56 protein-coding genes and 2 tRNA genes (2 of these 58 running past the window's edge) are annotated in these 56,061 nt (G+C 61.8%); 27 read left to right on the top strand and 31 right to left on the bottom strand.

The features are described 5' to 3' along the window. Together K226_RS0110415 and K226_RS0110410 are read left to right on the top strand one after the other, a co-directional pair. Positions 1-427: the final stretch of an AMP-binding protein gene (locus K226_RS0110415; protein ID WP_035241663.1), read on the top strand. Its footprint begins 1,154 nt before the window's first position; only the last 427 of its 1,581 coding nucleotides appear in the window; the start codon falls outside the window, past its left edge; the stop codon is at positions 425-427. Between the two features lie 98 nt (positions 428-525). Continuing rightward, on the top strand, positions 526-1,419 hold the full coding sequence (locus tag K226_RS0110410) for a LysR family transcriptional regulator (protein WP_024814751.1): 894 nt from the start codon (positions 526-528) through the stop codon (positions 1,417-1,419). A gap of 191 nt (positions 1,420-1,610) precedes the next feature. Here the strand turns inward: K226_RS0110410 and K226_RS0110405 are convergent, their stop codons facing one another. The 16 genes from K226_RS0110405 to def form a co-directional block, all read right to left on the bottom strand. Beyond that, the gene (locus K226_RS0110405; RefSeq protein ID WP_155886509.1) at positions 1,611-2,216 is read right to left on the bottom strand and encodes a hypothetical protein; all 606 of its coding nucleotides are present in this window, start codon (positions 2,214-2,216) and stop codon (positions 1,611-1,613) included. Between the two features lie 36 nt (positions 2,217-2,252). Continuing rightward, complete coding sequence (locus K226_RS0110400) at positions 2,253-5,651, bottom strand: type I restriction endonuclease subunit R (RefSeq protein WP_024814749.1); 3,399 nt, start codon at positions 5,649-5,651, stop codon at positions 2,253-2,255. Between the two features lie 124 nt (positions 5,652-5,775). Next, a complete protein-coding gene (locus K226_RS0110395) occupies positions 5,776-7,437 on the bottom strand; it encodes an ATP-binding protein (RefSeq protein WP_024814748.1) in 1,662 nt (553 codons plus the stop codon). Further along, complete coding sequence (locus tag K226_RS19320) at positions 7,434-8,594, bottom strand: restriction endonuclease subunit S (protein WP_081739359.1); 1,161 nt, start codon at positions 8,592-8,594, stop codon at positions 7,434-7,436. Before K226_RS19320 ends, K226_RS0110395 begins: the two co-directional genes overlap by 4 nt. 100 nt (positions 8,595-8,694) lie before the next feature. Then, on the bottom strand, positions 8,695-10,827 hold the full coding sequence (locus K226_RS0110385) for a class I SAM-dependent DNA methyltransferase (RefSeq protein ID WP_024814746.1): 2,133 nt from the start codon (positions 10,825-10,827) through the stop codon (positions 8,695-8,697). A 51-nt stretch (positions 10,828-10,878) separates the two neighbouring features. After that, positions 10,879-11,085, bottom strand: a complete 207-nt coding sequence (locus K226_RS0110380; RefSeq protein ID WP_024814745.1) for a hypothetical protein — start codon at positions 11,083-11,085, stop codon at positions 10,879-10,881. A 9-nt stretch (positions 11,086-11,094) separates the two neighbouring features. Beyond that, entirely contained in the window at positions 11,095-11,310 is a 216-nt protein-coding gene (locus K226_RS0110375; protein WP_155886508.1) for a hypothetical protein, read from the bottom strand. After that, the gene (locus tag K226_RS0110370) at positions 11,297-11,722 is read right to left on the bottom strand and encodes a DUF5681 domain-containing protein (RefSeq protein WP_024814743.1); all 426 of its coding nucleotides are present in this window, start codon (positions 11,720-11,722) and stop codon (positions 11,297-11,299) included. The genes K226_RS0110375 and K226_RS0110370 overlap by 14 nt, the downstream gene beginning before the upstream one ends. Further along, complete coding sequence (locus K226_RS0110365) at positions 11,719-12,042, bottom strand: hypothetical protein (protein ID WP_024814742.1); 324 nt, start codon at positions 12,040-12,042, stop codon at positions 11,719-11,721. Before K226_RS0110365 ends, K226_RS0110370 begins: the two co-directional genes overlap by 4 nt. Continuing rightward, complete coding sequence (locus K226_RS0110360) at positions 12,042-13,340, bottom strand: DUF3987 domain-containing protein (protein ID WP_238324216.1); 1,299 nt, start codon at positions 13,338-13,340, stop codon at positions 12,042-12,044. Before K226_RS0110360 ends, K226_RS0110365 begins: the two co-directional genes overlap by 1 nt. A 245-nt stretch (positions 13,341-13,585) precedes the next feature. Next, a complete protein-coding gene (locus tag K226_RS19315; RefSeq protein WP_162150976.1) occupies positions 13,586-14,509 on the bottom strand; it encodes a toprim domain-containing protein in 924 nt (307 codons plus the stop codon). A gap of 381 nt (positions 14,510-14,890) precedes the next feature. Next, complete coding sequence (locus K226_RS0110345) at positions 14,891-15,565, bottom strand: hypothetical protein (protein WP_035240996.1); 675 nt, start codon at positions 15,563-15,565, stop codon at positions 14,891-14,893. A gap of 106 nt (positions 15,566-15,671) precedes the next feature. Further along, positions 15,672-16,001, bottom strand: coding sequence for a helix-turn-helix domain-containing protein (locus K226_RS0110340; protein WP_024814737.1), 330 nt, complete (start codon positions 15,999-16,001; stop codon positions 15,672-15,674). Beyond that, positions 15,998-16,327 carry a type II toxin-antitoxin system RelE/ParE family toxin gene (locus tag K226_RS0110335; protein WP_035240994.1) on the bottom strand — a complete coding sequence of 110 codons (330 nt, stop codon included), beginning with the start codon at positions 16,325-16,327 and terminating at the stop codon, positions 15,998-16,000. Before K226_RS0110335 ends, K226_RS0110340 begins: the two co-directional genes overlap by 4 nt. Before the next feature lie 45 nt (positions 16,328-16,372). Further along, entirely contained in the window at positions 16,373-17,686 is a 1,314-nt protein-coding gene (locus K226_RS0110330; RefSeq protein ID WP_035240991.1) for an integrase family protein, read from the bottom strand. 363 nt (positions 17,687-18,049) lie between these two features. Beyond that, positions 18,050-18,589, bottom strand: a complete 540-nt coding sequence (gene def / locus K226_RS0110325) for a peptide deformylase (protein WP_024814734.1) — start codon at positions 18,587-18,589, stop codon at positions 18,050-18,052. A gap of 106 nt (positions 18,590-18,695) precedes the next feature. Between def and K226_RS0110320 the strand changes: the two genes are divergently transcribed. From K226_RS0110320 to K226_RS0110290, 7 genes are all read left to right on the top strand, one after another. Continuing rightward, the gene (locus K226_RS0110320) at positions 18,696-19,124 is read left to right on the top strand and encodes a YbaN family protein (RefSeq protein ID WP_024814733.1); all 429 of its coding nucleotides are present in this window, start codon (positions 18,696-18,698) and stop codon (positions 19,122-19,124) included. Positions 19,125-19,179: 55 nt separating this feature from the next. After that, positions 19,180-19,255: transfer RNA gene (locus K226_RS0110315), tRNA-Asn, on the top strand. Positions 19,256-19,306: 51 nt separating this feature from the next. Beyond that, a tRNA-Asn gene (locus K226_RS0110310) sits at positions 19,307-19,382 on the top strand. Between the two features lie 173 nt (positions 19,383-19,555). Further along, a complete protein-coding gene (locus K226_RS0110305) occupies positions 19,556-20,950 on the top strand; it encodes a leucine-rich repeat-containing protein kinase family protein (protein ID WP_024814732.1) in 1,395 nt (464 codons plus the stop codon). A gap of 94 nt (positions 20,951-21,044) precedes the next feature. Next, positions 21,045-21,779: a leucyl/phenylalanyl-tRNA--protein transferase gene (gene aat, locus K226_RS18865; RefSeq protein ID WP_035240988.1), complete on the top strand. Its 735-nt coding sequence runs from the start codon at positions 21,045-21,047 to the stop codon at positions 21,777-21,779. Positions 21,780-21,797: 18 nt separating this feature from the next. Continuing rightward, complete coding sequence (locus tag K226_RS18860) at positions 21,798-22,583, top strand: arginyltransferase (protein ID WP_081739357.1); 786 nt, start codon at positions 21,798-21,800, stop codon at positions 22,581-22,583. A gap of 30 nt (positions 22,584-22,613) precedes the next feature. Then, positions 22,614-23,423: an IclR family transcriptional regulator gene (locus K226_RS0110290; RefSeq protein ID WP_024814731.1), complete on the top strand. Its 810-nt coding sequence runs from the start codon at positions 22,614-22,616 to the stop codon at positions 23,421-23,423. 50 nt (positions 23,424-23,473) lie between these two features. Here K226_RS0110290 and pbpG read toward each other — a convergent pair whose 3' ends face one another. The 6 genes from pbpG to K226_RS0110260 form a co-directional block, all read right to left on the bottom strand. After that, positions 23,474-24,550, bottom strand: a complete 1,077-nt coding sequence (pbpG, locus tag K226_RS0110285) for a D-alanyl-D-alanine endopeptidase (RefSeq protein ID WP_024814730.1) — start codon at positions 24,548-24,550, stop codon at positions 23,474-23,476. 114 nt (positions 24,551-24,664) lie between these two features. Further along, a complete protein-coding gene (locus K226_RS0110280; protein WP_024814729.1) occupies positions 24,665-26,203 on the bottom strand; it encodes a 2-isopropylmalate synthase in 1,539 nt (512 codons plus the stop codon). 207 nt (positions 26,204-26,410) lie between these two features. Further along, a complete protein-coding gene (pssA, locus tag K226_RS0110275; RefSeq protein ID WP_024814728.1) occupies positions 26,411-27,244 on the bottom strand; it encodes a CDP-diacylglycerol--serine O-phosphatidyltransferase in 834 nt (277 codons plus the stop codon). Between the two features lie 193 nt (positions 27,245-27,437). Beyond that, positions 27,438-28,454: a ketol-acid reductoisomerase gene (gene ilvC, locus K226_RS0110270; RefSeq protein WP_024814727.1), complete on the bottom strand. Its 1,017-nt coding sequence runs from the start codon at positions 28,452-28,454 to the stop codon at positions 27,438-27,440. 161 nt (positions 28,455-28,615) lie between these two features. Beyond that, positions 28,616-29,107 carry an acetolactate synthase small subunit gene (gene ilvN / locus K226_RS0110265; RefSeq protein ID WP_024814726.1) on the bottom strand — a complete coding sequence of 164 codons (492 nt, stop codon included), beginning with the start codon at positions 29,105-29,107 and terminating at the stop codon, positions 28,616-28,618. Between the two features lie 143 nt (positions 29,108-29,250). Then, positions 29,251-31,041 carry an acetolactate synthase 3 catalytic subunit gene (locus tag K226_RS0110260; RefSeq protein WP_024814725.1) on the bottom strand — a complete coding sequence of 597 codons (1,791 nt, stop codon included), beginning with the start codon at positions 31,039-31,041 and terminating at the stop codon, positions 29,251-29,253. A gap of 281 nt (positions 31,042-31,322) precedes the next feature. Here K226_RS0110260 and K226_RS0110250 point away from each other — a divergent pair, with 281 nt between their 5' ends. The 6 genes from K226_RS0110250 to K226_RS0110225 are packed head-to-tail and all read left to right on the top strand — an operon-like array spanning position 31,323 to position 34,818. Next, on the top strand, positions 31,323-31,892 hold the full coding sequence (locus K226_RS0110250) for an RNA polymerase sigma factor (RefSeq protein WP_024814724.1): 570 nt from the start codon (positions 31,323-31,325) through the stop codon (positions 31,890-31,892). Next, complete coding sequence (locus tag K226_RS0110245) at positions 31,889-32,329, top strand: DUF3619 family protein (protein ID WP_024814723.1); 441 nt, start codon at positions 31,889-31,891, stop codon at positions 32,327-32,329. Before K226_RS0110250 ends, K226_RS0110245 begins: the two co-directional genes overlap by 4 nt. Before the next feature lie 19 nt (positions 32,330-32,348). Beyond that, complete coding sequence (locus K226_RS0110240) at positions 32,349-33,224, top strand: DUF3106 domain-containing protein (protein ID WP_024814722.1); 876 nt, start codon at positions 32,349-32,351, stop codon at positions 33,222-33,224. A 5-nt stretch (positions 33,225-33,229) separates the two neighbouring features. After that, entirely contained in the window at positions 33,230-33,769 is a 540-nt protein-coding gene (locus tag K226_RS0110235; RefSeq protein WP_081739356.1) for an RDD family protein, read from the top strand. Positions 33,770-33,821: 52 nt separating this feature from the next. Further along, entirely contained in the window at positions 33,822-34,232 is a 411-nt protein-coding gene (locus K226_RS0110230) for a diacylglycerol kinase (RefSeq protein WP_024814720.1), read from the top strand. Beyond that, positions 34,225-34,818, top strand: a complete 594-nt coding sequence (locus K226_RS0110225) for a TIGR00730 family Rossman fold protein (RefSeq protein WP_024814719.1) — start codon at positions 34,225-34,227, stop codon at positions 34,816-34,818. Before K226_RS0110230 ends, K226_RS0110225 begins: the two co-directional genes overlap by 8 nt. Positions 34,819-34,911: 93 nt before the next feature. Here K226_RS0110225 and K226_RS0110220 read toward each other — a convergent pair whose 3' ends face one another. Beyond that, complete coding sequence (locus K226_RS0110220; protein ID WP_024814718.1) at positions 34,912-35,250, bottom strand: P-II family nitrogen regulator; 339 nt, start codon at positions 35,248-35,250, stop codon at positions 34,912-34,914. Between the two features lie 50 nt (positions 35,251-35,300). Next, positions 35,301-36,959, bottom strand: coding sequence for an NAD+ synthase (locus K226_RS0110215; protein ID WP_024814717.1), 1,659 nt, complete (start codon positions 36,957-36,959; stop codon positions 35,301-35,303). 89 nt (positions 36,960-37,048) lie between these two features. Here K226_RS0110215 and K226_RS0110210 point away from each other — a divergent pair, with 89 nt between their 5' ends. After that, a complete protein-coding gene (locus K226_RS0110210) occupies positions 37,049-38,428 on the top strand; it encodes a GNAT family N-acetyltransferase (protein ID WP_024814716.1) in 1,380 nt (459 codons plus the stop codon). Positions 38,429-38,493: 65 nt separating this feature from the next. Here the strand turns inward: K226_RS0110210 and K226_RS0110205 are convergent, their stop codons facing one another. From K226_RS0110205 to ppa, 4 genes are all read right to left on the bottom strand, one after another. Beyond that, the gene (locus K226_RS0110205; protein WP_024814715.1) at positions 38,494-38,784 is read right to left on the bottom strand and encodes a DUF2249 domain-containing protein; all 291 of its coding nucleotides are present in this window, start codon (positions 38,782-38,784) and stop codon (positions 38,494-38,496) included. A 129-nt stretch (positions 38,785-38,913) separates the two neighbouring features. Next, positions 38,914-40,128 (bottom strand): NnrS family protein, encoded by a 1,215-nt coding sequence (locus tag K226_RS0110200; RefSeq protein ID WP_035240984.1) that lies wholly within the window; start codon positions 40,126-40,128, stop codon positions 38,914-38,916. A 352-nt stretch (positions 40,129-40,480) separates the two neighbouring features. After that, a complete protein-coding gene (locus K226_RS0110195; protein WP_024814713.1) occupies positions 40,481-40,993 on the bottom strand; it encodes a chemotaxis protein CheW in 513 nt (170 codons plus the stop codon). A 339-nt stretch (positions 40,994-41,332) separates the two neighbouring features. Continuing rightward, positions 41,333-41,869 (bottom strand): inorganic diphosphatase, encoded by a 537-nt coding sequence (ppa, locus tag K226_RS0110190; protein ID WP_024814712.1) that lies wholly within the window; start codon positions 41,867-41,869, stop codon positions 41,333-41,335. A 232-nt stretch (positions 41,870-42,101) separates the two neighbouring features. Here ppa and K226_RS0110185 point away from each other — a divergent pair, with 232 nt between their 5' ends. The 5 genes from K226_RS0110185 (at position 42,102) to K226_RS0110165 (ending at position 47,959) form a co-directional block, all read left to right on the top strand. Beyond that, positions 42,102-44,183: a sodium-translocating pyrophosphatase gene (locus K226_RS0110185; RefSeq protein WP_024814711.1), complete on the top strand. Its 2,082-nt coding sequence runs from the start codon at positions 42,102-42,104 to the stop codon at positions 44,181-44,183. Positions 44,184-44,396: 213 nt separating this feature from the next. Next, complete coding sequence (locus K226_RS0110180) at positions 44,397-45,830, top strand: aldehyde dehydrogenase family protein (protein WP_024814710.1); 1,434 nt, start codon at positions 44,397-44,399, stop codon at positions 45,828-45,830. Between the two features lie 107 nt (positions 45,831-45,937). Continuing rightward, positions 45,938-46,549: a DUF2889 domain-containing protein gene (locus K226_RS0110175; protein WP_024814709.1), complete on the top strand. Its 612-nt coding sequence runs from the start codon at positions 45,938-45,940 to the stop codon at positions 46,547-46,549. 105 nt (positions 46,550-46,654) lie between these two features. Further along, positions 46,655-47,416 (top strand): SDR family oxidoreductase, encoded by a 762-nt coding sequence (locus K226_RS0110170; RefSeq protein ID WP_024814708.1) that lies wholly within the window; start codon positions 46,655-46,657, stop codon positions 47,414-47,416. A gap of 123 nt (positions 47,417-47,539) precedes the next feature. After that, positions 47,540-47,959, top strand: a complete 420-nt coding sequence (locus K226_RS0110165) for a BLUF domain-containing protein (RefSeq protein ID WP_024814707.1) — start codon at positions 47,540-47,542, stop codon at positions 47,957-47,959. Between the two features lie 39 nt (positions 47,960-47,998). Here K226_RS0110165 and K226_RS0110160 read toward each other — a convergent pair whose 3' ends face one another. Further along, positions 47,999-48,838, bottom strand: a complete 840-nt coding sequence (locus K226_RS0110160) for a type IV pili methyl-accepting chemotaxis transducer N-terminal domain-containing protein (RefSeq protein WP_024814706.1) — start codon at positions 48,836-48,838, stop codon at positions 47,999-48,001. A gap of 189 nt (positions 48,839-49,027) precedes the next feature. Here K226_RS0110160 and moaA point away from each other — a divergent pair, with 189 nt between their 5' ends. From moaA to K226_RS0110135, 5 genes are all read left to right on the top strand, one after another. Further along, on the top strand, positions 49,028-50,167 hold the full coding sequence (moaA, locus tag K226_RS0110155; protein WP_024814705.1) for a GTP 3',8-cyclase MoaA: 1,140 nt from the start codon (positions 49,028-49,030) through the stop codon (positions 50,165-50,167). A 154-nt stretch (positions 50,168-50,321) separates the two neighbouring features. After that, positions 50,322-50,954, top strand: a complete 633-nt coding sequence (gene mobA, locus K226_RS0110150; RefSeq protein WP_024814704.1) for a molybdenum cofactor guanylyltransferase MobA — start codon at positions 50,322-50,324, stop codon at positions 50,952-50,954. Further along, positions 50,951-51,487, top strand: a complete 537-nt coding sequence (locus tag K226_RS0110145; protein WP_024814703.1) for a GNAT family N-acetyltransferase — start codon at positions 50,951-50,953, stop codon at positions 51,485-51,487. The genes mobA and K226_RS0110145 overlap by 4 nt, the downstream gene beginning before the upstream one ends. Continuing rightward, positions 51,484-52,836, top strand: coding sequence for a molybdopterin molybdotransferase MoeA (locus tag K226_RS0110140; RefSeq protein WP_024814702.1), 1,353 nt, complete (start codon positions 51,484-51,486; stop codon positions 52,834-52,836). The genes K226_RS0110145 and K226_RS0110140 overlap by 4 nt, the downstream gene beginning before the upstream one ends. A 163-nt stretch (positions 52,837-52,999) precedes the next feature. Further along, positions 53,000-53,338, top strand: a complete 339-nt coding sequence (locus K226_RS0110135) for a thioredoxin family protein (RefSeq protein WP_024814701.1) — start codon at positions 53,000-53,002, stop codon at positions 53,336-53,338. A gap of 78 nt (positions 53,339-53,416) precedes the next feature. Here K226_RS0110135 and K226_RS0110130 read toward each other — a convergent pair whose 3' ends face one another. Continuing rightward, positions 53,417-54,574, bottom strand: coding sequence for an MFS transporter (locus tag K226_RS0110130; RefSeq protein WP_024814700.1), 1,158 nt, complete (start codon positions 54,572-54,574; stop codon positions 53,417-53,419). A 415-nt stretch (positions 54,575-54,989) separates the two neighbouring features. Between K226_RS0110130 and K226_RS0110125 the strand changes: the two genes are divergently transcribed. Next, the gene (locus tag K226_RS0110125; RefSeq protein ID WP_024814699.1) at positions 54,990-55,661 is read left to right on the top strand and encodes a c-type cytochrome; all 672 of its coding nucleotides are present in this window, start codon (positions 54,990-54,992) and stop codon (positions 55,659-55,661) included. A 108-nt stretch (positions 55,662-55,769) separates the two neighbouring features. Here the strand turns inward: K226_RS0110125 and K226_RS0110120 are convergent, their stop codons facing one another. Further along, positions 55,770-56,061: the final stretch of a phenylacetate--CoA ligase family protein gene (locus K226_RS0110120; protein WP_024814698.1), read on the bottom strand. It continues 1,097 nt past the right edge of the window; only the last 292 of its 1,389 coding nucleotides appear in the window; the start codon falls outside the window, past its right edge; its stop codon occupies positions 55,770-55,772.

Raw genomic sequence — 56,061 nt, 5'->3', positions numbered from 1 at the left:
GGCCGATACTCGGGCCGTCATGCATGACGGCTGGTTGTCCACCGGCGACCTCGGGCAGGTGGACAAGGACGGCTATCTGCGGGTTGCCGGCCGACTCAAGGACATGATAATTACCGGTGGCGAGAACGTCTATGCGACCGAGGTGGAGTCGCGCCTCGTGGAATATGCACCGATACTAGAGGCAGCGGTAATCGGATTGCCGGACGCCCGCTGGGGCGAGACGGTATGCGCGGTTCTCAGCATCAAGACCGGCTTCAGCGTGACCGAAAAGGATGTGCTGGCAAATTTGGACGGTCGCCTGGCGCGCTACAAGCAGCCACGGCTCATGATATTCAGGGAAACGCTCCCCAAAAACGGCGCCGGCAAGGTTGACAAGCTGCGCCTGCGCCGCGAGTATCTCGGAGCTATGCCGGACGCAACAAACTGAATCCCTGCGGGCCAACTTGCTACAGTCCGCCAACGCATCAACGTGTGAATTAATGCTTGCTGCAAATTGCATCCGAAGAAGCCCCGATAACATTTTAAATGGAACTGCGACAACTGCGTTACTTCCTGGCGGTAGCCCAGGAGCTTCATTTTGGCCGTGCCGCAGAGCGGGCGCACATTGCCCAGTCTCCGCTGTCGAGGCAAATTAAACTGCTTGAGGACAGTCTTGGTGTTGTGCTGTTCCAGCGCACCAAACACAAAGTCGAGCTGACCGACGCCGGGCGGGCGCTGATCTTGGAAGCGCAGGCGATCCTGGCTGCGACCGAGCAGGCCAAACGTTCGGTCTTGCGGGCAGAAGAGGGACTGGTCGGCCGTCTGGTAATCGGCTACACCAACACGGCGATTTACAGTAATTTTTCGAAGATATTGATGGCTTATCGGCACCAGTTCCCGAAGGTGGAACTGGTCTTGCAGGACAGCATGTTGACGCCGATGCAAATCGATGCCATGGTTGATAAGCACATGGACATCGGCTGCTTGCGGCCCCCAGTCCAGTCTCCCGATATCGAGCTACTGACCATTGCAAACGAGCGCCTGGTGCTGGCGCTGCCGGCAACCCACCCGCTGGCATCCCTCGCTCGTATTAACATGAAGGACTTGGCGCAGGAAGGTTTCATCTGCTTTTCCCGCTCGCTCACTTCGTCGTTGCAGACCCTGATCTTTCAGACTTGCCATGACGCTGGCTTCCAGGCGCGCGTGGTGCAAGAAGTCGGCGACATTCCGACCATGTTGATGCTGGTTTCGTGCGGGATGGGTGTGGCACTTGTACCATCGTCGTCGCGCAGCATTCGCATGAACGGCCTAGTGTTGCGCAATCTGGTCGGCGGCGGGCCGCAACTGGAATTGGCGCTAGGCTGGAATCGCGGCGTGAAATCCGTGATTCGCAATGGCTTTATCGATGTCGCGCGTTCCTTCGTGCAGCGCGGAGGCTGACACCGGGCAGGATCTTTGCGTCCGAAACGAAAGTAGCGCAGCGCTGTAGGAAAACTCTGTCCCAAAAGACCAGCTTCAAACCCGTTCAATTCGACCTCGGCCGCTTCAGCGCTCACCACCATGCAGATCCGTTTGATCGCTGCGGTCAGGTCTTCGAGTCCTTGCAAGAGGTACGTCAGATGACGGCGGCATCAGGTCCTGAACCAACGCTTCAGCAGGTTTAGCGGTTTCTTGGCAAAGTTCACCAAGTCGCAAAGAACGTCATTCCAGTCTCGGTCGTTGCAAGCCCAAGCCAGATCCCCGGGCTGAATGTCCCAGTCGGGCCCAAGCCTAGCCACCTTGATCGATCCCGCCTTGCCGTCGCCTGCATCCATCTCATTCCATACGATGTGCTTCTTGGCCATTTTTGAGGCGTAGCCTGCCAAGGTGGCGGCGTCCACTGCACTGTGGGCAGCAAATGCCGAAACACCGTCTGGCAAAGGATCACCTTGGGTATCGGCCACGTCATAGACAAGGGCCACTGGGCCAAACGGCCACAGAATTAGCAGTGGCCGTGCTCCGTCCTTTACGGTGCGGTTGAATCGCTCACCCCAATCCAGCCGTGATGCGGCGTACAGCAGCCCAGGCTTTTGCACCTGTAAAAGCATGGCATTGAACGGCGCAAAGTTGCGCAGTCGAATAACAAAATCGAGCAACGCGCGATAGTCTTTGCCCGCTCGATACAGCCGTGAATCAGCCAGCAGTTGATCCAGAAGAGCCCGGGCCGCTTCGGTTTCCAAAAGGTCCATTTGCTGCACGGTGCCCCCATCACGACTGCGTTAAAAATACTGAACTCAGCTTCGCAACTGATTCCGCATACTCTGCTGCCAAATGTGCCGGTACACCAACTGTGCCAGGCTCGCCTTGTCATCCGGGGAGTACGGCGGCTCAGGTAGCGTTTGATAGATTTGATCCAAAACGAACGTTTCCACCTCGGCCTGGGTCTGCTCTTTTTCTGTCCAGCGGTCCAGTGGGGCGATGACCGCTAACACACCTGCCAACAGATCCTTGCTGGCCTGTTTGATTCGTTCCCGGTCAGTCTTGGACAGACCGTCACGGTGCACCAGATCGAACAACGCCAATTGGTCCTCGCTGAGCCCTTCCGCTATCGCCCGACTTTGCTCCGCAGTCAAGTCGCTCACCAGGGCTGTCAGCTTGGCAAAAGTGTCTTCCACCGTGGCCCGGTCTTTGTCCTGGTTGTAGGCGGAGATGATGTTCTGGTAGACCTTCTCGTAGTTCATTCGCAGCGGGTTGCGAGCCAGCATCTGCGCCAGTTTTTCTTCCACGATCTGTCGGATGTCCTCAATCACCGTGGCCTTGCGTTTCACCTTTTTGGCAAACTCGTCACGCAGCTTTTCCATGTTGATCTGCGAGAGATCTACGGTCAACCCGCTGGCTTGGTCGCTCCCCACTCCTTGGGCAGCAATGGCTGTGTTGACGATGCGGTGCAGTACCTTGAGCAACGCGCTTACATCGGCAGTGTCGCGGCGTTCATTCAGCTTTTTGTAGATGGCTTCCAGGTTGTCGTGGCGTTCTGCGTATATCAGCGCCGAGGGCTCTACCAGCAATGCCTTGAAGCGGCCGAACACCACGCGACACAAAATTTCGTAACGTCGCTTGGCCTCATCGCTGGTGTAGACCGAATCCACCGCATCGGCCAATAACTGGATGCGGCCAAACCCTTTGCTGCCCAGCAGGGTGCTGGCATCAAAGCCCAGCCCAAGCAAATGCGCTTCGGTGACAGCAATGGCATCGGCCAGGGCAGCGACCCGTTCCTCAATCGGAGCCACGATCTCGGCGGGCCCCCCATCGTCGCCCAAGGCATACTGCGCCAGCGCTTCGCGCAGGCTTTTGAGCATGCCGTTGTAGTCCACGATCAGGCCAAAGTCTTTGCCGGGGTACACCCGGTTGGCGCGGGCGATGGCCTGCATCAGCGTGTGCGCCCGCATGGGCTTGTCGATATAGAGCGTGGACAAACACTCCACGTCAAAGCCGGTGAGCCACATGGCACACACCACCGCGATACGGAACGGGTGCTTCGGGTTTTTGAACGCGGTTTCCACATCCACGCGCTGCCCGTCGGCAGTCTCAAACCCCAGCTTCATCACCGAGCGGTGAGGAATGATGTCAAAGCCCCATCGTTTGAAGTCAGCCACTTCATTCTGGGCTTCACTGATGATCAGCTCAATGATGGTGTCGTCCATCCACGCGGCCTTGGCCAGGAGCCGGTCGCGCTGGGCATGGAGCACCTGGCGGGTTTCGTCGTCAGCGGTGGTGCCAATGCCCGCCAGCTTGGCGTGCGCCTCGGCGCGCACGGCGGCGGCCTTGGCCTTCCACAATGGCCCGATCAGCTTGAGCATGCGGGCGCAGGTGATCTTGTCAATGCACACCAGCATGGCCTTGCCCGCTTCCCATCGGGTGCTGCAGTGCTCAACGAAATCGGTGGCGATGCGCGCCAGCCGCTCATCGGCGGTGATGACTTCGTAATCCTTGCCCAACAGCTTTTCGAGCAAGGCGGTTTGATCCGGGTCCAGGTCGGCTGCATCCACCGCCGCCGCAATTTTTTCGTTCAAATCCAGTTTGGCCAGACCCAGTTTCTCGCCCCGGTTCTCATACACCAGCTTCACCGTGGCGCCGTCTTCTTCGCTGCGCTTGAAGTCGTAGCGCGATACATAGTCGCCAAAAATCCGTTTGGTCAGCTGGTCGTGCTTGAACAGTGGCGTGCCGGTAAACCCGATAAAGGCCGCGTTGGGCAGCGCCATGCGCATGGTGCGGGCCAGCTTGCCCGACTGGGTGCGGTGCGCCTCGTCGGACACCACAATGATGTCGTCGCGCGCACTGTAGGGCTCATCGGGCGCCACGTCTTGGTTGAACTTGTGGATCAGGCTGAACACATAGCGGTGGTTTTCAGACAACAGGCGCTGCAGCTCGCGGCCAGAACTGGCCCGCGGGGTTCGCTCGTCCGCCACGCCACAGCCGATGAAGGTCTTGTAGATCTGGCCGTCCAGATCGTCCCGGTCGGTCATCAGCACAAAGGTGAAATTGCCCGGCACGGTGCGCCGCACCTTCTCGGCAAAGAACGCCATGGAATACGACTTGCCACTCCCCTGGGTGTGCCACACCACGCCCAGGCGGCCCAGGTCGGGGTGGGCACGCTCGATGATTTGCAGGTATTGGGGCGGCGGCGCTTCGGCGGCGATGGGGTATGCGCCCTGCGGCTCGTTGGCGGCCTTGTCCGTCTCGGCGTAGGGCAGCTCAATCGTGCGGTACTTGAGGCGCTTGGCCATCGGAAACTCGCGCTTCAATGCCTCCTGGTGCACCACAGAAGCCACCGCCTGGTTTACCCCCAGCAACTGGTGGTTGCGCGCCACCACCTTGCGCACGGCGCCCGCCTTGCTGGCGTCAAACAGAATGAAATTTTCCAGGATGTCGAGCAGGCGGTCTTTGGCCAGCATGCCGTTCAGCAGCACCTCTGCGGCCACATTGCCCACATCGCTTTCGTGCAGGCGCTTCCATTCGCCAAAGTGCTCCCAGGTGCTGGTGATGGACCCAAAGCGGGCGTTGTGCCCGTTGCTGACGATCAGGAAGGCGTTGTGGTGGAAGGCATGGGCCACCACGTTCTCGTCCATGTAGTCGCGCAAGTTGCCGTCGAAGCCCGCGCGGATGTTTTTGTACACCGCCTTCAACTCGATGAACACCAGCGGCAGGCCATTTACAAAACAGACCAGGTCGGCCCGGCGGTTGTAGTTGGGGGTGCGCAAGCCGGTGAGCTTGAGTTCGCGCACCACCAAGAAACGGTTGTTCGCAGGGTTGCGAAAGTCCACCACCGCCGCCTGTGCATGGATCAGCTGGCCCTGCGCATTGCGAAAGCTCACCGGCACCCCATCGCGGATCAGCTTGTGAAAGGCCTGGTTGTGCTGCAACAGCGAACGGGAAAAGTCGTGGTGCGTGAGCTGGGTGATGGCCTCTTCAATCGCTGGCGGCGGAAGCTGGGGGTTGAGCAGGCACAGCGCAGCGCGCAGTTCGCGCACCAACACCGCCTCGCGCTCATGGGTGCGCCCCAGGGTGCCCGTGGGGCCAAAGGTTTCCTGGTTCCAGGCATACACGCTGTCCCAGCCCAGCGTTGTTTCCAGATGCTCCGCAAAGGTGGCCTGCACCAGGCGGTCTTCGCTGTTGATGTCGGTGTATGCCATGGGTTCTATCGGACAGAACCAGGGGTCATAAAGGACAAATGCACCGCATGTCCTTTATAAAACATCATGCAAATCAACGGGTTAGGCGGGTGCAGCGACCCAAGGCTCATAGAGTTCATCAAAACTACCCTCCCTTTTGTCCTTGAGGCCCAGCGCCCGTCAAACGGTAACGCCGCCAGCGGCGATCGCCGGAATAGGCGACCTCCCCAGTGTCCACTGCTCCATCCAAAGCCCGTTTCACGGTTTTGGCCGAGATCTCCAGCCCGATGCGCCGGTTGATGTCGGCGCTGGACGAATCCGGGTACCGCGCCAAGTCTTCCAATATCAACGCATGCAGGCGGTGCGGCGTGATGCGACTCAGGGTGGTCTTGCGGTCGAGCTGTGCGCCACGCAACCAATCGGGCGCCACAAAGTAACGCATGCCCGACGTCTTGCCCGTGGAGCGCACCAGACCGGTTGACACCAGGCGCCCCAGCCACACAGCCAAAGCATCGCCACCTTCGGTTTCCAGCAGGGTGCCCAGCTCCCGCGCCGTCATGCCCTCGGTCTGTGCCAGCACCCCCAGGGTGATGCGCTCGCGCTGGGTGAGCTGGAATCGAGCGTCCGCCTCGGACAGCAGGCGCATCACATCGGGCTTGGCAATGCGCCGCTGAATCGTCACCTTGACCCAGTCCGCGCCCTCTTCGGGCACCGGGGCCGGGCGGCCTTGCGACAACAGCCGGTCGTACATCAGGTCAAAGCCGCTGCCCTCGCGCTCCATCAGGCCCAGGTCGTGAAACACCCGCGCCAGCCCCTCGTTGCGGCGGCGGCTGGCGTGCAGCATGTTGCGCGGCGTCACCCCCAGCGGCAGGCGGCCGGGGTTGACCACCTCCAGCCGCTCCGGGTGCAGGTTGAGGTAAATGTCGCCCTGCTGCGTGTAGGGCCGGTGCACCAGCGCATTGACCAGCAGCTCGCGCACCACCTTCTCGTCATAGGCAGGCACGCTGCGGCGGTACAGGCCCTCGGCCACCTCGTAGCTCTCGCGAAAATCGGGCACCTCGCGCCACACGGCATCCACCAGCTCCACGGGCGACAGCGCGCAGTCGTCCCACACCCACTTGTTGATTTTCTGGCCCTGCTCGTCGTATTTGATGGCCTGCACCAAGGGGGCGGTGCCCAAGGCGCGGCGGTCGGCGGTGCTGCCCAGCAGCAGCACGCCCAGGTGGGTCAAGGCGGGGCCGTGGGCCAAACCGTAGTGCGTCAGCAGGGCATCTGCGCCTTTCTCTTTGACCGATGTTTTGACCCGGTCCGACGCGGCAATGCCCTGGACGAAAGCGGCCCGCTTGTCGGCATCCGCGGCGCCACGCGGCACGCCGCTGTCGATGGCCTCCCAGGGTCGGCCGGGGCGCTCGTTGGCCAGGCGCAGCACATCGTCGCCCAGCACCGGCTGGCAGGTGTCGCCCACGCGCAGGAAGTATCGGCCATCTTTGGTGGATGCCACGCTGGGGGACCGGTCAATCACCAAGGCAATGAATTCGCCGCCATTGGCCGCCCGCTGCACACTGGGCAGCGCCTGCACATTCACCGTCAGCTCGCCCATGCGCTTGCGCAGGCGGTCCAGCACCTCGGGCGGCACCACTTGGCCCGCAGGCGGCAAGGCCTGCCCATCTTCAATGCCAATCAGCAAGCGGCCCCCCGCGCCATTGGCAAAACACACGCAGTCCCTGGCCAGCGCCTCCCAGTCCGCCGACTTGCCGGTGACGGTGCGCAGGGACTTGAGGTCGGTGTGCTGGTCTTCGAGGCTCATACCGCCAAGGCTCCACTCATCAGGCGCGGCAGCAGCAGATCGCGGGCGGCGCGGAGTTTTTGGTTTTGCTCGTTGAGAACTTCAACCATCTCGCGGACAAATTCAATTTGCTCAGCGTACATTTCTTGCAAAGTGCGCGAAGGCACGAGAACGGGTACTGGCTTCAACGCTGCCGCACTCAAATTAAGCATGGTGGAACCCTTGGCACGATTTGTTATGTCCCCAACAGCCGCAGGTGTGCCCAAGTGGTCAAACAAATAGAGTGGGTTGATGGCTTGCGGGTCTGGTCGTAGTCGCAGACTGCCTGTACCGCAAAACCAACCTTGTTGACGCTTGCCAATGAATGCACGGCGTCCAATGTCACCTCGCCGCCCATAAACGATGTCTCCCGGAATCATTCGGTGGCGGCCGAGGGAGTCCGCTAGACCCTCTGGGATTCTGGCAATAGATGCCACGGACACGCGGAAGTCAATGATGTCTTTCGGCATGACCACCGGCACTCCTTCTTCACTGTAGTCTGCTTGATGAAGTTGGCTTCCAAAGGGACCGGTTTGAATGCCGTTTCCACGCAAACAAACTGACTCCAGTGTCTTGCGCTCCCACCCCTGCGGCACGCCATCTACGATGGGCGTGTGTTCATAGCCGGGGAAGCGCAAGCGGACAAACCATTCGCGGTAGAGCAGCCGGGCAGACTCTTCGAGCAGGGCCATGCGGCGGCGGTTGTTTTCGATCAGGTCGTCGTAGGAAGAGAGTGTGGCGGCGATGCGGAGTTGGATGTCAGGCGACGGCGCTCGGACCTTGATCTCGTGCAGTACATTCCGATCAACCCCTGGGACTGCTGCTTTTTCGCTCTGATATCCCTTGAGCACATTGCGTAAGAAGTAAGCCGAAAATTTCGGATCATTCCCTTTGAAGTCGATCACATACAAAGCCGTGTTTAACGGCCAGTAGTCTTCCTCAAGGTAGAACACTTCCCCAATCGTTCCGTATCGCCCAGTAACGACGCCCGGTGCCATAGCTTTTGCCTCTTTGTGGCGACCGGTGATCCCGGAAGACGAGACAACTGGCACATCCCCCTCCTGACGTGAATGCTCAGGTAAATCATGACCACGTTTCAGGGTTAACACGTCGCCCAGACGGCAGGTTCGCCAGCTCATTGCGAAAGCGCCTCTGTATCAGGGTTTATGAGTAAAAATTGCCTGCAACGATTACAAAAGTTGCGCAAGTAGCTATCGAAATCGTAGCCATCAGTACCCCTCATACCCCCAACTCCTCAAAGTTGGTCTGAATCTTTACCGCCAAATCCACCGCCTCGCGGTTCAAGTCCGCCAGCTCCAGGTGGATGTCGCGCAGGGTTTGCTCGAAGTCGAAATCTTCATCCACCTCGGCCGGTGCCACGCCGACAAAGCGGCCCGGGGTCAGACTCCAGTCGGCGGCTTCGATCTCGGCACGGGTAACCACCTTGCACAGGCCGGGCACGTCTGCCATTTGAGCCTGGGGAAAACGGTCTTGCAGCCAGACGATCTGGCGGTGCAGGTAGGTGCACTCTTTGAGCTGTTCGACCCCTGACTTTCGTTGTTCGTCGAGCTGTTTGATGAGCTTGTTGAGGGCGCGGCGGTCGTAGAACCCGGCGGCCTCCTCATGGCTGGCCAACTCTTGCACAAGCTGTGCCGCACGGGCGGCCAGTTTGTATAGCAGGTCAATCTGCTTGACAAGGCCTCGCGTCGATTCGGCCAGTGGGTCGAAGGTTTTGCGGGCGGTGTGCTGGGCCTTGTTGGTTTGCGGTGGCTTGGCAATGTGCTTGCAGTACGCGGCCAGCCCCGTAACCAAAGCGGCGCGGTCTGCGGCATAGGCGGTGGCGGCGCTGGTCCACTCCGCCAAGGCGTCGGTCAGCCCATGGCGTTTTTCCTGCGGCAGGGTTTCGATGGTCTGCACGCTGGCCATGAATGCCGCGAGGGGGGCGCGGCTGTCGGTCAGCACAGCCTCCAAAACGGTCAGCACGGCATCCACGGCGGCAGCCTCGGTGCCCAGGCGGGTGATGTAGCTTTGCACCAGACCCAAGAACCGCTCTTGTTGCCCCCGGTACAGCCAGACGATGGCAGTCAGGTTGGCCTGCTGCTCGGGCGAAAAGTCGTAAATCTTGCGGGTGACTTTGCGGTACACATTGCGGGCGTCCAGCATCAGCACCTGGTCTTTGCGCTCGGCGGGCTTGGAGCGGTCAAAGTGCCACAACTCGCATGGCACGGTGCGGGTGTAGAAGAAGTTGGAACGGATGGCGACCATCACGTCCACATCGCCCGTCTCCACCAGCTTGCGGCGCACTTCTTTTTCGCCGTGCCCGGCGCTGCTGGCCTGGGACGACATGACAAAGCCCGCCCGGCCTGTGGGTGACAGGTAGCTGTGAAAGTACGAGATCCACAGGTAGTTGCCGTTGGAGACGTGCTTATCTTTGTTGACGCCAGGCAGGCCAAAAGGCAGGCGGCGGTCGGTCTTCACGGCTTCGGCATCCACCTTGTCCACATTGAACGGCGGGTTGGCCATCATGAAGTCCACGTTGCCCCACAGCGGGCGGCCATCTTGCAGGCGGTGGGCGTCTACGTAAAAGGTGTTGGCCTCCTGAATATCGCCCTCCAGGCCATGCACGGCCAGGTTCATCTTGGCCAATCGAATGGTCGCGATGGTCTTTTCCTGGCCATAGAAGGTGACCCGCTTCATGGTCTCGAAGCCTTCGTGCTCAATGAAATGGCTGCTCTGCACAAACATGCCACCCGAGCCACAGGCCAAATCCGCCACCACGCCATGGTCAGGTTCGATCACGTTGACCAGCATTTGCACCAGGGACGGAGGCGTAAAAAATTCGCCGTTGTCTTGTGCGCCCTGCATGGCGAACTTCATCAGAAAATATTCGTAGATGCGGCCAAACACGTCGCCCGTGGCGGTGCGCAGGGCTTCGCTGTCAAAGCAGCGCAACAAGTCTTCAAGCAGCTTGTTGTCGAACCGGTCGTAGTCTTTGGGCAGGGTGCCTTGCAGCGGCGGAAAGTCGGCCTCGATGGCGTTCATCGCGGCCACCAGGGCCGCGCCCAGGCTGGCGCCAGAAGGCAGGTTCAGCAGGGTGTCGTACCGGGCGGCCTCGGGCAGCATGAGGGCGCGGCGCTTGATGAAGTCGGCCTTCGCCAAGGGGCGCTTGGGCATGGTGCCTGCGGCCTGGGCGGCTTCAATGGCTTGCAGCGCGGCCTGGTAGCGGTTGGTGGCGTGGCGCAAAAAAATGACGCCCAGCACCGGCATGGAGTATTCGGTGGCGGTGAGGTTGGAGTTGGCGCGAAGCTGGTCGGCGGCCTCCCACAGGCTGGTCTCAACTTGGGTGATGTTGTGGAATGCGTTGGCGGTCATGCGTCGATTCTTGTTGTGGCCCGGGGGGCAGCTCCCCGGCCTGCTCATTGATTATGCGTGTACATAACCTTCAGGTTGAGCCTTGTTGATCAACGCCCGTTTCATGAATTCAGTCAGTGGCCTGTAAATCGGCGAAGACTCCGGGTTGTTGAGGATATAGGCCACACGCACCGCACGCTCTGCGTCGGTCAGCTGGCGTTGTACAGTTGCTTTGCTTGCCTGCTCCAGGCCCGCAACACGGGTTTTGATGGATGCCATGTTTCACTCTTAATAGTCCTTCGATTCGTAGTCAGGGTCGTCGTACACCACGGGAAACGCACTCGGTCGGCGCAGCACCAGGGTAACGATCGCCGCATACATCTCGCTGGAGAACATAGGGAACTTGCCCGCATAGGTGAGCAGCTCGTCGTCTGTCATGGCCTTGAGGTCCACATGGGCAGCAGCCTGCTCCATCTTGGCGATGCGACTTTCAAGACTTGCCATGGTGCTTTTCCAGTTCCGCAACACGGGCGGCAAGCTCATCCACCTCGGCCACGCGGGCCAGCGCACCGAGCGCCCCCACCAAGGCAGCACCTTGGCTGGGAGCCAGTTCGCCAGAAGACACGGCCGCCATCACCGCACGGCCTTGCTCGGTCAGCGTGCCATCCGGCAGATTGAGCGGTTGGGCCATATCGGTCGCTTTGAGCGGCGCGACCGTGCGCTCCAACAACAGGCGGGCGGCGCCCACATCACCGTCGAGCGCGCGCTGCATCATGGCTTCCAGCAGTTCGGGGATGCGCGTGGCAATGGCGGCACGCACCTTGGCAACCTCGCCCGAGCCGGGTGTGCGACCTGCGGGGTTCCCAGATTCGCCGGGTTTCCAGCGGCCAGGGCGTTTTTTGGGGGGTGTGGTCATTCTTGTTCTTCTCCTGCTTTATCAAGAAGGTTGTTGGCTGGTGCTGGAGCCTGTTGGTCGAGCGCAAGGGATGCGGTTCTGAACCTGATGGCAGTCGCTGCAGTGGTGTGCGGGTCGAGATCTACAATCCAGTCCAACAGGCGGCCCGTGGTGTGGTGTGCCGATTGAAGTAGCTCGATCAGGGCAGGCTTGTACTGCCGTATGCCCACACGCAGCTCATTGTTCAGGAGGTCGGATGGCGTTACTGTTAGCATGTGCCCATCGGTTTCCAGAGTGAGGCCAGCATGGTGTAGCGCCAGATAGAGGACAAAGGCGGGCATCAGAACACCTCGCTTTTCACACCGTCCTGCGAACTATGCGATGAATGCGAACAATCAATGCTGGCGCGGATTTCGGGCGATTTGAAGGCTTCGCGAACTATGCGAACTTGGCGAACTAATTCCGGACCTTGGGTGGTTTGTTCGCATACTTCGCTTTGTTCGTGAGTCTCAAAATCGGCCGCTAAGCCGCATGAGTGCTGGTTGTTCGCATAGTTCGATTTGTTCGCAGCCAATTCGTAGAATTTGGTGGGGCGTCCTTGTCCCCTGCGATCCTCCTGCACGGTGATGCGCGGCGGGTTGCAAGACAACAGCTCATCGAGCGCCGCATCAATGCGGGTTTTGTTCACATGGCCACCGAAGCAATCCACCGTGATCTGCTTGCGCGTCACACGTTTGTGCACCGTCAGGAAGTCCACGATCTTTTGCACGGTGTCGTTGACCTCGGCCACTTCCACCTCGTCGGCTGCGCTTGCAAAAATGAACTTGACGCTTTCCACTGAGTAACGCACCCAGGCCAGCGCCGCGTTGATGTGGTGCGCCTCCACGGTGGTGGTCTTGTCGCACAGAGCAAACAACATCGCCAGGCGCAGCAGCATGGGGGCGCGGCGCTCGATCAAGGCGGTGATGCGTTCGCCTGCAGAGTTATCGTTCAGTTCGCCGTAATAGAGCACCTCATAGCGTTTGCGGGCGTCCTGAGACAGTTCCACGCGCATGTGGTCTTTGTCAGCCCAGCGCTCGGCCTGGCAAAACTGCAGCACCTCCAGCACACGCTCGGCCAAGGCGTCCACATCCTCTTGGCGCGTGGCACGGGGGAAGGCCATCAGCTTGGGGCGCTCGGCCCACAACATCATGAAGCGGTTTGCAAAGCCGTTCGTGAGTTCACGGGAAGCCATCAACCCCAGCAGCTCCGAAGGCGTCACGGCGCCAATCATGGCGATATGCGGATCCGTGGCCCACAGCCGGTTGCTTTTTGTGGCGGGTTTCATGCTCACGCCGTCCCAGCAGTCGCGCAGCGCCGCAGACAAGGTGTTGCCCTCACGCTTGCCTTGATGCAGCACGTTGGCGAACTCGCTTTCAACCACCAGCAGGCGTTTGTCGAGGATGGCGGGTACTTCCTCCTTTCCATCCATGAAGCCATCGTGAATCAAGTACACCAGGCCCTCACGGCTAGACAAGCCGCCTCGGTGAACCTTCGGGGTGGCGTCGTGGCTGAGTGCTCTTAGCGCATGCTCAATACGGCTGATCAGCGATACCGCATCGCCCTTGCGGCCCCGACCCGAGCGGCCGATGTGCAGCATGAACTGGCGGGCGTGGTGCCAGGTGTTGCCCACCGGCATGTAAGGTCCACGGCCTACCGCGCAGCCCATGAAGGCGATGAAGTTTGCCGCTACTGCATAGGGATTGGCCTCGGTGGTCTCGCTGCCCGCACGGGCCACGTCACCCATCAGCCCATAAAGACAAGCAGGGTCAGGGCGTGGCGCATTGCGGTGGTTGTCGAAGCTGTCGTCATCAGCCGCGTCGGCCAGGATGTTGAAGTCGCTGCTCATTGCATACCCTCCAGCCACACGTCGGCCCAGTCGCTGCCGGGTTTCGATGGCGTCAATGTTTTGGAAATGAGACCGGCCCGGGTCGCGCGGTGCGCCAAGCCGACGGCGGCCTGCTGGCCTGCGGGGTCGTGGTCCGCAAAGATGACCAGGCGCTGGATGCCACGCGGAAAGGTGAACCCCGCCAGGGCGTTTGCGCAGTAGGCAGCCACCACCGGCAAGCCCGAGCCCAGCGAAGCGGCTGCGGCGGTCTCGATGCCCTCGGCGATACCGAGAACGCCACCACGGGGCGCAGCCAGCGGAATGCACGCACCCGCCAATTGCCCGACTGCTGCCGTCAGCTTCTTGGGTGTGGGCACATCAGCCTTGCAGCCTTCGCCCAGGTAGGTGCGGTGGATGGCCAGCAGCTTGCCGCCAGACACGATGGGAGCCAGCATCGCGGGGTAGCTGCCCAGCATGTGCAACTCCCCGTTGTCATCCGCGTGCCAGTACGCCAGGCCAGGGTGCTGGTGGATGCAATTCGGGATAGCCCAATGTGCCAGACCGCGTGCTGCCAGGTAGCTGCGCACTGCATCCCCTGCTGGCGCTGAAGCAGTCCACAAGGCAGCGTTACGTTGGGCGTTCTTGTCCCACTGAGCATGCTGTTCCGCCTCGCGTTCCAGTGCCGCCAGACGAATCTGGAGCCGCATAGACGCCAGTTCCGCAGGAGACTGGTGCTGTGGCGGGCAGGCGCTCCAGTGGCTGCTCACACTCTGACGGTGGTCACCAAACACGCCTCCGAAGCCATCGGAGAACAATTTGGCCCAGCCAGATTTCCGCGGACCAAAGCGGCAGAAGCGGCCGGGCTCCAGGTACTGTGGTGCATAACCCAGGCTTGCCTGGATAGCGCCAAGGAACTCGTTGGTGGTGTTGAGCGCGATCATGTGCAGCGCCCCTTGCGAAACCAGCGAGAGGGTGCTGCGCACCAGACCTGCAGCAGGATGTGGTTGATGGCGGCGACCATAGTTACGCCCCGAGGACGCGGCGCAGTTCCGCCACAGGCCACGCCAAGCGGCCATTGATGCGGATGGGGCGAATGGGGCCATCCTCGCGGCACGCCCAAATGCGGAGCGTTTGTTGCGCACGATTCAGGTGCCCGGCTGCCTCGGGTGTTGGAAGTGCAGTGCGCGTTTCCAGCGCCAGCGGGGTGAGTTGAACAGTCTTTGCGGCCATTTCAAAACCTCATGGGTTTGTTGAAGATGACCGGCACTGTTCCGGGGGCGACGTGCACGAACCCCCTTCATGCACGTTCTTTTGGAAGGTTGCTAACCCTCCTGCGCCTTGGCTGCCGCGTGAAGCTTGCGACGGATGGTGTTGGGATGAACCCCATAGCGTTGGGCCAAGATACCCGCTACGTCACTGGCTTCCCTGCCTGAATCAAGGAGACGCCCACGTTTCTGCAAGATCTCGGTGGTGCCTGGGGTCTTGGCATTCGATTGACGCGTACGTGCAGATTTCTTGCCCCCGACGCTGGCACCTTGCTTGATTCGCGCCTCTTTGGCTTTGAGGCCTCGGATCAGAGGGCTCAAAATTTTGGCGACATCGGCACTACCCTTGTCCAGCGCCATGAAATTGAGCACAGTCACAATGTGCTCAAAGGGGCAAATGGTTAGTGCAAATTCGAGGATTTCTTGCTTGGTGCAGCCTGCGCGCTGGGCTGCATTCTCGGCACAGCCTTCCAATGTCAGCAAAGCCGACCAGGGCAGCAGGTCTGCTAAGGTGGTTTCAGGTTGGCGCTGGCGTTTGGCTGCTGGAACAAAGCCGCGTACCGGTTGTGCCACAGGAAAATTCCAATTCGGCTTACCTCGCAGGGCGACGCGCGTGCTTTCTGTCTCTGCCGCAATGGCCTGGTACATAAGCAGTTGACGGGGCGACTCTAGCGCCACGAACGTGGGGTCAAGCTGACGGCCCGTGACGGCTTCAAAAGTGCGGTGCTGCATCGCATCCCTCCCGGACGCTGCTCCCTTGTTCGGAGCCCCAGCAGGCCAGCGGGAGGCACTGGCTTTTCGGCAGGATTGCAGCCCTGTCTAGCTGGGGCAAAAACGGTCAGGCGGGCGCTGCAACCCTGCGCGCAGGGCGCTTTACTGGCGCTGCCCTGGGCATGGAAACCTTGACAGTTGGCCCCATACCAGCGGTGGCGGCCATGTCAATCAGAGTGTCCAGCGAAAACAGATTGACCTTACCTCGCATCAGGTCAGATATGCGCGGCTGGGTTACGCCGAAAAAGACAGCGGCCTGTGCCTGTGTCATGCCTTGCTGGCGAATGACTTCCGTCAGGCTCATCATCAAGTCCGATCGGGCACGCATGCTCGCGGCGTTCTGGGGAGTGTCCTCGATGGCGTCCCATACACTGGAAAATCGCTGTTTGTCGGTCATGGTGCAATCTCCTTCATCAATGCCTTGAGTCGCTTTTGGGCCAGTTCAATATCGCGTTTGGCGGTTTGCTGGGTTTTCTTCTGAAAACAGTGCAGCACATACACGGCATCGGCCAACTTGGCGACATACACCACGCGGAAGGTGCCCGCTTCGTCCCATATACGCAACTCCACCACACCGGCCCCGATGCCGGGCATGGCCTTGGCATCATCAGGTGCCAGGCCGTTTTGCACCCTGTCCAGTTGATACCCGGCCTCACGCATGGCGGTCTGCGGAAAGCTGCGCAGGTCATCAAGTGCAGTGCCTCGAAACTCAATTGGTTTCATCGTCAAATTATATAGAATTTTGTATTTTTATTGATCTTGGTTGACCTATCCGGCAACCACGCGCAGCACACCGGGCGCGGCCTGTGCGTCAAACTGCACACCTGCAACCTCCAAGAATTTGGCCTCAATCTGTGCCATGTAGGGCCGCAGTTCATCCAGCGTCAAAATGTTGTAGCCCTCGGCAGTCGCGCTCGGCTTGTGCCCTGAAATTTGAGCAGGCACCCCACCCGGCACAATTCGCCGCGCCACCTGTGTGAACGTCCGGCGCAAGCCATGGAACGTTAAGTGGTCTACGCTGCAGTCCGCTAATACCCTCTCCATACTTGATCGCGCGTCCTTCACATAGCCGTGTTGCCCAGAACTATGAAAAACGTACTTCCCCTGACGTGGAAGACCGTCTAGCAACCACGCCATGTATGGAGCCAGCGGAATGGTTCGGGTCAGCTCGAACTTATCGGCGATCGTTATCGTTTTCCATCGCCAATCGATGCGACTCCACTCAAGTGTGGCAATCTCCTCACGGCGGGCACCGGACAAAAGCAGCGCGCGCAGATATGCTGAATGAACAGGGTTATGGAGTTGCTCAACACTGGCCCACCAACCGGCGATCTGTTCCGACATCAGTTTGTCCACACGGCGGGTGTTCGGTGGCAGACTCTCCAAAATGGCGGGAGCCCTGCCAGCATCCCGATCGGTCAAGCTCCGATATTCAGGACGGGCGGCACACCAGCGTAGGAACCCCCTGAACATCATTAGGGCTCTGGCAGCTTGGTGCTTGCCGCTCAGGGCTTCACGATCGAACCAGCTTTTCAGCGTATCCTCGTTTATCCCGGCTAACGGCAGCGCCATAAGCGGAAAAAGCGGCCCTGGTCTTTTCACACCCTGCCCGCGCTTTTTCTTTTCGCCACCAGGTGCGGCCATTGCCTCAAGGTCGGCACGGTAACGCGGCTTCCATGTATCCCGGCGCTTGGGCCTGCCATTCTCCAGATACAGGGGCCACAAATCGCCCACCGTCAAGGCTTTGGCAGTTGCTGCGTCCTTCGCCGCGGCTTTGTCTGCCTGTTGCTGGCGCTCCAGCTCTCGGGGGTCGATGCCACTGTCCACCAGCACCTTTAAGCGCTGCGCCTCGCCTCGGGCTTTTTCAATCGGCCAATCGGCAGCGGTACCAATGTTTAGGCGGAGGGTTGCCCCGCTCAGGCGCGATTCAAATACGTAGGTCTTACGACCCGTGGGCGTCACGCGCAGCGCCAAGGCGGGGGCTTCGGTGTCCCAAAGGAAAGTCTGGGACTTACCGGGTGGGCAAGTGAAGTCACCAACCCGGCCTGCGGTCAAACGAACCCTGCTTTTCATTCCACTCATGGCACCCCTTGAAAATCTGTAGGCAATCTGTAGGCAAACTCCCAATATATACCTATGTGCAAATCAACAGTTCAGCGCATAATTTCTACGTAACATGTTGATTTGTATAAAGTATACCCACGTCAATCAACAGGGGCAAATACAATAATCCCCTCATTCGTAATGAGAAGGTCGGGTGTTCGATTCATCTCTCCGGCACCAAATAAAAGTCCCTGATTCGCAAGAATCAGGGACTTTTTGCATGGGGGTTGATTCACGGAGTGCCGTCCAGTGTTGCGGGAGGGACAGTACCGTCGAATGGTCTAAGAACATGCAGCGAACGGCTACACCAACCGTTCCGTGCACCACACACCTTGCCCGCTGCTAGTCCTCCTCTGCGGCGCTGATACCCGGAAAGAGCACTTCGGTGTAGCCAAACTGGGTGAAATCGCGCACGCGCATGGGATAAAGCTTTCCGATGAGGTGATCGCATTCGTGCTGCACGACGCGGGCGTGAAATCCCTCCACTGTGCGGTCGATAGGGTCGCCATAAGGGTCGAACCCTGTGTACCGTATGCGCAGCCAGCGCGGCACCTTGCCACGCAATCCAGGCACTGAAAGACACCCTTCCCAATCCTCCTCCTCTTGTTCACCCAGCGGCGTTATGACCGGATTGACAAGCACAGTGGGCGGGACCAAGGGCCGTTCTGGGTAGCGTGGATTGGGAGTGCCCGAGCCAAAAATCACCACCTGCAAATCAACGCCAATCTGGGGGGCCGCCAGACCCGCACCATGGACAGACTGCATGGTTTCAAACATGTCACGCACCAACAGATGCAACTCGTCGGTATCAAAACTCTGCACGGGCTGAGCGATGCGCAACAGGCGCGGATCGCCCATTTTCAAAATGGAGTGGATGGTCATGAGGCCGGGCCAGAAAACTGCTGCAGTTCACCGCATTCACAGGAAAGCTGACAAGCATAGCGCGAGCGCGATGCCATCGCATGGCATCCATGCACAATCAAGGCCAATGGCTTTGCCTACCAAAAACCCTCCTGACACACCGATGCCCAAGGAGCTACCGCGGCCCCTGCGTTGGTTACTGACAGTGTTTGCGCTGTTGTGCCTGGTTCTGGGCATTGTGGGCATATTTTTGCCCGGGTTGCCAACCACCGTTTTCATATTGCTGGCCGCATGGGCGGCGGCCCGGAGTTCACCCAGGCTCTACCGATGGCTTTGGCTCCACCCGCTGTTCGGCCCCATGCTGCGCAACTGGGCCAGCGGTGGCCGCGTAAGTCGCCGCTCCAAATGGAGCGCCACCGTGATGATGGCCGTGAGCGGCACCATTCTGGCTTTCACTGAAGCCCCTCGCTGGGCTGTGGCTCTCGCCTGCATTTGTATGGCCTGTGTGCTGGCATGGCTGTGGCGCAGGCCCGAGCCCACAGACAAGCGCACCTAATGAGCGCAGGCCACGGGGAATTGCTCTGTTTTTATGTATATAATCTAAGTCTTGTTCCTCGATAGCTCAGTCGGTAGAGCGCCGGACTGTTAATCCGTAGGTCCCTGGTTCGAGCCCAGGTCGAGGAGCCAAGATTTTTCTGGCCCTGCATGTGCACGCAGGGCCTTTTACATACCGATCATTCCTCGATAGCTCAGTCGGTAGAGCGCCGGACTGTTAATCCGTAGGTCCCTGGTTCGAGCCCAGGTCGAGGAGCCATCAATTGGCAGCAAAGGCTACCCTTCCGGGTAGCCTTTTTGCTTTGTTGTAATGGCAAACAGCCGAAAAGGGTTGCCGCACGCACCAGTGTCGCAACGCATCGACCTTCGGGCGGTGTCGAGAACACCGACGTTCGGCCAACACTCCATCACGATGAACTGTCATTGCCTGCCATGAACACTCTGGATCAACTGCATTGCGGCGACCTCCGAGGTGCTCGCCAGGTCAAACTGGCCTGCGGTTTGACGGCATTTCCGCAGGCACTATTTGAATTGGCAGATACGCTGGAGATCCTGGATCTATCCGGCAATGCGTTGACTTCCTTGCCGGACGATCTGAATCGATTGAGCAAGCTGCGCATCCTGTTCTGCTCGGACAATCAGTTCACAGAGTTACCCGAGGTGTTAGGCCGGTGTCCGCAGCTGAGCATGGTGGGATTCAGGGCCAATCAAATCCGCACAGTATCGGAGAAGGGACTTCCTCCGCTGCTGCGCTGGCTGATTCTGACCGACAACCGCATTAACGAATTGCCAGCCCAAATCGGAGACTGCACCCAACTGCAAAAGCTGATGCTTTCAGGGAATCAGCTGAAAACCTTGCCCCCCGAGCTGTCCCGATGCTCGCGCCTAGAACTGCTGCGCGTTCCTGCCAACCAGCTGTCTGAATTGCCGGAGTGGCTCATGACAATGCCCCGGTTGTCGTGGCTGGCATACGCCGGAAATCCATTTTGTGAAGCGCCGGGGCGTTCTGCGCAAGTTGCCACGCCTATCACTTCGATCCCCTGGGATCGACTGCGAATCGTGCACTCACTGGGAGAAGGCGCCTCAGGGGTCATCTACATGGCCGAGCTTTTTCACCGTGATCAGGTGCAACCGGTTGCCGTCAAGATATTCAAAGGCGACATCACCAGTGACGGCCTGCCTATGTCCGAAATGACGACCTGCATTCAAGCGGGCAAGCACCCCGGCCTGATCCCTGTCCTGGGCCGGATTGCGCACCATCCTGCCGGTGCCAATGGCTTGGTGATGTCGCTGATCGACACCCGTTTTCGCAACCTGGCCGCCCCACCCAGCCTGCAATCGTGCACACGTGATGTTTATGCGCAAGGCGTGCGCTTTGACCTGACCGCCATATTGCGCCTCACGCTCGATATTGCCGCTGCGGCCCACCATCTGCACCAGCAAGGCATCATCCACGGCGACCTCTACGCGCATAACATCCTGCATGAACAACAAGGCCGTGCGCTGCTCGGCGATTTTGGGGCGGCTTCTTTGTATCCACCCGGTCCCTCAGCGCTTCACAGCAGACTGCAACAGCTCGAAGTGCGTGCGTTCGGCTGTCTTCTGGAAGAGTTGGTCGAACGCAGCGATATGCCTGCAGACTCGGACGACAGACTGACAACACTCCACCAGTTGAAAGCCCGGTGCCTTTCCGATATCCCGTCAAGTCGGCCATCATTTCAAGAGATTGAGCAAGAGCTCGGCATGATCGCGAGCACATGTGCCAAACATGGCCTCATTCCAGCGGAGACAATGCCAGTATTGGTGAAGCAACCCGCGAAAGCATGATGCTCGCAAGAAGAGCGCGTTGCCCTGGCTCGCGCTGGGCCCACGTGAACGGCGCTTTGCAGCACAATCGAATGCTTTCCTGACTCAGCGCGATATGCCTCCTCAACTGCCCTGGCTGGAACCAGAGGACCCGTTACCCGATCCTTCCACCGCATGGGGAGGGGACAGCCCGGCCCCGGGACTGCTGGCAGCGGGCGGAGCCCTTGGAGTGCCCCAACTGCGCGCAGCCTACGCTCAGGGTACGTTTCCCTGGTTCAGCGCCGGTCAGCCCATTCTGTGGTGGGCACCAGACCCGCGCATGGTGCTGAAAGTTGCCGAGTTCCGGCTGCACCGGTCACTAAGAAAGACGCTGAATCGGTTTCGCGCCGATGCGGCCTGCGAAATACGCATCGACTCCGCTTTTGACCGGGTCATCCGGTCGTGCTCCAGCACCGCGCGGGAAGGGCAGAACGGCACCTGGATTGTCCCTGCCATGGTGGCAGCCTATGAAGCGCTGCATGCACAAGGCACTGCGCACAGCGTGGAAACATGGGTGGACGGAAAGCTGGCAGGTGGACTGTATTGCGTGGCGATCGGACACGCTGTATTCGGAGAATCCATGTTCGCCCACGCGACAAATGCCTCCAAAATCGCACTGGCAGCTCTGGTTTGCCTGTGCCGCCGCAACGGTGTCGAACTGATTGACTGTCAACAAAACACAGTGCATCTGGCATCGCTCGGTGCACATGAAATACCGCGCACAACGTTCATACAGCATGTAAAAGACCAGAGCTCCCAGCCGCCCATTCCGTGGCACTTCGAGCCCCTATACTGGAACGAATTGCTGTAATACCCGGGCGCCCACGGCATGACGCAACTCAACGACCTCCCGCTGCAAACGCTGCAGTTTTACGCAACGGCCCCTTACCCTTGCAGTTACCTGCCCGATCGGCAGGCACGGTCGCAGGTCGCCACCCCGAGCCATCTCATTCAAAGCGATCTTTACTCAGGCCTGGTGGCACAGGGGTTCCGGCGCAGCGGCATGTTCACCTATCGCCCTTATTGTGACGGGTGCCAGGCATGTGTCCCGCTGCGTATCAAAGCCCACGATTTCAAGCCCGATCGCAGCCAGCGCAGAGCAGTTGCGCGACACGGGCACCTGCAGGCTCGGGTGCTGAGGTTGTGTTTCATTCCAGAGCATTACCAGTTGTACCGGTCTTATCAGAACGCCCGCCATCCTGGGGGTGGCATGGACCACGACAGCATTGACCAGTACACACAGTTCCTGCTGCAAAGCCGGGTAAACACCCGTCTCGTGGAGTTTCGCGAACTCGATGCATCTGGTGATGCAGGGGCTCTGAAGATGGTGTCCATCCTGGATGTCCTGAACGATGGCCTCTCGGCCGTTTACACCTTCTATGCGCCGGATGCAGGTTGCAGCTACGGAACCTACAACGTGATGTGGCAGATTGAACAGGCAAGGTCATTGGGGCTGCCCCATGTGTACCTGGGTTACTGGATCCAGGAAAGCACCAAGATGAACTACAAAGCCCGGTTTACGCCCCATGAGATACGGGTAGCAAACACATGGATCTGCCCGCCGGACCATCAAGCATCTGGTCGCCCATCGCATCATCGAAATTTCACAAGATAAAATGCGCACATTCCCGTCACGCACCATCCCATGAAGAAAAAAGATCCAGGCATTCCCGTGAAACCCAGCGTTCAGGTGCTGGAACGCATGTTCACGCTGATCGATGTCCTGGCCTCGCGCGAAGAAGCCATTTCCCTCAAGGAAATCAGCGAAAAGACCGGACTGCACCCCTCCACGACCCATCGCATTCTCAACGACCTGACCATTGGACGGTTTGTTGATCGGCCCGAATCAGGCAGCTACCGGCTGGGCATGCGGCTGCTGGAGCTGGGCAATCTCGTCAAGGCTCGCCTGAGTGTGCGCGATGCGGCACTTGCACCCATGCGCAATCTGCACAAACTCATTCAGCAACCCGTGAACCTGAGCATGCGCCAGGGTGACGAAATTGTTTATGTGGAACGCGCCTACAGTGAACGCTCTGGAATGCAGGTGGTGCGCGCCATCGGTGGGCGTGCTCCGCTGCACCTGACGTCGACAGGCAAACTGTTTCTGGCGCTCGACGACCCGCAACGTGTGCGCGCCTATGCCACGCGCACAGGGCTGGCAGGACACACCCGCAACAGCATCACCCAACTGCCGATACTTGAGCGCGAACTTGCCAAGGCACGCCAATATGGCATTGCCCGTGATAACGAAGAACTGGAACTGGGAGTGCGCTGCATGGCGGCAGGGGTCTATGACGACCAGAGCAAGCTGGTAGCGGGCCTGTCGATATCGGCCCCGGCCGATCGCCTGGATGAAGGCTGGCTGCCCAAGCTGCAGGCCACAGCCCAAGAGATCTCTTTGGCGCTAGGCTACCTGGCCACCAAAGACGCGGGCAGCAGCCCTGCGAATGTGTAGAAAAGACCCGGAATCCTGCGGATCGTCGCCCCAGGCGAAACAAGCGCGGACTAGCCTGGACTGGACCGGGTCGCCTGGAGTTGGGAACCCAGTGCAGGCAGGGCCTCCACCCAATTGCGCACACGCTGCGCGTCACCCAGCCGACTGAACTTGCCCGCGGAATCAAGAAAAACCATTATGAGCTTGCGCCCCGCGATGTGTGTCTGCATCACCAGGCACCGGCCCGCCTCAGAGATGTAACCGGTCTTTTGCAGTCCGATATTCCACTCAGGGTTTTTCACCAGCCCATTGGTGTTGTTGTACTGCAAGGTCCTTTCACCCACTGCGACCTCGTATCCGGGAGAGGTGGAGAACTCCCGCATCACCGGGTCTCCATGGGCCGCATTCACCAGTCGAGCCAGATCGCGCGCACTCGCTTGGTTGCGGCTCGACAGACCCGTGGGCTCGACATAGTTGGTGTCGGTCATTCCCAATGAGCGGGCCTTGCTGTTCATCAGGGCTACAAACGCATTGAGCCCGCCTGGGTAGGTGCGCCCCAGTGCGTGCGCCGCACGGTTTTCACTGGACATAAGCGCCAGATGCAGCATCTCGCCACGGGTCAAGGTGGTGCCTACGCTCAGGCGCGAGCGGCTGCCCTTTTCCGTATCCACGTCATCCTGGGTAATGGTCACAAGCTCATCCATGGGCAGACGGGCCTGGGTGATGACGAGGCCCGTCATGAGCTTGGTCAGCGATGCAATGGGCAACACCGCATGGTCGTTCTTGCTGATCAGAACCTCATTCGTGTCCTGGTCGATCACGAAGGCCACGCTGGACTTCAGATCAAGGGGGTCGCTGACCTGGTGAAGTCCAGCCATCTGGGCGAAAGAAGGCTTGGCAGGCACGTAGGCAACCCGCGTAGGCGCCCTGGCGGTTCGCGCTGTAACGCGCACCGCCTTGCCCGCACCGGCAGCCTTGCGCAGTACCACCGAACGCTTGGCGCTGACGGACTGGGTTTGGGGCTTTTTGACCGAAGCTTTTTTTCGTTCCGCTGCATGGGCGGCTGGAAACACCAGCGCAACGCTCACAACAAGGAGACCAAAAAACTGAAGGAAAGGATTCACTGCTGTGCGGCGGCGATGGTGCATCAAAGTGCTCCAAACGGTAAAAGGTGTAGGCAGTGTACAGAATTGAAAAAAGTCGCGCAAGATCAACAGCTTGCACGACTTTTCAATAAAGTAAGTGAATTATAGGTTCACGCCTCAACCTTGTGCGGCCACACGGTCAGCTTTACTTTGTAATTTATTCAACGCGCTCAGATAGGCTTTGGCGGAGGCAACCACGATGTCCGGGTCCGATCCCACGCCATTCACGACACGACCGCTGTTTTGCAGACGCACCGTGACTTCGCCCTGGCTTTCGGTCGATCCACTGATGGCGTTGACCGAATACAGAACCATTTCCGCACCACTCTGGACATGTGACTCGATGGCTTTGAGCGATGCATCCACGGGACCATTGCCATCGGACTGCCCGCGAACCTCCTTGCCATCCACGGTGAACACGATCGTGGCCTGGGGGCGCTCGCCCGTTTCGCTGTGCTGAGAAAGCGAAACAAACCCAAATTGCTCTTTCTCGCTGGTCACGCTTTCGTCACTCACCAGCGCCAGGATGTCCTCGTCAAAAATCTCGCTCTTGCGGTCAGCCAGCTCTTTGAACTTTGCGAACGCATTGTTGACATCGGTTTCGCTTTCCAGTTGCACGCCCAGTTCCTGCAGGCGCTGCTTGAAAGCGTTGCGTCCGCTCAGCTTGCCCAGAACGATCTTGTTGGCACTCCAGCCCACGTCTTCCGCACGCATGATTTCATAGGTGTCACGGGCCTTCAGGACGCCGTCCTGGTGGATGCCGCTGGCATGGGCAAACGCATTGGCGCCCACCACGGCCTTGTTGGGCTGCACCACAAAACCCGTGGTCTGGCTCACCATGCGACTGGCGGCCACAATGTGCTTGGTGTCGATGCCGACGTCCAGCCCGTAATAGTCGCGGCGCGTCTTGACGGCCATGACAACCTCTTCAAGCGAGCAGTTGCCAGCCCGCTCACCCAGGCCATTGATGGTGCATTCCACCTGGCGCGCACCGCCGATCTTCACTCCAGCGAGCGAATTGGCCACTGCCATGCCCAGATCGTTATGGCAGTGCACCGACCAAATGGCCTTGTCGCTGTTGGGCACGCGCTCGCGCAGGTTCTTGATGAACTGGCCGTACAGCTCGGGCACGGCATAGCCCACGGTATCTGGCACATTGATGGTGGTGGCGCCCTCGGCAATCACCGCCTCGATCACACGGCACAGAAAATCGGGGTCGCTGCGGTAGCCGTCTTCGGGGCTGAACTCAATATCGCCCACCAGGTTGCGCGCAAAGCGCACCGACTGCTTGGCCTGCTCCAGCACCTGCTCTGGCGTCATGCGCAGCTTCTTTTCCATGTGCAGCGCCGACGTCGCGATAAAGGTGTGGATCCGTGCGCTGGCCGCACCCTGGAGGGCCTCGGCTGCGCGCGCGATATCGCGATCGTTCGCGCGGGACAGTGAGCAGATGGTCGATTCCTTGATCGCATTGGCGATCGCCTGGACGGCTTCAAAATCCCCGTTGGAGCTGGCTGCAAAACCGGCTTCAATCACATCCACCTTCAGGCGCTCAAGCTGGCGGGCAATGCGCAGCTTTTCGTCTTTGGTCATGGATGCGCCGGGCGATTGCTCGCCATCGCGCAAGGTGGTGTCAAAAATGATGAGTTTGTCAGCCATTTGGTCTCTCCTGATACTGATGGGGTGGCCCGCAACGTCGAAATTCTGGCGCCCAAAACAAAAGGCCCGTTGCGGGTGCATACGGGCCTTTGTGGAAAAAGTGTGCGCGTGCGCCTACCGTCTCCGCCCGTGGGGAGATAGCAGTAGAGCCAGTGCAAACATATTCATGCGATCCAATGTAGCACAGTTTTTTACGCCCTGCAGCCGTCACCGGTGCAGTCCCCGTTCGTCGGGCTCGTCGGTTGACATGCTGATCACACTGCTGTGTTGCCCCTTGGCCTTGCGCCATGCATACACGGCATAGCCGCTCATGCCATACACAACAAAAACGCCAAACATGACAATCGGCGGGTGGATATTGATGACTGCAATGCCCAGGGCAATCAGCACGATGACAGCGAAGGGCACGCTCTTTTTCATCTGCACGTCCTTGAAGCTATAGAACGGCACATTGGTCACCATGGTGAGCCCCGCATACAAGGTAAAGGCAAACATGATCCAGGTAACCTGGTTCCAGGTCAGCCACAGGTCCTCACCCCTGCGCACCCCCAGCTCGGTCATCAGCCAGATGAAGCCCGCCACCAGCGCGGCCGCAGCGGGCGATGGCAGCCCCTGAAAATAACGCTTGTCTACCACGCTGGTGTTGACGTTGAACCGCGCCAGCCGCAGCGCCGCACACGCACAATAGACAAACGCGGCAATCCAGCCCCAGCGGCCCAGACCCCTGAGCGACCATTCGTAGGCAATCAGGGCCGGCGCCGCACCAAACGACACCATGTCGGACAGCGAATCCATTTGTTCGCCAAAGGCGCTTTGCGTGTTCGTCATGCGCGCCACCCGGCCGTCCAGGCTGTCGAGCACCATGGCACAGAAAACGCCCACGGCGGCCATGTCAAACCGGCCGTTCATCGCCATCACGATCGAATAGAACCCACCGAACAATGCCGCCAGCGTGAACAGGTTGGGCAGGATGTAGATGCCCTTGCGCCGTTTGCGCACCATCACACCAGGATTTTCAGTAGATTCACTGCCATCATGCATCAAATAGGCCTCCAGCCCTTGCCCATCATGCGCAAGCAGCTCTCAAATTTATAGTATTCAGTCATCACCCGCAAAACAGGCAAACCACCGCGTGCGCCCAAGGCGAAGGCAGCAGTGTAGCGCCTGCCCACACAGCACCCCGGCCACAAAAAAGGCCACCGAAGTGGCCTTGGAATGCTTCAGAAATGAAGCATCAGTTGCGGGTCTGGTCGACCAGCTTGTTCTTGGCAATCCAGGGCATCATTGCGCGCAACTGGCCGCCCACCTTTTCGATGGAGTGGTCAGCCGTATTGCGGCGGCGCGCGGTCATGCTGGGGTAACCGGTGCGACCTTCCAGAATGAACATCTTGGCGTATTCGCCGTTCTGAATGCGCTTGAGGGCGTTGCGCATGGCTTCGCGCGACTGGGCGTTGATCACTTCGGGGCCGGTCACATACTCGCCGTATTCGGCGTTGTTCGAGATCGAGTAGTTCATGTTGGCAATGCCGCCTTCGTAGATCAGGTCCACGATGAGCTTGAGCTCGTGCAGGCACTCGAAGTAGGCCATTTCAGGCGCGTAGCCGGCTTCGACCAGGGTTTCATAACCCATCTTGATCAGCTCGACGGCGCCGCCGCACAGCACGGCCTGCTCGCCGAACAGGTCGGTCTCGGTTTCTTCCTTGAAGTTGGTCTCGATGATGCCGGCCTTGCCGCCACCATTGGCCATCGCGTAGCTCAGGGCCAAGTCACGGGCCTTGCCCGTCTTGTCCTGGTGCACCGCCACCAGGTGGGGCACGCCGCCGCCCTGGGTGTAGGTGTTGCGCACGGTGTGGCCAGGAGCCTTGGGGGCCACCATCCACACGTCCAGATCGGCGCGGGGAACGACCTGGTTGTAGTGCACATTGAAGCCGTGGGCGAAGGCCAGCGATGCGCCTTGCTTGATGTTCGGCTCGACATTGTTCTTGTAGACGCCAGCGATGTCTTCGTCGGGCAGCAAGATCATGACCACGTCAGCAGCCTTCACGGCGTCGTTGACCTCCATCACCGTGAGGCCAGCCTTGCCGACCTTGTCCCATGAGGCACCACCCTTGCGCAGACCGACCACGACCTTCACGCCACTGTCGTTCAGGTTTTGTGCATGGGCGTGGCCCTGCGAGCCATAGCCGATGATGGCAACGGTCTTGCCCTTGATCAGGCTCAGGTCACAGTCTTTGTCGTAGAAAACTTTCATGGGTCGCTCCGGTTGAAATGCGTTGTTGGGGGTTGAAAACTAAACAGTCGATTGTCTTACATAGGATTCGACGTCAACCGGATAACCAGGCGGGGAACCGCAAACAGTGCTCTGGCACGGCAAGGCGACCCAGCACCGTTAGCTGGTTGAAGGCGAATCCGTTACACGCGCAAGATGCGCTCGCCGCGCCCGATGCCGCTGGCACCGGTGCGGACGGTTTCCAGGATCGCCGTGCGGTCGATCGCCTGCAAAAAGGCATCGTTCTTGGACTGGTCGCCAGTGAGCTCGATGGTGTAGCTCTTTTCGGTGACGTCGATGATGCGGCCGCGGAAGATGTCGGCCATGCGCTTCATCTCCTCACGCTCCTTGCCCACCGCACGCACCTTCACCATCATGAGCTCGCGCTCGGTGTAAGCGCCTTCGGTCAGGTCCACCACTTTCACCACCTCGATGAGACGGTTCAGGTGCTTGGTAATCTGCTCGATCACGTCTTCGGAGCCCGTGGTCTGGATGGTCATGCGCGAGAGCGACGCATCCTCGGTAGGCGCCACGGTGAGCGACTCGATGTTGTAACCCCGGGCAGAGAACAGGCCCACAACGCGCGACAGCGCGCCGGGTTCGTTTTCGAGCAAAACGGCAATGATGTGTTTCATGGTGTCCAGATTCCTCTTTTTGCTGCCCTCCCCCGTGCACGGTAATGCACGGGCTTGGCAGGCAATAGATTCGTCAAAAATTGAATGCTATTAAATTAATAGCTACTTACGCTTGATGGAAAAGCGCTGGAGGCCGATTTGGCTTAAAGATCTTCCGACCCCAGCAACATTTCGGTAATGCCCTTGCCGGCCTGCACCATCGGGAACACGTTCTCGGTGGGGTCGGTGCGGAAGTCCATGAACACGGTGCGGTCCTTGAGCTTGCGCGCCTCGCGCAGCGCGGGCTCCACGTCTTTGGGGTGTTCGATCAGCAGGCCCACATGCCCATAGGCCTCGGCCAGCTTGACGAAGTTGGGCAGCGCGTCCATGTAGCTGTGGCTGTAGCGGCCGGAGTATTCAATCTCCTGCCACTGGCGCACCATGCCCAGATAGCGGTTGTTCAATGCGCAGATCTTGATCGGCGTGTTGTACTGCAGGCAAGTGGACAGTTCTTGAATGTTCATCTGCACCGAGCCTTCGCCCGTGATGCAGAACACTTCGCTTTGCGGCTTGGCCAGCTTGATGCCCATGGCATAGGGGATGCCCACGCCCATGGTGCCCAGGCCACCAGAATTGATCCAGCGGCGCGGCTCGTCAAAGCGGTAGTACTGCGCGGCCCACATCTGGTGCTGGCCCACGTCGGACGTGATGTAGGTGTCCGCGTCCTTGGTCATGTTCCACAGCGTCTCGACCACATACTGCGGCTTGATCACATCGCCGCTGCCCATGTCGTACTTGAGGCAATCGCGCTTGCGCCAGCCTTCAATGGTGTCCCACCAGGCGGCGAGCGCGCCGGTGTCGGGGCGGGTGCTGCCTTCGCGGATCATCGAGATCAGCTCGGTCAGCACGTCTTTCACATCGCCCACGATCGGAATATCGACCTTGACGCGCTTGGAGATGCTGGACGGGTCGATGTCCACATGGATGATCTTGCGCTCGTTCTGCGCAAAATGCTTGGTGTTGCCGATCACGCGGTCGTCAAACCGCGCGCCAACCGCCAGCAGCACATCGCAGTTCTGCATGGCATTGTTGGCTTCGATGGTGCCGTGCATGCCCAGCATGCCCAGGAATTTGCGATCCGACGCCGGATAGGCACCCAGGCCCATCAACGTGTTGGTCACGGGGTAGCCCAGCATGTCGACCAGGGTACGCAACTCGTTGGTGGCATTGCCCAGCAACACACCACCGCCAGTATAGATATAGGGGCGCTTGGCCGCCAGCAGCAACTGAAGCGCCTTGCGAATCTGGCCGCCGTGGCCCTTCTTTACCGGGTTGTAGGAGCGCATTTCCACGGTTTGGGGATAACCGGAGTAAGGCACCTTCTTGAACGAAACGTCCTTCGGAATGTCGACCACCACGGGGCCAGGTCGGCCGGTGCGTGCGATGTGGAAGGCTTTTTTCAGCGTCATGGCCAGATCGCGTGGATCCTTGACCAGGAAGTTGTGCTTCACGATGGGGCGCGTGATGCCCACCGTGTCGCATTCCTGGAACGCATCCAGACCGATGGCCGCCGTGGGCACCTGGCCGGAGATGATCACCATGGGAATGCTGTCCATGTAGGCCGTGGCAATGCCGGTCACGGCATTGGTAAGCCCCGGGCCTGAAGTGACCAGCGCCACACCCACCTCGCCGGTGGCTCGTGCGTAGCCGTCTGCCGCATGCACTGCTGCCTGTTCATGGCGCACCAGCACATGCTGAATGGTGTCTTGCTTGTACAGCGCGTCGTAGATGTACAAAACTGCGCCGCCTGGGTAGCCCCAGATGTACTGAACGTTTTCGGCCTGCAACGACTTGACGAGAATTTCAGAACCCATGAGGTCCTGAGAGCCGGAGGCGGGGAAGTTGCCTTGGGAGGCAGCGGCTGCCGATGTGAGTTCAGCCTTTGTGATTTCCATGATCAACCTTTGTGAATTTCTCTGACGAAAAACCTTGGGTGCTCCTCGCATGGACTCTCGTGAAGCCAGCTCGGAACTTGAGGCCAAGGACATGGGCGGGATGATTGCCGCGCCGGACCGTGACCCGTTTGCCTTTTGAATTGCAAACGAAATTATCGCACTGCAACACGAACAAAACCAGCTATTCGCGGAAAATTCAGCGCCCAATGCGATAATTGAATGGCTATGACCGCTCTATCGTGCGTTCTCGCACGACATCGACCCTCCCGGGCTGACTCCTCTTGGCAACAGAACAAGAACTCTCCGATTTCCTCAAAAGTGTAGAAAAGCGCGCATTCAAGCGCTCGATCTATCACGTCCGCAACGAGGAAGCGGCCCTGGACATTGTTCAGGACAGCATGCTCAAGCTGGCCGAGCACTACGGCGACAAGCCCCCGGGCGAGCTGCCCATGCTCTTTCAGCGCATTCTGTCGAACTGCACGCTGGACTGGTTTCGTCGCCAGAAGACGCGCAATGCGCTGTTTTCCAGCATGAGCGACTTTGATGGACCGGGCGACGATGGCGCAGAATTTGATCTGCTTGAAGCCTATGCCGGCCCCGACAATGGGGAGCGGGCTGAAAGCGCGGAAGATCTGGCGCGGCGCGCGCAGACCTTCAAGGACATCGAAGCAGAGATTGAGGAGTTGCCAGCACGTCAACGGGAAGCGTTTCTCATGCGTTACTGGGAAGAAATGGATGTCGCAGAAACAGCAGCCGCCATGGGCTGCTCCGAAGGCAGCGTCAAAACACACTGTTTTCGTGCAGTACAGGCCCTCAGCAAGGCACTGAAGGCAAAAGGAATCGAGCCATGAACAAAGCAAACACTCTCCCCACCGAAATGGCGGCAGATCGTTTCGCCCGCCGCGTCACCGCGCGACTGACCAGTGGAACGGATGACCTGCCCTACGATATTTCCGAGCGGCTGCGCGCCGCCCGCATGCAGGCACTGGCCAAGCGCAAAGTCGTCGTGCAGGTCCGGCGTGCAGCCCCTGCCGTTCTGCATTCAGGCAACACGGCGGTGCTCGGCGGTGGCAACGAACGCAGTGGCTGGTGGAGTGCGCTGGTTTCGGCCATCCCGGTAATGGCCCTGCTGGTGGGACTTGTGGTGATCAATGACTCCCAGGACGAAATCGGCACCAACGAAGTGGCAGAAGTCGACGCTGCATTGCTGACCGATGATCTCCCCCCTGCAGCCTATTCCGACCCCGGTTTTGTACAGTTCCTGAAAACAGCCCATTCCAGCAACTGATTGCGCCCTTTTTTACTGCATGCACTCAAGTTCACCTGACGCCCGCCTCACCATGCCAGCCTTCGTGCTGGCTTTGGTGCTTTTAGGCGCGCTCGCGGCAGGCGGCGTGTCAGTGCTCAATCAGGTGCGCATGGCACCCGGCACCCTGCTTCCAGCCGCTGCGCTGGCACCCAAGTCTGGTGGCAAGGGCGCCCCCGGCACTGTGACCGACCCGACCCGGCAAACCCATGCCGGCCCGGGCTGGGAAGTTCTGAACACGCCCCAAAAATTGGCACTTTACCCACTGGCGGAACGTTGGGCACTTCTCAGCGAGTTGCAAAAACGGCGCTGGCTCGCCCTCGCCCAGAATTTTCCGACGCTGCCTGAAACCGAGCAGGAAAAGCTGCACAGTCGCATGACGGAATGGGCCAGCCTCAGCGCGCAGCAGCGCAATCAGGCAAGGCTCAACTATGCCGACTCCAATCGCCTGGCCCGCGACAACAAACTCGCCCAATGGCAAGCCTATCAGGCGCTGAGTGACGAAGAAAAGCGCAAGCTGGCTGCCCGCGCGGCAACCAAATCACAGGGCGCAGCCCCGGCGATCAAACCGGTTTCTCCCCGCAAGCTGGCACAGATTCCGGCGGCCTCGGAGGTCAACCCCAACCGCCCCAACCAGCCCAAGATTCCGCCCGTGAAGAGCCTGTCGCCGCGCGCTGCAACGCCGGTGCAGCCCGCCCCGGCGGCCGCGCCCGGCGCCCCTGGATATCCTGCACCGGCGCCGGCTCCTGTGGTGGAAACCAGCCCGGTCAACGTGCCTGTGGCCGAGCCAGTCACGCTGCCGCCCCTGTCGGCCACACCGCCCGCCCATAACCTTGCCCCAGGGGGGCACGATGCGCCCCTGCATGCTCCCCCGTAATTTGCATGTCTGCCTTGCCCTCCCCTGACGCACTGCCTGCCGCTGTGGCAGCACCCCTGAATCTGCAAGCCCCCCGCCTGATCCGCCGCATGGCATGCTGGATGTACGAAGGCATCCTGATGTTCGGCGTGGTCTTCATCGCCGGCTACCTGTTTGGCACCCTGAGCCAGACCCGCAACGCCATGGACAACCGCCACGCGCTGCAGGCCTTCCTGTTCGTGGTGTTTGGCATCTACTTCACCTGGTTCTGGGCCAAGGGGCAGACGCTGGCCATGAAGACCTGGCACATCCGTGTCGTGGATCGCGATGGCCGTCCGCTCACCCAGCGGCGCGCACTGCTGCGCTACGTTTGTTCCTGGCTGTGGTTTCTGCCGCCGTTGGCCGCTTTGGCACCTTTTTCGCTGCCGGGCGGTGAAGCCACGGTGATCGTACTGGGCTGGGTCGCCGTGTGGGCGGTGTTGAGCCGTTTTCACCCACAGCAGCAGTTCTGGCACGACGCACTGGCGGGCACACGCCTGGTGCACTACGAACCTGCAAAAAAGTAAGCCCTGTTCGGACCGACCCGTTCCGGACACATCCTCCCCCGACAATCGCGGCATGCAATCATCCGACCCGTCACACCACGCACCTGCCAACCCCCAGAAGGCCCGGTCCGGGCTGAACCGCATCTGGCATGCCACCGGTTACTCCATCGCAGGGCTGCGTGCCGGCTGGAACGAAAAAGCGTTTCGCCAGGAGGCCCTTGCGGCCGTCGTCCTGGTTCCGCTGTCGTTCTGGCTGGGTCATGGCTGGGTCGAAGTGGCGCTGCTGGCGGGTTCAGTGGTGATCGTCATGATTGTTGAACTGCTCAACACCGGCATCGAGACAGCCATCGACCGCATCGGCCCCGAGTGGCACGACCTCTCCAAACGGGCCAAGGACATGGGCAGCGCTGCCGTACTGCTGGCGCTGCTGCTGTGCATCAGCATCTGGTCTGCCGCCATTCTTCAAAGGTTTCTTCATGGCTGAGCCCGCATTTTCGATCTGTGTGTACTGTGGCTCGCGCCCCGGCGAGAGCGCGGCGTTTGCCCAGGCGGCTGCGGCCGTGGGCCAGTGGATTGGTTCGCATGGCGGCCAACTCGTCTACGGTGGCGGGCGCAGCGGCCTGATGGGCACGGTGGCCGAAGCCACGCGCCTGGCCGGTGGCCGTGTAGTGGGCGTGATACCGCAAACCCTGGTCGACAAGGAGCTGGCCAACCAACAGTGCGACGAGTTGCACATCGTGCAGACCATGCATGAGCGCAAAGCCATGATGGCGGAGCGCAGCAACGCCTTTGTTGCGCTACCCGGCGGCATCGGAACCTTTGAGGAGCTGTTTGAAGTGTGGACCTGGCGCCAGCTGGGCTATCACGACAAGCCGCTGGGCCTGCTCAATGTGGCCGGCTATTACGACGGCTTGCTGGGCTTCTTGCAATCCAGCGTGGCCAACGGATTCATGGGCAATTGGCAAATGGACCTTCTGCACGCAAGCACCGATGTAGAGGCCCTGCTGCGCACGCTGGTGCAGGAGGCCGGTCCCGATCAGGCATCCATGCCATTGCGCTCGGTGATTTAAGAACCAAAGCCCCCGGTCGCGCAAACCTCAGCATCGGCCACCGCGCAAGGCGTACAGCGAGCTACGCAGCGCGCCTGCGGGGAGCGTCACGGATCAGATCGCTGCGTCATCCAGGTCGCCGGTGCGAATGCGCACCACGCGCTCCACGGCCGTCACGAAAATCTTGCCGTCCCCGATCTTTCCCGTGCGCGCCACATTCACGATGGCGTCCACGCAGCGCTCCAGGTCTTCGGTTTTTACCACCACCTCAACCTTCACCTTGGGCAGGAAATCAACCACATATTCGGCCCCGCGGTACAGCTCGGTGTGGCCTTTCTGGCGCCCAAAACCCTTCACCTCGGTCACGGTGAGGCCGGTCACGCCACATTCGGCCAAGGCTTCTCGGACTTCTTCGAGCTTGAAGGGCTTGATGACGGCGGTGATCATTTTCATGGGGGGTCTCCTGGGGGAATTAAAAAAGCGGCGGGCCTGGCGGATGCCCGTCAGGCCCTGAATTTGCTGGTGATAGGGTAACGCCAGTCCTTGCCGAAGCTGCGGCGCGTCACGCGCACGCCCACAGGGGCCTGGCGGCGCTTGTATTCGTTGAGCTTGATCAGCCGTGTGACGCGCTCGACATCGGCGCGCTCAAACCCGGCTGCAATGATGGACTCTATCGGTTCATCATTCTCCATGTAGCGAGCCACGATCGCATCGAGCACCTCGTAAGCCGGCAAACTATCCTGGTCTTTCTGGTCGGGGCGCAACTCGGCACTGGGCGGGCGCGTGATGATGCGCTCGGGGATGGGGTTCGCCCCGGTGCCATACGGGTCGTGGGCATTGCGCCAGCGCGCCAGGGCAAACACCCGGGTCTTGGCCACGTCCTTGATGGGCGCAAAGCCGCCGGCCATGTCACCGTACAGCGTGCAGTAGCCCGTGGCCAGCTCACTCTTATTGCCGGTGGTCAGCACAATGGCCCCGAATTTGTTCGACAAGGCCATGAGCAGCATGCCGCGGATGCGCGCCTGCAGGTTCTCTTCGGTCGTGTCTTCGGCGCGGCCGGCAAAATGCGGCGCCAGCGCGGCCTTGAAGGCCTCGAACTGTGACGCAATCGAGGTTTCGTCATGGCGCACACCCATGCGCTCGGCCATGTCGCGCGCATCGATCCAGCTGATGTCCGCCGTGTAGGGCGACGGCATCATCACCGTGCGCACCTTGTCGGCGCCCAGGGCATCCACCGCAATGGCCAGCACCAGCGCCGAATCAATGCCGCCCGACAAACCCAGCAAGGCGCCCGGGAAGCCGTTTTTGCCCACATAGTCGCGCACGCCCAGCACCAGCGCATCCCACAGGTCGGCTTCCAGGCTGCACTCGGGCACCACCTCTGCTTCTATTTTGATAGCTGCTTGCGCTTGCCGGATATGCGCAAACACCAGTTTTTCCTTGAAGCCTGGGGCGCGCCCCGCTACCGAGCCATCTGCATTCAGGGCAAACGAGCGGCCTTCAAAAACCACCTCGTCCTGCCCGCCCACCAGGTGGGCATAGACCAGTGGCAGGCCGGTCTCGGCCACGCGCTCGCGCATGGTCTGCTCGCGCTCGGCGCTCTTGCCCAGGTGAAAGGGCGATGCATTGATCACCGCCAGCAGCTGCGCCCCCGCGCTGGCAGCAGCGCGTGCAGGCTCTGGAAACCATGCGTCTTCGCAGATCAGCACCCCGACCCGCACGCCCTGCACCTCGAAAACGCAGGGCGACTGGCCGGCAACGAAATAGCGGCGCTCATCGAACACCTGGTAATTGGGCAGCTCGCGCTTGGCATAGGTCTGCTCGATCTGGCCATGCCGCAGCACGCTGGCCGCATTCAGGCACGGGCTGAACGCCGGGTCGCCGGCAGCCAGCTTTTGCGGATGGCCCAGAACGATCGCAAGGCCATTCAACCCCGCGGTCTCGCGGGCCACGGTTTTCACGGCATCATCACAGGCCGCCAGAAACGCGGGGCGCAGGAACAGGTCTTCTGCCGCGTAGCCACAGATGGCCAGTTCGGGCGTCAGCAACAGACGCGCGCCCTGCGCGTGAGCTTCATGCGCGGCTGCGATGATTTTCTGCGCATTGCCGGGCATGTCGCCCACGACAAAATTGAGCTGAGCGGTGCAAATGGAGAGCATCATGGAACTGGAATCGGCTTTTGTAGCCGGGTTGGACACCGCCACCACAGCCCACAACGGCCCCGTGCAAAACGGTGGTCCACGGAGGCAGCATGGCTGAAGGCGCCATTATCGCGCGCGTGCTGGCATCGCCGCTGGAGGTGGACGCCACTGCCTGGAACGCCCTGCTGGCACTGCAATCGCACCCCACCCCGTTCATGCGCCACGAATACCTGGCCGCCCTGCATGAGAGCGAGAGCGCTGTTCCCCACACGGGCTGGACACCTCGGTTCATGACCCTGTGGGAGGGCGACCTGCTGGTGGCAGCCTGCCCGCTGTACCTCAAAAGCCATTCTTACGGCGAATACGTGTTTGACTGGGCCTGGGCCAGTGCCTACGAGCAGCACGGCGTCCCCTACTACCCCAAGGCCGTGGTGGCGGTGCCCTTCACGCCCGTGCCCGGCACCCGGCTGATGGCGCGCGACGCCGCAGCCCGCCAGTGGCTGGTGCAGGCGCTGTGCCAGTGGTGCGAGGACGAGGGCATCTCGTCACTGCATGTGCTGTTCGCCAGCGACGACGATGTGCTGACCGGCGCCCGCGAAGGCCTGATGCTGCGGCATACGGTGCAGTTTCATTGGAAGAATGTGGCCCCCACGCTAGGCACTGACGTGTCCTCGCTGCCCCCCGAGGGGGCTCTCGCCGCCTTGGGGCGGCCCGGCGGCGGCTCGGGTGCGGCCCCCACGCTCGGCACGGGCGGGTTTTTGCTGCCCACAGAGAGCGTCCTCGCAGCGGTCGAAAGCCATTGCGACAGCGGCTCGGCGGCAGCCGGAACGCTTGCCTACCGCGATTTCGACGATTTTCTGGCGCACCTCACGCAGGAAAAGCGCAAGAAATTCCGCCAGGAACGCCGGCGCGTGGCCGAGGCAGGTGTCACCTTTCGCTGGGCACTGGGGGCTGACATCACTGCGGACGACTGGAACTTCTTTTACCGTTGCTACGAACGCACCTATCTGGAACACGGCAACCCGCCCTACCTCACGCGGGCATTCTTTCAGCAGATGGCCGATCGCATGCCCGAACACTGGCTGCTGTTTATTGCAGAGCGCGAAGGCCGTCCAATTGCTAGTAGTTTGATAGCTATCAGCGCACAGCCATCAAGCGCCAGAGGCCAATATCATTCAAAGTATGCCGGCTGCACCGCCTACGGCCGTTACTGGGGTGCGCTGGAGCGGGTGGACTGCCTCCATTTCGAAGCCTGCTACTACCAGCCCCTGGCATGGTGCATTGCGCATGGCGTGCAGCGATTCGAAGGCGGCGCGCAAGGCGAGCACAAAATGGCCCGCGCCCTGCTGCCCGTTCCGGCGACCAGCATGCACTGGCTGGCAAATCCGGCATTTGCCGATGCGGTGGACCGGTTTCTGGCACGCGAAGTTGCGGGGGTAGAGCAGTATCTGGACCATCTGCAGGCACGCAGCCCGTTTCGGGCGGCCTGACACCTCGCCTCACACAATGGCGGGGCCAAAACCCGGCGGCCTTGCGCCGCCGACGCTGCGGGGCCTCAGCCGCCGCAGGCGCCACCCGAGCAGCAAGAACCGCCCGTGGCTGCGGCGGGCTCGGTCTTGCTGATCTGTACACGCCACAGATCGGGGCCTTGCTGCAGATAAGCCCATTTGAACGCGCCCGCAGAGCGGACCTCGAATTGCTGGCGCAGTGGCTGTGGATCATGGTCGTTGACCAATTGCAGCGCCTCGCCGGGCAACAGCGCATCGAAGCGGCCAAAAATCAGGGCGTGGCGCTCGCGGGGCGCAATTTCGCGTACATCGATGACGGAATTCTGGGTGGAAGTCATGGCAAAGCCTTTCTAGGGGAAGTGAACAAGAGCAACGAAAAATGATTCAGACTGGCAACCTCGGCCCCGGCGCTGAGTCGTTGAGGCGCTGGCAAGGCGTTGCAACAACACCGCCCGCGCACAGCGCCATCAGCCGTCCTTGCCGTCCAGCCGGGTCTGGAACAGCCAGGGGGTAAAGAGGCCCAGGTAAATGGCAAAAGCCGTGGACCAGGCCAGCGCGGCCACCACCAGTGTGGCGGCATACCACTGCGGTGCGGCCAGCGGCACAAGGACACGCAAAACAGCGGCGCCCATCACCAGCCCATAGGCCAGCACCTCCAGCCGGGAAGCCTGCAGCGGCCGACCCGTGTGGCCGCGCGCCGTGCGGGTGATCATGCCGATGATCAGCCCCCCCGTGACACCCACGGCAAAGGCATGCACCGCGGCAGACACGGCCACAACACCCAGTTGCGCCAAGGCCAGCAGAGCAAAGCCCACAGGAATCCAGGCATACGACGCGTGCAGAATCCACAAGATGGGACGGTTGCGGGTGATCCAGGGCTTCCAGCGCCACATGCGCACGCCGTGCAGCAGCGCCGCCAGCCCGGCAAGCACCGCCGTGACCGCGCCCACGCCAAAAGGAGCACACACCCACGACACCAGCGCCAGGGCCGTGACGGCCATGGTGGTGAGTTCCAGCGGGCGCTGCGCCTGCAGCTTGAGCCCCGGGTTCACGCTCATGGTGAAAGCCGGCACCACGCGTCCGGCCATGACGCATTCAATCAGCACAATGAGCGCCAGGCCAGCATGCAGCGCCTGCACGGGCGGCAGGCTGATAACACCCATGACCGCCAGGTGAAACGCGACATTGGCCAGCGACAGCAGCACCAGCGCCCCCATCAGCGGCAAATTGCGGCGGTTGCGCGCCCGCAGCAGCACCGCCAGCAAAATGCCCGCCACCACCGGCAGCAAGACCATGTCCAGCGCTGCATAGACCGCATAGGGGGCCACCACGGCAGCCACCCTGGCGGCAAGCCAGAGCAGTGCCAGCGCCCCCAGCAACGCACCGCGCGGCGTGGACAGCCCTGTCCACGCCTTCACGGCCGTGAGCAAGAACCCGATGATGACGGTGGCGGCAAACCCGAACAGCATTTCGTGGGCGTGCCACAGCAGGGGAGCGACCGGAAGATCGAGCGCAAGCCACCCAAGCATGGAAGCTATCCACAGCGGCACGGTCAGGCACGCCACAAAGGCCGCGCCCAGATAAAACGGGCGAAAACCCAGACGCAGGAATGGCAAACCCTGCAAAGCAGAGGCCGGAGCCACGCCTGCGGTGGAGACGACAGGTGTTGAGATGGGTTTCATGCGGTGCGGCCCGCTGCGCCGGAACGACGCAAGCAGCAGAAATTTATAAGATTCATTTTACATGAATATTAATGCGTGACGCTCGCCAACACAACATCCGCCACACGCGCTGCGGCGCAAAAAGTACTTTGACAGCACAACGGTGGCGCAGGGCAAGCCGCTAAAAAGCGTGCAATGCTCTGCCGCTGCACGGCGGCAGTTACCGACCGTCAGGGCATCAGCGATTGAGGTTTTTTGTGCGAGGCAGCCCTGCCCTCCGCCGCAGCGTTGCCCGGCCTTCACCCTGCTGAAGAAGTGAGGGCCGCGCCCCCCGGACTGCCCGAGAAAAGGAGTGCTGATTCGCCGGTGCCGCTTACTGCGCGACCTGGGCCACCAGGCCCATTTCGGCGCTGCTCAGCAAGGATTCAATGTCCATCATGATGAGCATGCGGTCGCCCACGGTGGCAATGCCGGTCACAAAGGCCGAGTCCACCTGGCTTTCAAACTGTGGCGCCGGCTTGATGGCATCGGGCGTGAGGGCTACCACATCGGCCACGGCATCCACCACCGCACCCAGCACGGTGCCACCCACATTCAGGATGATGACGACGGTGAAATCGGTGTACTCGGCCTGGGGACAGTGCAGTTTCAGGCGCAAATCCACGATGGGAACGATGCGCCCGCGCAAATCCACCACACCCTTGATGAAGTCGGGCGCATGCGCCATGCGCGTGGGCTGCTCGTACGAGCGGATCTCCTGCACCCGCAGGATATCGATGCCGTATTCCTCCTCCCCCAGGCGGAAGGTCAGATATTCCGCCGCGCGGGCTGCGGCAGCGGTGCGCGAAGACGCCTCGGAACGGGTTGCAGTGGGGGCAGAAATCATGTGCGCATCCTTGAAAACATCGGTTCGGGCAGGCTGGCGACTGCGCCGGGCCTGCGCATATCGGCAGAGCATAGCAGTCTTCAGTTGCATTTGCTCACAACTACCCCGTTGCCAGCGTGGCGCGGACCGATGGCGCAGTATGGACGGACTCCGTGCGGGGCCACGGGCGTTTGGCGCTGCGTTGGCCGTCTGGCCGACGCGGCAGCATTCCCCAGCTGCCCACCAGCCAGAAACAAAGCATGCACCCCGTTGGGGTACATGCTTTGTTTTTGATAGCTGTCAGCGCTTATTGGTAAAGGGCTGCGGCACCATTTGATTCAAAAAAGGGGTTGAACCGGCTCAACCCAGGCTCTTTTGGTAGTTGGCGATGCCGTCGCTGATTTCCTTCTTGGCCGAGTCGATACCTTCCCAGCCCAGCACCTTGACCCACTTGCCTTTTTCCAGGTCCTTGTAGTGCTCGAAGAAGTGAGCGATGGCGTTGCGGCGCATGGCGTTCACGTCGTCGATGGTCTTCCAGTGGTCGTACATGGGCAGGATCTTGGAGGTGGGCACCGCAATGACCTTGCCATCCACGCCGGCTTCGTCTTCCATCATCAGGATACCCAGGGGGCGGCAAGTCACGACCACACCGGGATGAAGGGGGTAAGGCGTGATCACCAGCACGTCCACCGGGTCACCGTCGCCCGACAGGGTTTGCGGAACATAGCCGTAGTTCGTTGGGTAGTGCATGGCCGTGGTCATGAAACGGTCCACGAAGATGGCGCCCGATTCCTTGTCCACTTCATACTTGATCGGGTCGGCGTTCATCGGGATCTCGATGACCACATTGAAGGTATCGGGAACGTTCTTGCCTGGGGGGACGTTGTTGAGAGACATGTCTTGTATGAAAAGTTGATTGAAGACAATCCACGCAGCACGACGCGTCGGGATTAACCCTGATTTTAGGCACACGCCCCTTTCTGCGCGCTTGCAATCTGGCGTTTGGCTGTAAATTGGGTCTGTTGGCCAATCGACTCCAGTACGCTAGAGCGCGAGGAAGCAACGCAGCGGAAGCACACCGATGCGTTGTGTTTCCTTCCGTGCATCTCAATACTTCAAGGAGTGACGAATGGCTGGAAATACAGCGCTGACTGCCCCTCTGATACTGGCTCTGGTTTGCGGATTGATTGCGGTGGCCTATGGAATCTGGGCCCGGGGATGGATTCTTGCCAAGGACCCCGGCAATGCCCGCATGCAGGAGATTGCCGCCGCCATCCAGGCCGGGGCTGCTGCCTACCTCGCCCGCCAGTACAAGACCATCGCCATCGTCGGCGTGGTGCTGGCGGTTCTCATCGGCATTTTTCTCGACGGCACGACGGCCGTGGGCTTTGTGGTGGGCGCGGTGCTCTCGGGCGCCTGCGGCTTCATCGGCATGAACGTGTCGGTGCGCGCCAACGTGCGCACAGCGCAGGCCGCCACGCACGGCATTGGCCCGGCGCTCGATGTAGCGTTTCGCGGCGGGGCCATCACCGGCATGCTGGTGGTGGGGCTGGGCCTGTTGGGCGTCACGGGCTTTTACTGGTTTCTGGCGGGCAACGGCAATCTCACGCCCACGGCCAACCTGGCCAATCTGCTCAACCCGCTGATCGGCTTTGCGTTTGGCTCGTCGCTGATTTCGATCTTTGCGCGCCTGGGCGGCGGCATCTTCACCAAGGGCGCCGATGTGGGCGCCGACCTGGTGGGCAAGGTCGAGGCGGGCATCCCTGAAGACGACCCGCGCAACCCCGCGGTGATTGCCGACAACGTGGGCGACAACGTGGGCGACTGCGCCGGCATGGCCGCCGACCTGTTCGAAACCTACGCCGTGACGCTGATCGCCACCATGGTGCTGGGCGCGCTGCTGGTGGCCACCGCGCCCGTCAACGCCGTGGTGTACCCGCTGGCGCTGGGGGCCGTGTCCATCATTGCGTCCATCATCGGCTGCTTCTTCGTGAAGGCCTCGCCCGGCATGAAGAACGTGATGCCTGCGCTGTACAAGGGCCTGGCGATTGCGGGCGTGCTGTCACTCATCGCCTTCTATTTCGTGACAATCTGGATCATGCCGGACAACGCCATCACCGCCACCGGCAGCCAGATGAAGCTGTTTGGCGCGTGCGCCACCGGGCTGGTGCTGACGGCAGCGCTGGTATGGATTACCGAGTTCTACACCGGCACGCAATACTCGCCCGTGCAGCACATCGCCCAGGCATCGACCACGGGCCACGGTACCAACATCATTGCGGGCCTGGGCGTGTCGATGCGCTCCACGGCCTGGCCCGTGATCTTTGTGTGCCTGGCCATTCTCTCGGCCTACCAGCTGGCAGGCCTTTACGGCATTGCCGTGGCGGCCATGTCCATGCTGAGCATGGCGGGCATCGTGGTGGCGCTGGATGCCTATGGCCCCATCACCGACAACGCCGGCGGCATTGCCGAAATGGCCGAGCTGCCCAGCAGCGTGCGCGACGTCACCGACCCGCTGGACGCCGTGGGCAACACCACCAAGGCCGTCACCAAGGGCTATGCCATTGGCTCGGCCGGGCTGGCCGCGCTGGTGCTGTTTGCCGACTACACCCACAAGCTCGAAAGCTATGGCCGCGCCATCAGCTTTGACCTGAGCGATCCTTTAGTGATCGTGGGTCTTTTCATCGGTGGGCTGATCCCCTACCTGTTTGGCGCCATGGCCATGGAGGCCGTGGGCCGCGCCGCTGGTGCTGTGGTGGTGGAAGTGCGCCGCCAGTTCCGTGACATTCCCGGCATCATGGAGGGCACGGCCAAGCCCGAATACGGCAAAGCCGTGGACATGCTGACCACCGCCGCCATCAAGGAGATGGTGATCCCCAGCCTGCTGCCCGTGGTGGTGCCCATCGTGGTGGGCCTGGCGCTTGGCCCCAAGGCGCTGGGCGGCCTGCTGATGGGCACCATCGTCACGGGCCTGTTCGTGGCCATCAGCATGTGCACGGGCGGCGGAGCGTGGGACAACGCCAAAAAGTACATCGAAGACGGCCACCACGGCGGCAAGGGCAGCGAGGCGCACAAGGCCGCCGTCACCGGCGACACCGTGGGCGACCCCTACAAGGACACCGCCGGCCCCGCCATCAACCCGCTGATCAAGATCATCAACATCGTGGCGCTGCTGATCGTGCCGCTGGTGGTCAAATTTCACGGCGGCTGATTGCGCCCCACGCATCTCCAAAGGCTCGCTGCGGCGGGCCTTTTTTTGGCCTTATTGGGCCGCTAGCGGCCCCCTTGCGCCACCTGCCGCCCAGCGCAAACCGCCTCCAAACGCTACTATATTAATAGCTAATAGCGCTTTATACATAAGGGCTATAGGCCATTTTGACCTGAAAACCATAAGAACACATTGTTTTTGTCGCACAATTTGGCCATGCAACTGCACTTCATCGCCAACGCCTCCGTTGCGTCCGCCTCCGGCCGCACCATCCCGGTGATCGACCCGTCCGACGGCCAGCCGTTTGACGAGATCCAGCGCGGCACGGCCGACGACATCGATGCCGCCGTGCATGCCGCGCGCCAGTGCTACCACGCCGTGTGGCAAAAGATGGCGCCTGCCGACCGTGGCCGTCTGTTGCAAAAGCTCTCGGCAAAAATTCTGGAGCACGCCGACGAGCTGACCGCCCTGGAGCGGCGCGACTGCGGCAAGCCCACCAGACAGGCGCGGGCCGATGCGCTGGCGCTGGCGCGCTACTTCGAGTTTTATGCGGGCGCCTGCGACAAGTTGCACGGCGAGACCATTCCTTACCCCAACGGCTACAGCGTGCTGACCTGGCGCGAGCCCCATGGCGTGACGGGCCACATCATTCCGTGGAACTACCCCATGCAGATTTTTGGCCGCAGCGTGGGCGGCGCCCTGGCGGCGGGCAATGTGTGCGTAGTCAAGCCCGCTGAAGACGCGTGCCTGAGCCTGATCCGCGTGGCACAGCTGGCGGCCGAGGTGGGGTTTCCGTCGGGCGCGCTCAACATCGTCACCGGCTACGGACACGAGGTAGGCGACGCGCTGGCCCGCCACCCGGGCATTGCCCACATCAGCTTCACGGGCAGCCCCAAAATTGGCACGCAAATCCAACAGGTGGCCGCCGAGCGCCACTGCCCGGTGACGCTGGAGTTGGGCGGCAAAAGCCCCCAGATCATCTTTGCCGATGCCGACCTGGACGCTGCCGTGCCGGTGGTCATCAACGCCATCGTGCAAAACGCCGGGCAGACCTGCTCGGCCGGCTCACGCGTGCTGATTGACTCGCTGATCTACGAGCCGCTGCTGGAGCGCCTGGGCACGGCCTTTGAGGCGCTGCGCGTGGGCCCCGCCGCCATGGACCTGGATGTGGGCCCGCTGATCCGCCAATCGCAGCAGCAGCGCGTGTGGGACTTTTTATCCGACGCGCAGGTGGCCGGCATCCCCATGGTGGCCCAGGGCCAGATCGTGGACGAGGCGCCCGAAACCGGCTTTTACCAAGCCCCCACGCTGCTGCGCGATGTGCCGGTGGATCACCGTCTGGCGCAGGAAGAAGTGTTTGGCCCCGTGCTGTCGGCCATGGCCTTTCAGGACGAAGACCATGCCGTAGAGCTGGCCAACGCCACGCAGTTCGGGCTGGTGGCGGGCATCTGGACGCGCGACGGCAGCCGCCAGTTCCGCATGGCACGGCGCGTGCACAGCGGCCAGGTGTTCATCAACAACTACGGCGCTGCAGGCGGTGTGGAACTGCCCTTTGGCGGCGTCAAATCCAGTGGTTACGGGCGCGAAAAGGGCCTGGAGGCGCTGTATGGCTTCACCACGCTCAAAACAGTGGCCATTCAGCACGGCTGACTGCGGCAGGCCCTGTCACGCCGGTGCACGACGGCGCGGCGGTGTGCCGCTAGCATGGTTGCCTCTGCCCTTCCCCTTTCACTTTTGCACGACGTTTTTTCTTCTCCATGCCCCTGAGCCCCCCTGCCCCCCGCACCGCCCGGCACCAGCGCCGCGTCAATTACCAAGGCTATGAACGCGACGATGGGTTGTGGGACATCGAAGGCGAGTTGCACGACAGCAAGATGCACGACGCCCCCTCGTTTCGCGATGCCGGCATGCGCCGTGCCGGTGAACCCATCCACCACATGTGGCTGCGCGTTACCGTCAACCGCCAGCTGGTGGTGCAGGCCATTGACGTGGCCATGGACACCCACCCGCTCAAAGACTGCCCCCAGGCCCAGCCCGCGCTGCAATCCATGGTGGGCTGCAGCATGGCACGCGGCTGGCGCCAGGCCATCCAGAAGAACCTGGGCGGCGTGGCCAGTTGCACGCACCTGCGCGAGCTGCTGTTCAACCTGGCCACGGCGGCTTTCCAGTCGGTGCCCGCCGTGTTTTCGTCGGCCAACGAGGACGAGCCGCCCCGCCACTTGGGCCAGTGCACCGGCTGGGACTTCCATGGCAACGGTGTGAAGGAGTATTTTCCGCAGTTCTACCGCCGCAGCCCCGACGGTCTGGCAGTGCCGGAGGACCGGGCCGCCACACAAAGCCCGACGGCCGACGCGCATACCGGGCGGTAGCCCTGGCGCGCGTCATGGGGCAAAAAAAATATATGAAAATGGCCCCAAGCGCTTATCCATCAAGCGCAAGCTGCTATCAAATTTAAACAGCCAGGAGACAACACCATGCGCGTGCAGCACAAATCCATCATCGTCACCGGCGCTGGCAACGGCATTGGCGAAGGCATTGCCAAGCGCCTGGCCGCCGAGGGTGGCAAGGTCATCGTCAACGACATCAACGAGGCCGGAGGCCAGCGCGTGGTGGCCGAGATCATGGCTGCGGGCGGTACGGCGGCGTTTTTCAAGGCCGACGTAACGCAATCCGCCGACGTCAAGGCCCTTGTCGATGAAGCCTTGCGCCTGCATGGCCGGCTGGATGTGGTGGTCAACAACGCGGGCTGGACGCACCGCAACCGCCCCATGCTCGAAGTGAGCGAGGAAGAGTTCGACAAGGTCTATGCCATCAACGTCAAAAGCATTTACCTCTCGGCCATCCACGCGGTGCCGGCCATGCGCCAGGCCGGTGGCGGCAGTTTCATCAACATTGCCTCCACCGCCGGGCTGCGGCCTCGCCCGGGCCTGACCTGGTACAACGGCTCCAAGGGCGCCGTCATTACCACCAGCAAGTCCATGGCGGCCGAGCTGGGGCCCGACAACATCCGTGTGAACTGCATCAACCCCGTGTTCAACCCCGACACGGGGCTGGCCGCCGAGTTTGCGGGCGGCCCGGTGGACGAAACCCGCCGTGCGAAGTTTCTGGCCACCATTCCCCTGGGCCGCTTTTCCACCGCACTGGATGTGGCCAACGCCGCGCTGTACCTGGCCAGCGATGAGGCGGCGTTTGTCAGCGGCGTGTGCATCGAGGTGGACGGCGCACGCTGCGTCTGACCGACACCGGAAAACCTGCGAAATCCGGGCGGCGCATCCCATACGCCCGGACTGCAGGGCCTTTGGCGCACCCACGCACCCTGGTGCGCCGAACCTGAGACACTGCGCTCTCAGGAGATAAACATGTTGATACAACTCACTTACGCCAGCCGCACCTCGCGCGTGCTGGGCCCTGCGGACATCAAGGATATTCTGGGCGCATCGCAGCGCAACAATGCCCGTGCGGGCATCACTGGCGCGCTGTGCCTGAACCATGGCATCTTTTTGCAGCAGCTTGAAGGTGACCGCACCGCGGTGAATGCGCTGTACCACCGCTTGCTCAAGGACACGCGCCACCGCGACACTGCCGTGCTCGACTTTGGTGAAATTCCGCACCGGCGCTTTACCAGCTGGTCCATGGGGCTGCTGACCTCGCTGGACACCAACCGGCAACTGTTCCTCAAATACTCCAGTTCGGTCGATTTCGACCCTTACAGCATGAGCACGTCAACGCTGCGCAGCTTTTTTGACGAAGTCATGCAGAACGTGCGCTGGCTGGAGTAACACCCTGCGCACGGGCACGCCACGCTGCACGCTGCGTGGTCAGCCCAGCACTTCGCGCAAGGCGGCTTCGTAGAGGCCGGTGAGGCGGTCCATCACGCTCAGCAGGCGTTCGCTGGTGGTGGCCACCGCGCTCATGCCCTGCTCGTCGGCGGGCCGACGCAGGGCTGATTCAAAAAACACCCACTGCGAGGCCGCCAGCTCCAGCTCGCCGCGAATGGCGGGCGTGGACACCGGTGCCGCCACCAGGGACTGCATGGCCTGCCGGAAATCGTTGGCGTCTGCCGCCAGTTGCGCGAGCACCAGCTTGGAGTCGGCCTTGGCCGCCACCAGAAAATAGTTCTTGGCCATGCGCTGCGACAGCATGCGCTGGCGCCCAGCCAGGTTCACCAGCCGCGCGCTGGCCACCCGCGCCATTTTTTCGATCGCTTCGGTGACCGCCTGGGCCACCAGCAGCGTGCGGTCGGACTGCTCGGACACCGCCACCACGGCGGCCCGCGACGTGGGCACCGCGGTCAACTCGTCTAGCAAGGCAAACTGTTTTTGCACTTCGTCCAGCTGGCGCACCACATCGGCAGGCCACTGGCCCGACTGCGAGCCCCGCGCCAGTTCGGCAGAGCCTTGCTGCACCAGCTTGCGCGCATGGGCCATCACATCCACGGCGGCGGCAGGCATCACCGTCAGATGCTGCTGGCAATACGCCTTGGCCATGCGCTGCGACAGCGCCCGAAAACGCCCCGCGTGGTTGATGGCCCCCGACAGCGCAATTTGCGCCTGCGCCCCGTTGGCCCAGGTGGGCAGCAGGATGCCTGCCGCCACCCACTGCACGGCCACCCGGCGCTGGCAGGGCAGCGCTTGTGCTGTCGATGTCGCATTCGTCATGTCATATCCTTGAAACTGTGTGCCCGTGATTGTTGTGATGCGGCATGTGCACCCCATGAGCCAAGTCAAGCAAGTGCCATTCGCCGGACACTTGCAAAACGCACCTCCCGACCCGCACGGTTGATGCGTGTCAACCCCGCCGGTAGGGGCAAGCCGTCGATGGCGGGGCCGATGCGGCAGAATCACGCCATGGCTGAACGTGTGATTCCTCTGGTGGACCAACGCATCGCCGCTTTGGCGGCCAAGGTGCCCGCGCAGGCTGCCGCCCCCACCGGGCTGCTGACCGACACCCGGGGCCGCCCGCTGCGCGACCTGCGCATCAGCGTGACCGACCGCTGCAACTTCCGCTGCAACTACTGCATGCCCAAGGAGGTGTTCGACAAGGACCACGCCTACCTGCCGCACAACGCCCTGCTGAGCTTTGAAGAAATCACGCGGCTGGCACGACTTTTCATGGCGCATGGCGTGCGCAAGATCCGGCTGACCGGGGGCGAGCCCCTGCTGCGCAAGAACCTGGAAGAACTGGTGGCGCAACTGGCCCAGTTGCGCACGGTCGACGGCCTGCCACCCGACCTCACCCTCACCACCAATGGCTCGCTGCTGGCGCGCAAGGCGCGGGCGCTCAAGGATGCGGGCCTGAACCGTGTCACCGTGAGCCTGGATGGCCTGGACGACGCGGTGTTTCGCCGCATGAACGATGTGAATTTTCCGGTGGCCGATGTGCTGGCGGGCATCGAGGCCGCGCACGCAGCGGGCCTGTCGCACATCAAGGTCAACATGGTGGTCAAGCGCGGCACCAACGACCACGAGATCTTGCCCATGGCGCGGCATTTTCGCGGCACGGGCACCACGCTGCGCTTCATTGAATTCATGGATGTGGGCGCCACCAACGGCTGGCGCATGGACGAAGTGCTGCCCTCGGCCGAGCTCATTGCACGCCTGCGCGCCGAGCTGCCGCTGGTGCCGCTCAGCCCCACCAACCCCGGCGAAACCGCCGAGCGCTGGGGCTACACCAACGCGCAAGGCCAGCACGACCCGGCGCTGGGCGAAGTGGGCGTGATCAGCAGCGTGACCCAGGCTTTCTGCCACGACTGCAACCGCGCGCGGCTGTCCACCGAAGGCAAGCTCTTCCTGTGCCTCTTTGCCACCCAGGGCTACGACCTGCGCACGCTGCTGCGCGGCGGCGCCACCGACGAAGCCATTGCATCGGCCATCGCCCCCATCTGGCAGCAGCGCACCGACCGCTATTCGGAGCTGCGCAGCAGCCTGCCTGCGGATACCACGCAAGGTGGAGCGCGGCGCGTCGAGATGAGCTACATCGGCGGATAGCACGTGACACCTCCCCCTCAGTCGCCTTCAGCGCCTTCCCCCTCCTCTCGCGCTGCGCGCGGGAAGGGGGACGCAGCCCTCGCTGCGGGGCGGCCCTTGCCTGGCTGCCCGGGCCTGGGCGGCGCTCACTGCATGAGCACTCACCTTTCAAAACATGATTGACACCCAAGACATCACCGGCCTGGTGCTGGCCGGCGGTCGCGGCTCCCGCATGGGCGGCGTCGACAAAGGCCTGCAGAACTTTCGCGGCCTGCCGCTGGCGCTGCACACGCTGATGCGCCTGCAGATGCAGGTGGGCGCCACCATGGTCAATGCCAACCGCAATCTGGCGGCCTACGAGGCCTTTGGCGCACCGGTCTGGCCGGATGTACTGGCCGACTATGCCGGCCCGCTGGCCGGTTTTCTGACCGGGCTGGAACGTTGTGAAACGCCCTGGCTGCTCACCGTACCCTGCGACACGCCCCTGTTTCCGCTGGACTTGGCCGCGCGGCTGGCCACTGCCGCCGACCAGGCGGGCGCCGACATTGCCATGGCCGCCGCCCCGGAAGACGATGGCGCGGGCGGCACCGCCGTGCGCCCCCAGCCCGTTTTCAGCCTGCTGCGCGTGGACCTGCTTGAAAGCCTGGTCGCCTTCACCCAGGCAGGTGGCCGCAAGATTGACGCCTGGACCGCCCAGCACCAGCAGGTGGTGGTGCCGTTTGACCAGCCGGGCGACGACCCGCTGGCGTTCTTCAACGCCAACACGCTGGCCGAGCTGCACCGCCTTGAGGGTTCTGGCGCGCCATGACCTGGCTCATCCGCCCGCTGACGGCTGCGGACGTGCACCCCTACAAGTCGCTGCGGGACGAAGCCCTTGAATGCGCCCCCGAGTCCTTCAGCTCTGACCATGCCGCGTCGGTGAACCGGCCCGCCAGCGCTTACGCCCCGCGCTTTGGTGCCCCCGCATCGGGCCATTTTTTTCTGGGCGCCTTCGCCCCCGATGGCCCCTTGTTGGGCTGCATTGGCTGCGAACGCGAGCTGCTGCCCCAGCAGCAGCACAGTGCCCGGCTGGTCAGCATGATGGTGGCGCCCGCTGCGCAGCGCCGCGGCATCGGGCAGCAACTGCTGGCCGCCTGCATTGACCAGGCCACGCAGGTGGCCGGGCTGGAGCAGTTGACCCTCTCGGTCACCGCGTCCAACCACCATGTGGTGCGCCTGTACGAGAGCGCCGGGTTTCGCGCCTGGGGCTTGCTGCCCCGTGCCATCGTGGTGCAGGGCGCAGGTTACGACCAGCTGCACATGGTGCGGCTCCTTCCCCCTTCTGTTTTGACTCTCCCATGAAATCCATTGCCCAGATTGCCGCCGAGTTGCAGGGTTACGACCCGCAGGCGCTCAGCGCCGACCAGGTGTCGGCCTTTCTTGAACGGCTGGCGCTGCCCGTCACAGCCACCGAAGAGCTTGGCATTTTCGAGGCCCTGGGCCGCGTGCTCGCCCGCGATGTGGTCTCGCCCCTGAGCGTGCCGCCCCACGACAACTCGGCCATGGATGGCTATGCGTTGGCTGGCGCGCAACTGGTGGCGGGTCAGCCGCTCACGCTGCGCGTGGTGGGCACCGCACTGGCTGGCAAGGCCTGGACTGGCGCTGTGGGCGCAGGCGAGTGCCTGAAGATCATGACCGGCGCCATCATGCCCCCGGGCCTGGACACCGTGGTGCCGCAAGAGTTCACCACCAGCGCCGACGGGCACATCACCATCGCCGCCAACGTGCTGCGCCTGGGTGACAACCGCCGCTTCAAGGGGGAAGATCTCATGGAAGGCGGCGTGGCGCTATCCAAAGGTGAGCTACTGACGCCCGCTGCTCTTGGCCTGGTGGCCAGTTTGGGTCTGAAAACCATCACGGTGTACCGCCGCCTGCGCGTGGCGTATTTCTCCACCGGCGACGAAATCCTGAGCCTGGGCGAGCCGCCCCGCGAGGGCGCGGTGTACGACAGCAACCGCTACACCGTGTTTGGCCTGCTCACGCGCCTGGGCGTGGAGGTGATCGACCTGGGCGTGGTGCGCGACGAACCCGCCCTGCTGGAGGCCGCCTTTCGCGATGCTGCGCAAAGGGCCGACGCCATCATCACCAGCGGTGGCGTGAGCGTGGGCGAGGCCGACCACACGCGTACCATGATGAAGCAGCTCGGTGACGTGGCCTTCTGGCGCATCGCCATGCGCCCTGGTCGGCCCATGGCCGTGGGGCGCATCGCCAGCGCAGGATTTCAAGCCAAAAGTGCCTCTAGCCCTTATGCAGAAAGCGCAAGCAGCTATCAAAACAATACTGCGTCAGCGGCAAGCGGCGCTGTTCTTTTTGGCCTGCCTGGCAACCCCGTGGCGGTGATGGTGACCTTTCTCGCCTTTGTGCGCCCCGCCCTGCTGCGCATGATGGGCTGCACCCGCGCCGCACCGCCACTGCTGCGCGCCGTGAGCACCGAAGCCATCCGCAAGAAACCTGGCCGCACCGAATACCAGCGCGGCACCGTCACCACGGCAGCCGACGGCACGCTGCAGGTCTGCACCACGGGCAACCAGGGCTCGGGCGTGCTCAGCTCCATGGTGCAGGCCAACGGCCTGATCGTGCTGCACCACGGCCAGGGCAACGTGTCGCCGGGTGACGCCGTGGATGTGATGGTGTTTGACGGTGTCATTTAACCCCCCTGTGTCGCTTCGCGCCTTCCCCCAGAGGGGGACGACGCCCTCGCTGCGGGGCGGCCCTTGCTCGGCGTCCCTGGCCGGGGACGCGCCGCTTGCACGCCGAGCGGGTGAAGCGCAGCACAATGGATCTCTTCGCATTTCTGCAGAAATCTTCGCACCTATGCCCTACGCCGCCCAGCACCTTGCACAAGCCCCCACCCGCGCCGAGGTGGACAGCCTGCCCGGCACCACCGTGCTCGAATTCGGCACACCCTGGTGCGGCCACTGCCAGCGCGCCCAGCCCCTCATCGAGCAGGCCCTGCGCGACCGGCCTGATGTGGTCCACGTCAAGGTGGAGGACGGCCCCGGCCAGCGCCTGGGCCGCAGTTTTGGCGTGAAGCTCTGGCCCACGCTGGTGTTTTTGCGCGATGGGACGGAAATGGCGCGCGTGGTCCGCCCCCAGGATGCCCGCGCCATCCAAGCACCGCTGCACAGCGCCAGTGCGGCGGGTGACGCCTGACACCAAGGCCCTGCCCCGCAGCCACCACCGTGCAAGGGCACCAAGCCGGCACCACATCGGCGCCACGCTGCAGCCCGCTCAGGCCTGTTCGATCACCGGGGTGCGGTGCGCCAGCCAGGCCAGTGCGCCGGTCAGCAGCGCCATTGCCCCACAGAAAATCACGATGGCCACCGTCAGGCCCAGGTGGTCCGACAGCCAGCCCACACCCAGAATGGGCACGATGGTGCCCAGATACCCCACCACCAGATACGTGGACAACAGCCCTGACCGGTTCTGCGGGCCAGCCACCTTGTTCACGATGGCAATGCCCGCCAGGTTGACCAGACCGTGGCCCGCTGCCGTGGTGAGCACGCTCAGCACAAACAGCAGCGGCAGATTGGTGTAGGTGGTGGCTATCAGCAAGAAATTGCACACCGCCAGCAAACCCAGCCCCGCGATGGCGCAGGTCTTGGTGTGCACCGGCCGGGCCAGCCACTGAAAGCCGGCAGAGAGAAACAAGATCATGGCAATCGACAGGCCACTCACGGCCGGCCCGTGCCAGGGGACCATGAGCGCCATGAAACTCGGTGCCAGCGATGCATAAAGGCCAAAGATGCCGAAGGTGCTGAACGCCCCCAGACTGGCAATCAGAAAAGGGCGGCGCAGGGCGGGCTGCGGCAGCGTGATGCGCGGCAGCCAGTCATGCAAGGCAAACCGCCCTGGCGCGGCGGCAGAAGCCGGGCGGGGCAGCTGCACCTGGTGCAATGCATAAATCGCCAGCCCCCCCAGCACCACGCTGGGTGCATAGGCCGTCACCAGCGGCTGCGGCACCCACTGGGCCATCAACCCGCCCACCAGCGGCCCCAGCCCAAAACCCAGCGCCATGGCAAAACTGGTCATGGCCGAGGCACGCATCACGTTGCTGCTGCGGTTCAGTTGCGTCAGGCCGATCGACGCCGAGGTGGTGATCATTCCCGAGGCAATGCCGATCAACACGCGGCTGACCACGAACGACGCCACGCTCCAGGCCAGCGCCGACAGCAGCACGCCGGCCGTGACCAGCACCAGGCCATGGCGCAGCACCGGCAAAAAACCAAACCGGTCGCTCAGCCGCCCCAGAAACAGCAGGCTGGCCAGCGCCCCGAACATATAGGCCACATAGATGCCGGTGATGTGGCTGGGCTGCAAGCCCCAGTGCGCCTGGTACAGCGGATACAGCGGGCTGGCCAGGGCGGTGCCCATGACTCCCACACACATGGCAAAACACACCCAGGCAAACGGAGGCCAATGACGTTGCATAAGTGTTGAATGGAGAGACCGGCAGGCCCCGAGAGCGCTGCGTTCGTCGATGGAAAAAGGATGCGAAGAGATTGGAAAAACTGCGAGTGCCGCACGCGGTCTGCGGGCGCACATGGCATTCTGAAGCAGGGGATCGCAGACGGCGTTGCTGGCCACGACCGTCACCACCCAGCCGGTCATTTTACGAACAACCCCCCAGCGTGCCCGCACCCCCGCGACACCCGGCCCCTTGCAGCAGCTGCGCCACAAACTACATGCCCGCGCACCCCAACGCACACTGTTTGATCCAGCACCACCTGGACCCCAACCGCCCACGCGATCGCAGGCGCGCCCGGAGGTCTAGAATGACCTTTTCATTAAAGTGGTTACCTCCATGATCCAGCGCACAGCACTGACGACCGCATTGATGGCTGCAATGATGGCTGCACTCGCGGTCCAGCCCGTGGTGGCCCAGCCTGCCAAGGCCCGCGCCACGGCCAACGTGGACCTGGACGCCCGCTTCAAGGAAGCACAAACCAGCCCCCAGCTGGCCGATGACCTCTACAAGGTGGGCCGCAAGGTGGCCGCCGTGTGTGCCAACTGCCATGGCGAGGGCGGCACCAGCACCAAGCCCTCCATTCCCAACCTGGCCGGGCAGAACCCCGCCTATCTGCTGGAGCAGATGCGGCAGTTTGCCGACGGCCGGCGCCGCAACGAGTTCATGGAAGGCATGATCCGCGCCATGAACAGCGACGAAAAAATCGGCATGGTGCTGTTCTATGCAGCGCAGCAAGTGGCCCACCAGACCCCCGCCAACCCCGCGCTGACCGCCAAGGGGCAGGAGTATTTCGAGAAAACCTGCTTTCGCTGCCATGGCACCGGAGGGCGGGGCAATGAGCAAATCGCCCGCATCGCGGGGCAGCAGCCCGACTACCTGCGCCTGACGCTGCAGCGCTACCGCGCGGGCACCGGGGTGCGCGCCAACTCCATCATGACCCCCAACACCAAGCTGATGTCGGATGCCGACATCGAGGCCGTGGTGGCCTATGTCTCGTCGATGCCCTGAGCCTGCTGCGCCCTTGGGGTGCGCGCGCAAAAGTCACCTGAATTTTGATAAAAAAAGGCTCTGGCGCTTATTCAGCAAGCGCTTGCAGCTATTATTTCAATAGCAAACTCAGGCCGTGCACGCCACGATGCGGCGGGCCTTGCCGCTGCGCCCCCGGGGCACGGGCAGGCCCAGCTCGGGTAGCACGCGCAGCCGGGGCACGCCCTGCGCCTTGGCAAAGGCCTTGAGCGCCGTGCAGCACCGGTCCATGGCCGCCTGCCCGGCCTCGCCCGCCGCAGGCAGGCGCAGCACCAACGTGTGGTCGTCCTGCTGGCGCAGATAAAAGTCAAACACGCCTGCGTCATCCTCCAGCACAGTGGACAAAGCCATTGGCAGCAGCGTGACCGGCCGGCCGCCCCGC

The sequence above is a fragment of the Acidovorax sp. JHL-3 genome, assembly GCF_000526295.1.
Lineage (GTDB): Bacteria > Pseudomonadota > Gammaproteobacteria > Burkholderiales > Burkholderiaceae_C > Acidovorax > Acidovorax defluvii.
The sequence above is the reverse complement of the archived record's forward strand: the minus strand, read 5'-3'. Positions and strand labels throughout refer to the sequence as shown.

What these genes read in the sequence shown, in the direction of transcription:
- K226_RS0110220 (WP_024814718.1), bottom strand. Translation starts at nt 35,250, where the DNA reads ATGAAAATGATCACCGCCGTCATCAAGCCCTTCAAGCTCGAAGAAGTC.
- K226_RS0110200 (WP_035240984.1), bottom strand. Translation starts at nt 40,128, where the DNA reads ATGAAACCCATCTCAACACCTGTCGTCTCCACCGCAGGCGTGGCTCCG.
- K226_RS0110400 (WP_024814749.1), bottom strand. Translation starts at nt 5,651, where the DNA reads ATGGCATACACCGACATCAACAGCGAAGACCGCCTGGTGCAGGCCACC.
- K226_RS0110305 (WP_024814732.1), top strand. Translation starts at nt 19,556, where the DNA reads ATGAACACTCTGGATCAACTGCATTGCGGCGACCTCCGAGGTGCTCGC.
- ppa (WP_024814712.1), bottom strand. Translation starts at nt 41,869, where the DNA reads ATGTCTCTCAACAACGTCCCCCCAGGCAAGAACGTTCCCGATACCTTC.
- pbpG (WP_024814730.1), bottom strand. Translation starts at nt 24,550, where the DNA reads ATGCACCATCGCCGCCGCACAGCAGTGAATCCTTTCCTTCAGTTTTTT.
- K226_RS0110215 (WP_024814717.1), bottom strand. Translation starts at nt 36,959, where the DNA reads ATGATGCTCTCCATTTGCACCGCTCAGCTCAATTTTGTCGTGGGCGAC.
- ilvC (WP_024814727.1), bottom strand. Translation starts at nt 28,454, where the DNA reads ATGAAAGTTTTCTACGACAAAGACTGTGACCTGAGCCTGATCAAGGGC.
- K226_RS0110135 (WP_024814701.1), top strand. Translation starts at nt 53,000, where the DNA reads ATGCCCTACGCCGCCCAGCACCTTGCACAAGCCCCCACCCGCGCCGAG.
- K226_RS0110165 (WP_024814707.1), top strand. Translation starts at nt 47,540, where the DNA reads ATGTTGATACAACTCACTTACGCCAGCCGCACCTCGCGCGTGCTGGGC.
- K226_RS0110330 (WP_035240991.1), bottom strand. Translation starts at nt 17,686, where the DNA reads ATGAGTGGAATGAAAAGCAGGGTTCGTTTGACCGCAGGCCGGGTTGGT.
- K226_RS0110170 (WP_024814708.1), top strand. Translation starts at nt 46,655, where the DNA reads ATGCGCGTGCAGCACAAATCCATCATCGTCACCGGCGCTGGCAACGGC.
- K226_RS0110245 (WP_024814723.1), top strand. Translation starts at nt 31,889, where the DNA reads ATGAACAAAGCAAACACTCTCCCCACCGAAATGGCGGCAGATCGTTTC.
- K226_RS0110230 (WP_024814720.1), top strand. Translation starts at nt 33,822, where the DNA reads ATGCAATCATCCGACCCGTCACACCACGCACCTGCCAACCCCCAGAAG.
- pssA (WP_024814728.1), bottom strand. Translation starts at nt 27,244, where the DNA reads ATGCATGATGGCAGTGAATCTACTGAAAATCCTGGTGTGATGGTGCGC.
- K226_RS0110410 (WP_024814751.1), top strand. Translation starts at nt 526, where the DNA reads ATGGAACTGCGACAACTGCGTTACTTCCTGGCGGTAGCCCAGGAGCTT.
- K226_RS0110195 (WP_024814713.1), bottom strand. Translation starts at nt 40,993, where the DNA reads ATGATTTCTGCCCCCACTGCAACCCGTTCCGAGGCGTCTTCGCGCACC.
- moaA (WP_024814705.1), top strand. Translation starts at nt 49,028, where the DNA reads ATGGCTGAACGTGTGATTCCTCTGGTGGACCAACGCATCGCCGCTTTG.
- K226_RS0110140 (WP_024814702.1), top strand. Translation starts at nt 51,484, where the DNA reads ATGAAATCCATTGCCCAGATTGCCGCCGAGTTGCAGGGTTACGACCCG.
- K226_RS0110320 (WP_024814733.1), top strand. Translation starts at nt 18,696, where the DNA reads ATGGCTTTGCCTACCAAAAACCCTCCTGACACACCGATGCCCAAGGAG.
- def (WP_024814734.1), bottom strand. Translation starts at nt 18,589, where the DNA reads ATGACCATCCACTCCATTTTGAAAATGGGCGATCCGCGCCTGTTGCGC.
- K226_RS0110260 (WP_024814725.1), bottom strand. Translation starts at nt 31,041, where the DNA reads ATGGAAATCACAAAGGCTGAACTCACATCGGCAGCCGCTGCCTCCCAA.
- K226_RS0110345 (WP_035240996.1), bottom strand. Translation starts at nt 15,565, where the DNA reads ATGCAGCACCGCACTTTTGAAGCCGTCACGGGCCGTCAGCTTGACCCC.
- K226_RS0110335 (WP_035240994.1), bottom strand. Translation starts at nt 16,327, where the DNA reads ATGAAACCAATTGAGTTTCGAGGCACTGCACTTGATGACCTGCGCAGC.
- K226_RS19320 (WP_081739359.1), bottom strand. Translation starts at nt 8,594, where the DNA reads ATGAGCTGGCGAACCTGCCGTCTGGGCGACGTGTTAACCCTGAAACGT.
- K226_RS0110290 (WP_024814731.1), top strand. Translation starts at nt 22,614, where the DNA reads ATGAAGAAAAAAGATCCAGGCATTCCCGTGAAACCCAGCGTTCAGGTG.
- K226_RS0110210 (WP_024814716.1), top strand. Translation starts at nt 37,049, where the DNA reads ATGGCTGAAGGCGCCATTATCGCGCGCGTGCTGGCATCGCCGCTGGAG.
- K226_RS19315 (WP_162150976.1), bottom strand. Translation starts at nt 14,509, where the DNA reads ATGATCGCGCTCAACACCACCAACGAGTTCCTTGGCGCTATCCAGGCA.
- K226_RS0110395 (WP_024814748.1), bottom strand. Translation starts at nt 7,437, where the DNA reads ATGAGCCTCGAAGACCAGCACACCGACCTCAAGTCCCTGCGCACCGTC.
- aat (WP_035240988.1), top strand. Translation starts at nt 21,045, where the DNA reads ATGCCTCCTCAACTGCCCTGGCTGGAACCAGAGGACCCGTTACCCGAT.
- K226_RS0110125 (WP_024814699.1), top strand. Translation starts at nt 54,990, where the DNA reads ATGATCCAGCGCACAGCACTGACGACCGCATTGATGGCTGCAATGATG.
- K226_RS0110130 (WP_024814700.1), bottom strand. Translation starts at nt 54,574, where the DNA reads ATGTGTGTGGGAGTCATGGGCACCGCCCTGGCCAGCCCGCTGTATCCG.
- K226_RS0110185 (WP_024814711.1), top strand. Translation starts at nt 42,102, where the DNA reads ATGGCTGGAAATACAGCGCTGACTGCCCCTCTGATACTGGCTCTGGTT.
- K226_RS0110370 (WP_024814743.1), bottom strand. Translation starts at nt 11,722, where the DNA reads ATGACCACACCCCCCAAAAAACGCCCTGGCCGCTGGAAACCCGGCGAA.
- K226_RS0110365 (WP_024814742.1), bottom strand. Translation starts at nt 12,042, where the DNA reads ATGCCCGCCTTTGTCCTCTATCTGGCGCTACACCATGCTGGCCTCACT.
- K226_RS18860 (WP_081739357.1), top strand. Translation starts at nt 21,798, where the DNA reads ATGACGCAACTCAACGACCTCCCGCTGCAAACGCTGCAGTTTTACGCA.
- K226_RS0110340 (WP_024814737.1), bottom strand. Translation starts at nt 16,001, where the DNA reads ATGACCGACAAACAGCGATTTTCCAGTGTATGGGACGCCATCGAGGAC.
- K226_RS0110225 (WP_024814719.1), top strand. Translation starts at nt 34,225, where the DNA reads ATGGCTGAGCCCGCATTTTCGATCTGTGTGTACTGTGGCTCGCGCCCC.
- K226_RS0110385 (WP_024814746.1), bottom strand. Translation starts at nt 10,827, where the DNA reads ATGACCGCCAACGCATTCCACAACATCACCCAAGTTGAGACCAGCCTG.
- K226_RS0110360 (WP_238324216.1), bottom strand. Translation starts at nt 13,340, where the DNA reads ATGCTGCACATCGGCCGCTCGGGTCGGGGCCGCAAGGGCGATGCGGTA.
- ilvN (WP_024814726.1), bottom strand. Translation starts at nt 29,107, where the DNA reads ATGAAACACATCATTGCCGTTTTGCTCGAAAACGAACCCGGCGCGCTG.
- K226_RS0110380 (WP_024814745.1), bottom strand. Translation starts at nt 11,085, where the DNA reads ATGGCATCCATCAAAACCCGTGTTGCGGGCCTGGAGCAGGCAAGCAAA.
- K226_RS0110160 (WP_024814706.1), bottom strand. Translation starts at nt 48,838, where the DNA reads ATGACGAATGCGACATCGACAGCACAAGCGCTGCCCTGCCAGCGCCGG.
- K226_RS0110235 (WP_081739356.1), top strand. Translation starts at nt 33,230, where the DNA reads ATGTCTGCCTTGCCCTCCCCTGACGCACTGCCTGCCGCTGTGGCAGCA.
- mobA (WP_024814704.1), top strand. Translation starts at nt 50,322, where the DNA reads ATGATTGACACCCAAGACATCACCGGCCTGGTGCTGGCCGGCGGTCGC.
- K226_RS0110180 (WP_024814710.1), top strand. Translation starts at nt 44,397, where the DNA reads ATGCAACTGCACTTCATCGCCAACGCCTCCGTTGCGTCCGCCTCCGGC.
- K226_RS0110175 (WP_024814709.1), top strand. Translation starts at nt 45,938, where the DNA reads ATGCCCCTGAGCCCCCCTGCCCCCCGCACCGCCCGGCACCAGCGCCGC.
- K226_RS0110205 (WP_024814715.1), bottom strand. Translation starts at nt 38,784, where the DNA reads ATGACTTCCACCCAGAATTCCGTCATCGATGTACGCGAAATTGCGCCC.
- K226_RS0110145 (WP_024814703.1), top strand. Translation starts at nt 50,951, where the DNA reads ATGACCTGGCTCATCCGCCCGCTGACGGCTGCGGACGTGCACCCCTAC.
- K226_RS0110240 (WP_024814722.1), top strand. Translation starts at nt 32,349, where the DNA reads ATGCACTCAAGTTCACCTGACGCCCGCCTCACCATGCCAGCCTTCGTG.
- K226_RS0110280 (WP_024814729.1), bottom strand. Translation starts at nt 26,203, where the DNA reads ATGGCTGACAAACTCATCATTTTTGACACCACCTTGCGCGATGGCGAG.
- K226_RS0110375 (WP_155886508.1), bottom strand. Translation starts at nt 11,310, where the DNA reads ATGGCAAGTCTTGAAAGTCGCATCGCCAAGATGGAGCAGGCTGCTGCC.